This is a genomic window from Acidovorax sp. LjRoot194 (assembly GCF_964253015.1).
In the GTDB taxonomy this organism is placed as follows: Bacteria; Pseudomonadota; Gammaproteobacteria; order Burkholderiales; family Burkholderiaceae_C; genus Acidovorax.
In genome coordinates, this window is record NZ_CAXUQB020000001.1 from 1,351,009 (window position 1) to 1,405,748 (window position 54,740).

A 54,740-nucleotide genomic window follows, 5' to 3' on the forward strand; every position below is an offset into this window, starting at 1 on the left:
TGCCTTCAGCGCTCAAGACGTTGTCTTGCCGCCCATGGTGCCCTGCAGCACGGCCACCAGGTGATGCTTGGCTTCCGCCAGTTGTGCTTTGTCGGAGTCATGCACCTTGCGGAAGAAAGCTGCACATTCGCCAGAGCCGGCCGCCTCGGCGTCCTTGATGTATTGGTCATAGGCCAGAAGCGCCTGTGCCTTGTTCTGCATCAGGGTGATCCAGTCATAGGCCAGATCGCTCAGGGGATGGGGGTCGCTGGGTTTTTCTTGCATGGGTGTTCTTTCTGAAGTTCGCGGGGATGGGTCTGTCAGGACGAAGGGTTCCCGAAGGTCCCCTTGCGCTTCATCCACAAGCGCCGGGTCATCAACGCCCGTCGCGGTCCGAATCGCCCGGAATCGCGCGCTCGGCGGCGTTGCTCACACGCTGCCACGCGTCGCGGGAGGCGTGCTTGGCGTTCTCCCAGTTGAGCGACGAACGCCCGCGAGCGCTGCCCCAGTCACGGCTCAATTCGGGCTCCACCTCGTCGAAGGAGCGGTCTGGAAAGCGCGAGTACGAGTCCGTTCCGTAGCGGTAGGCGGGCTGATAGTCGTCATAGCTCGCGCCCGGGCTGGCATAGGGACGCGACGTGTAGTTCTCGCGCCAGTAGCTGTCTTCGGCGACGGGGTCCACCTTGACGTTGCGGCCCATCACGGCCCCGGCCACGGCACCCACCACCGCGCCGACTGCTGCGCCCACGGGGCCCGTCACGCCGCCTGCCAGAGCACCGGCAGTGGCCCCACCTGCCACACCACCCAGCGCACCACCGAGCACGGCACCGGTGCCGGTCTTGGTTTCGGGCTCCAGGTTGCGGTTGGATTGCGTCATTGCATCGTTGCGATCGCTCATGGTGAACCTTTCAAAGTGACCGGTTGGTCCGCAAGCGGGGGCCGGTCGGTTGTGGAAAAGATTCACCGTATAAGGTTGCTTGGACGCCCGCGTCCGCCCAACGTCCTGAATGGTTGAAGGCGTTGACCTACAGGCGATGGGTCGACGGGTTGCTTCGGGCCACCAGGGCACAGTCCCCAGAGCAGCTACCGGTCGATGTACTGGTCTTCGAAGCGTTTCCGAGCGACCATGTGCTCGTTGGCACAACCAGTGGTACCGCGATCGGCCTTGCAGTTGGCAGAGGGTTGGTAAAACTTCGACCACGCACCGGCCTTGCGCGCCTGCCGTTCTGCCTCGAGCCGCTGCGCCAACGCCTTGGCCGAGTGCAGTTGATCGGCGTCTCGCTCGGCGGCATCACGTGCCTGTGCCTCGGCTTCTCGACGGCTTGCGTCGTCGCGCTTCATGCGTTCAGTCTCTGCCTGGATCTCTTGCTGGACCTTGCGCACCGCCAGCTCCGTTCGGAGCGCCAGGATGGCTTCGTAGGTGAACACGGCGGCAAGGCTGCCGATAAAAACGCCGAGCGCGATCTTCAGAATGTCCAGCAGGAATGTCCCGTCACTCTGGGTGGGGTGCGAACGCCTGTGCATGCTGTGCCTCCTTCGAACCAGTGTAGCCCTCGTGCCGGTGCGCACAGGGCTGCGCAGGGTGCGGCAATGCGTGCGGTGGGAGGGCGCACACCGTTGTCTCGGCCGGCGCGGGCGATGAAGGCGAAAAAAAAGCACCCGGCGCGGGGTGCTTTTTGCATTCTGGCGTTCTGGCGGAGACGGTGAGATTCGAACTCACGGACGGTTGCCCGTCGGCAGTTTTCAAGACTGCTGGTTTAAACCGCTCACCCACATCTCCAGGAACGGAAGCTGCGCATTCTAGCCGACGGCGGGTGCCTGTTTTTTCAGCATGCCGCGCGTCTCGATGAACTGCACCACGTCGGCCACGCCCGTCAGGGTCTTGAGGTTGGTCATCACGAACGGCTTGAGCGCGCCCTGCGCGTTGGTGCGCATGCGGGTGGTGTCGGCGTGCATCACCTCCAGGTTGGCGCCCACGTGCGGGGCCAGGTCGGTCTTGTTGATGATGAACAGGTCGCTCTTGGTGATGCCGGGGCCGCCTTTGCGGGGGATCTTCTCGCCGGCGGCGACGTCGATGACGTAGATGGTGAGGTCCGAGAGCTCAGGGCTGAAGGTCGCGGCCAGGTTGTCGCCGCCGCTTTCCACGAAGACGATGTCGGCGTTGGGGTGCTCGCCCAGCATGCGGTCGATGGCTTCGAGGTTGATGGAGCAGTCTTCACGGATGGCGGTGTGCGGGCAGCCGCCGGTCTCCACACCCAGGATGCGCTCGGCGGGCAGGGCGCCGCTCACTGTGAGCAGGCGTTGGTCTTCCTTGGTGTAGATGTCGTTGGTGATGGCGATCAGGTCGTAGTCGTCGCGCATGGCCTTGCAGAGCATCTCCAGCAAGGTGGTCTTGCCCGAGCCCACCGGGCCGCCGATGCCCACGCGCAGGGGCGGCAGCTGCTTGGTGCGGTTCGCGATGTGGTGCAGGGCGGTGGCGGAAGTGCCGGGACTGATGCTGGTGCTGGTACTGTTGGTCATGATCGGAAGAGGCGTGAGTACTGGGTTTCGTGCTGGGCCGACAGGATGGCGAGCATGGGTGAAAAAGCCTGGCGTTCGCTGTCCATCAGGCCGATGGCGTGGTCTGCGGCGGCAGGGATGGCGTCGGCCAGGCGGGCCAGGATGCGCTGGCCGGCGCTTTGGCCCAGCTGCATGGATTTGAGCGCGGCCTGCACCATGTTCTCGGCCCAGCCGAAGGCATAGGCCAGCAGCACGTCGCGCACGGGCGCTTGGGTAACGGATGCAGCCAGTGCAAAGGCCACGGGGTAGGTGGGGGGCAGGGCGGCCAGATACTGCACTGCGGGCATGACCTGGTCATCGCCCTGGTGCTGGTTGCGCAGCCAGTCGGCCATGGAGCGGCCCATCTGCTCGGTCTGCAGGCGCAACTCGCTCGTCTCGCGGGTGTGCAGCACCCAGTCGTTGAGCTCGCGCACGTGGGCCAAGTCGCCGCCGTCGCCACGCCGCCAGCCGCCCACGGCCTTGGCGATCAGCGCCATGTCGCCGCGCGCCTGGGTGATGTGCAACTGGTCCAGCAGCCATGCGCAGACGGCGGCTTCGCTGTCGATGCCGGCGTTTTCGATGGCGCTTTCCAGGCCCTCGGAATACGAGAAGCCGCCCACCGGCAGCGCGGGCGAGGCAAGCCAGATGAGTTGCAGCAGGCTGGCGGCGGGCAGGGAGGCGGGGCGGTCGGGGCGCACGGGCAGGGGCTCAGAAGTCCGTTCGGGCAGGCGTAGGTGCAGGGCGGGCGGTGTGCGGTGCCCTAGCTTCGACGGGCTCAGCCCGAACGGTGGGGGAGGCGCAGGCGGTTGCGGTGACGGTAGCGCTGGGCATGCTCAGTGGTCATGTCCGTGGTTGCAGTGCGGGCCGTGCACATGGCCCTGGGCCTGGGCCACCACCGGGATGGCCACGGTGCGGCCGCGGGTGGGTGCTGCGGGCTGCGATGAATCGGCCTGATGATTGTGGTCATGACTGTGGCCGTGATCGTGATCGTGTGCCGGGGATGGCGACGCTGCCTGCGCGTGGCTGTGTCCGTGATCGTGCCCATGGGCATGGTCATGACCGTGGTCATGGCCATCATTCCCATGCCCGCCATGGTGATGGTGTCCGCCGCTGTGCCCCGCAGCGTAGGCGCCGCCTTCGGGCTCGAAGGGCAGGTCCTGCGCTTTCACGATGAGGTGCATGGCGCGCAGCATGTCGGCCAGCACGTGGTCGGGTTCGATCTTGAGGTGGTCGGGCTGCAGCTCGATGGGCACGTGCCGGTTGCCCAGGTGGTAGGCGGCGCGGGTCAGATCGAACGGGGTGCCGTGCTGGGTGCAGTGCGTGATGACCAGCACGGGCTGCGGCGCGGCGATGACGCGGACCATGGAGCCGTCTTCGGCCACCAGCACGTCGCCGCCGCGCACCAGCGTGCCGCGCGGCAGGAAGATGCCCAGTTCGCGCCCAGCGGAGTCGGTGGCGGCAAAGCGGCTTTTCTGGCGCACGTCCCAGTCGAGTTCGATGGTGGTGGCGCGCTTGATGAGGACCGGGGCCAGGCCTTTGCCCTGGGGGATGAGTTTGGAGGCTTGGATCATGGAAGGGGTGTCGTTGTGGCGTGCGGCAAAACGCGCATTGTGGCCCGGCGGGACGGGGGCGGGGCGCTGTGCGTAGCCACTACAGCGGGCGGGTCATGAAGAAGCTGTACGGGTCCAGGCGGTAGTCGGCAAACGGGCCGCATTCGACAAAGCCGTGCTGAAAGTACAGCTTGCGCGCGGGTGCAAAGAAGGGCTGCGGCCCGGTCTCTAGGCTCACCTGGGTGTGGCCGCGCGTGCGGGCCTCTTGCAGCAGGTGGTTCAGCAATTGGCGGGCGATGCCCCGGCCCCGGTGGTGGGCGCTGGTGCGCATGGATTTGAGTTCGGCATGTGCGGCGTCCAGCCGCTTGAGCGCGCCGGTCCCCACCAGCACGTCGCCGCCCGCATCCGGCAGCCAGGCCGACCAGAACGCGATCTCGGGCTGGCGCAGCTGGTCCATGTCCAGGGCGTGCACGCTCTCCGGGGGCGAGGTGGCGTACATGTCCTGCAGGTGTTCCTGCATGAAGGCTTCGATGCGCGGGTCGCTCAGGTCGTCCAGGCGGATGTGCAGGTCTTGCAGCACAGCATTCACGGGGCGTGGCCTCAGAACAGGAAGTAGCGCTGCGCCATGGGCAGCACGGTGGCAGGCTCGCAGGTGAGCAGCTGGCCGTCGGCGCGCACGGTGTAGGTCTGGGCGTCCACTTCCATCTTCGGGGTGTAGCTGTTGTGCACCATGTCGCGCTTCCTGATGCCGCGGATGTTATGCACGGCGGACAGCGTCTTGCGCAGGCCGAAGCGCTCGCCGATGCCGGCATGCAAGCCGGCCTGCGACACGAAGGTGAGCGACGTCTTGGCAATGGCCCCGCCGAACGCGCCGAACATGGGCCGGTAGTGCACCGGCTGCGGCGTGGGGATGGACGCGTTCGGGTCGCCCATTGCAGCCATGGCAATCATGCCGCCCTTGAGGATGAGCGCGGGCTTCACGCCGAAGAAGGCGGGCTTCCAGATCACGATGTCGGCCCATTTGCCCACTTCGAGCGAGCCCACCTCGTGGCTGATGCCGTGGGCAATGGCGGGGTTGATGGTGTACTTGGCCACGTAGCGCTTGATGCGCGTGTTGTCGTTGCGGCTGGTGTCGCCGGCCAGGCTGCCACGCTGCACCTTCATCTTGTGCGCGGTCTGCCAGGTGCGCAGGATGACTTCGCCCACGCGGCCCATGGCCTGGCTGTCGCTGGACATCATGCTGATGGCGCCCAGGTCGTGCAGGATGTCTTCGGCGGCGATGGTCTCCTTGCGGATGCGGCTTTCGGCAAAGGCCAGGTCCTCGGCGATGCTGGCATCGAGGTGGTGGCACACCATGAGCATGTCCACATGCTCGTCCAGCGTGTTGTGCGTGTAGGGCATGGTGGGGTTGGTGGACGATGGCAGGAAGTTGTCTTCGCCCACCACGCGCAGGATGTCGGGGGCATGGCCGCCGCCCGCGCCTTCGGTGTGAAAGGCGCAGATGCCGCGCCCGCCCACGGCCGCGATGGTGTTCTCCACAAAGCCCGATTCGTTGAGCGTGTCGCTGTGGATGGCGACCTGCGTGTCGGTGGCCTCGGCCACGTCCAGGCAGTTGCTGATGGCCGCAGGGGTGGTGCCCCAGTCTTCGTGCAGCTTGAGGCCGATGGCGCCCGCGCTGATCTGCTCGTGCAGCGCGTCGGGCAGGCTGGCGTTGCCCTTGCCTAGGAAACCCAGGTTCATGGGGAAGGCGTCAGCCGCCTGCAGCATGCGCTCCATGTTGAAGGGGCCGGAGGTGCAGGTGGTGGCCAGCGTGCCCGTGGCGGGGCCGGTGCCGCCGCCCAGCATGGTGGTCACGCCGCTGGCCAGGGCCTCTTCGATCTGCTGCGGGCAGATGAAGTGGATGTGGCTGTCGATGCCGCCCGCGGTGACGATGTTGCCCTCGCAGCTGATGACCTCGGTGCCGGGGCCGATGATGATGTCCACGCCCGGCTGGGTGTCGGGGTTGCCGGCCTTGCCGATGGCCGCGATGCGGCCGGCGCGCAGGCCGATGTCGGCCTTGACGATGCCGGTGTGGTCGACGATGAGGGCGTTGGTCAGCACGGTATCTACGGCACCGCTGGCATTGGTGCGCTGGCTTTGCGCCATGCCGTCGCGGATGGTCTTGCCGCCGCCGAACTTCACCTCTTCGCCGTAGCTGCCGGCGCGCAGGGTGTAGTCGGCCTCGACCTCCAGGATGAGTTCGGTGTCGGCCAGGCGCACGCGGTCGCCCACGGTGGGGCCGAACATCTCGGCATAGGCGCGTCGTCCAATGGTTGCCATGGTGGGGTGCTCCGCGAAAACTGGATTACTATGCTTTTGATAGCTGCTGGCGCTCATGGATCAAGCGGTAGCGGCTGTTTTTAGTCAATATTCTTGCTGCCGGCATGCCCTGGCTTCGACAAGCTCAGCCCGAACGGGCGGGGCAGGCATGCAGGTGCGCATGGGCCGGCTCTGGCTACAGCGCGCCCTGCACCCGGCCCTGAAAGCCGAACACGCGCCGCTCGCCTGCGTAGTCCACCAGCTCCACCGTGCGCTCCTGGCCGGGCTCGAAGCGCACGGCCGTGCCCGACGCGATGTTCAGCCGCATGCCGCGTGCGGCGTCGCGGTCAAAGCCCAGGGCGTTGTTGGTCTCGGCAAAGTGGTAGTGCGAGCCCACCTGGATGGGGCGGTCGCCCGTGTTGCGCACGACGATGGTCAGCGTGCGGCGGCCGGTGTTGAGCAGGTGTTCGCCCGCGTCGATGAGGAGTTCGCCTGGGGTCATGATCAGTGAGTCATCCACGGTAGGGGGTTGCCCGCTCTCCCCTGGTGGCAGAGAGCCGGGGAGAGGCGAGGGGGCTCGTGCTCTCGGCTGAGGGCGCGGGGGTCGAAGCCATCACGCCACCTGTTGCAGCAGCAGCGCGCCGCCGAAGGCAGCCACGCCGGCACCAGCCAGCCGCGCCATCCACACATGGCGCTCGCGCAGGGCCCAGCCCGCCGCCAGGCCCACGCCGTGCAGCAGCACGGTGGCTGCCAGCATGCCCGCCAGGGTTTGCCAGGCGCTGTCGCTGCCCGACAGCTCAACGCCATGGGCCACGCCATGGAACACGGCGAACACGCCCACGCCCAGCGCCGCCACGATGCCCGGCACCCGCAGGCGCGACACTACGAGCAGGCCTGTGGCCAGAAGCGACGCAGCGATCATGGGCTCCACGGCAGGCAGTGCCACTCCTTGCAGGCCCATCACCGCGCCCGCCAGCAGCAGTGCTGCAAAGCCCACGGGGCCCCACAGCAGTTCGGGGCCAGCACGGCGCGCGGCCAGGGCGCTCCACAGGCCCACGGCCACCATGGCGGCCAGGTGGTCCATGCCGAACAAGGGGTGGGCGAAGCCGCTCAAAAAGCTGTTGTGGATATGTGAATCAGCACCGGTATGGGCGCTGGCGCCTGTGCTGATGGCGCTGGCAGCTATGAAAATCAGAGCGGCTGTGTAGCGGTGTGAGAGTGCGATGCGCATGAGGGCTCCACAGAGAGAAAGAGGCTAAGAGAGAAGAGGGTCAGACGATCGGCTGATGGACGGTGACGAGCTTGGTGCCGTCGGGGAACGTGGCTTCGACCTGGATGTCCGGGATCATCTCGGCGATGCCGTCCATCACGTCCGCGCGGGTCAGCACGGTGCGGCCTTCGCTCATGAGTTGCGCCACGGTCTTGCCGTCGCGGGCACCTTCCATCACGGCGGCGCTAATCAGCGCCATGGCCTCTGGGTAGTTGAGCTTCAGGCCCCGCGCCTTGCGGCGCTCGGCCAGCAGGGCGGCGGTGAAGATCAGCAGCTTGTCTTTTTCGCGAGGAGTCAGTTCCATGTCGTTGTACTCAATGCTGGTGTTGTTGGCTCGCGCGTCAGCCGATGCGGGGTGACCACGAGGAACGTGCTATGGCGCACGGGTGCGATCTGGCGAGAGCCGTTCCATCATAGGCAGCAAGCCCCGTGCCCGCCATACGTCATCTGGCGCAGGGGCGGTGCCCGCTGCGGTGGGCCGTGGCATGGAAACTGCACCTCCAGTCCCTGCTGCCCTCCCACCACCATGCCCTTGCCCACCTCCCCGCTTGCTCCTGCCGCCGCTGCGCCGGTGCAGCCGTCGGGTCAGGATGGGGACGCGCAGGCATCGCAGCAGGCTCCGCAGCAGGTCGTCAAGGTCCGGCGCGACTACAACAGCTGGGTGGCCACCGAGACCATGGAGGACTACGCGCTGCGCTACACCCCCCAGCGCTTTCGCAAGTGGTCCGAATGGCGGGTGGCCAACACGGCGTTCGGGGCCGCGTCATTCCTGATCCTGGAGGCCGTGGGCGCCACGCTGCTGGTGCAGTACGGCTTCATCAACGCGTTCTGGGCCATCGTGGCCACGGGGCTCATCATCTTTCTGGCGGGGCTGCCCATCAGCGTGTATGCGGCGCGCTACGGGGTGGACATGGACCTGCTCACGCGCGGCGCGGGCTTTGGTTATATCGGCTCCACGCTCACGTCGCTGATCTACGCGAGCTTCACCTTCATCTTCTTCGCGCTCGAGGCCGCCGTCATGGCCTACGCGCTGGAGCTGGCGCTCGACATCCCGCCCACCTGGGGCTACCTCATCTGCGCCATCGTGGTGATTCCGCTGGTCACGCACGGCGTGTCAGCCATCAGCCGCCTGCAGATGTGGACGCAGCCGCTGTGGCTGGTGATGCTGGTGGTGCCGTTCGGCTACGTGTTGATGCGCGATCCTGGTGCGTTTGCGGGTGTTGTGCACTACGGTGGTGAATTTGCGCGCGGTGCCAGCTTTCAATTGCCCTTGTTTGGTGCGGCGCTCACCGTCGGCATTGCGCTCATCACCCAGATGGGGGAGCAGGCCGATTACCTGCGCTTCATGCCCGCCAGCACGCCGGCCACGCGGGGCCGCTGGTGGCTGGGCGTGCTGGTGGGTGGGCCGGGCTGGGTGGTGCTGGGGGTGCTCAAGATGCTGGGCGGCGCGCTGCTGGCCTACCTGGCGCTCACCCACATGGTGCCGGTGGACCGTGCGGTCGACCCCAACCAGATGTACCTGGCCGCGTATGAGTACGTGTTCCCGAACTACGGCTGGGCGGTGGCGGCCACGGCGCTGTTCGTGGTGATCTCGCAGCTCAAGATCAACGTGACCAATGCCTACGCGGGGTCGCTGGCGTGGTCCAACTTCTTCTCGCGCCTCACGCACAGCCATCCGGGGCGGGTGGTGTGGGTGGTGTTCAACACGCTGATCGCCTTCATGCTGATGGAGATGAACGTGTTCCGCGCCATGGGCGAGGTGCTGGGGCTGTACTCCAACATCGCCATCGCCTGGATCATGTCGGTGGTGGCCGATTTGGTCATCAACAAGCCGCTGGGCCTGTCGCCCCGGGGCATCGAATTCAAGCGCGCGCACCTGTACGACATCAACCCGGTGGGCGTGGGTTCGATGGCGCTGGCGTCCGTCGTGTCCATCAGCGCGCACCTGGGCTTCTTCGGGCCGCTGCCGCAGGCTTTTTCTGCGGTGATCGCCATGGCCGTGGCCTTCGTGGCCGCGCCGCTCATCGCGTGGGCCACGCGGGGCAAGTACTACATCGCGCGGCAAAGCGAGCCCGTGGCCGTGCCCATGGTGGGCCCGGTGCCCGGCGCCACCGCCGCCGACCTGGGGCAATACGAGCGGCTGGCCGTGCAGCGCTGCGTGGTGTGCGAACGCGAGTACGAGGGGCCCGACATGGCCCAGTGCCCCGCCTACCGCGGCGCCATCTGCTCGCTGTGCTGCACGCTGGATGCGCGCTGCGGCGACCTGTGCAAGCCGCACGCCAGCATGGCGGTGCAGTGGTCGGCCGCATTGCGCTGGGTGCTGCCGCGCGCCATGTGGCGCTACCTGGACACGGGCCTGGGCCACTTCCTGCTGCTGATGCTGGTGATCGCGCCGCTGCTGGCGTCGGTGATGGGGCTGCTGTACCACCAGGAGCTCAACACCATCGCGCAGGCCTTGACCGCGACCGAGGTGCTGGCCGCGCCCGAGGTGGCGTTGCGCTCGGGGCTGCTCAAGGCGTATTTGGCGCTCTTGGTCATCTCCGGCATCGTGGCCTGGTGGCTGGTGCTGGCGCACAAAAGCCGCCAGGTGGCGCAAGAGGAATCCAACCGCCAGACGGGCCTGTTGGTGCGCGAGATCGAGCTGCACCGCCAGACCGACGAGGCCCTGCAAACCGCCCGCAGCGTGGCCGAGCAAGCGCGCCGGGTGGCCGAGGCGGCGCAGCAGCAGGCCGAGGAGGCCCGCATCCAGGCCGACCAGGCCAACCAGGCCAAGAGCCGCTACATCAGCGCCATCAGCCACGAGATCCGCACGCCGCTTAACTCCATCCTGGGCTACGCGCAGCTGATGGGCGAAGACGCGGGCGTGCCCCCGCACCGCAAGCAGGCGGTGCATGTGATCCGCCGCGGCGGCGAGCACTTGCTGTCGCTCATCGAAGGCACGCTCGACATCGCGCGCATCGAGTCCGGCAAGCTCACGCTCGACGTCGCCCCCACGCGCTTCGCCGACGGCCTGCACGAGATGGCCGCGCTGTTCGAGCTGCAGGCCGCGGCCAAGGGCCTGGCCTTCGTGTTCGACGTGCAGGGCGTGATCCCGGAGGTGGTGCGCGCCGACGACAAGCGCCTGCGCCAGATCCTCATCAACCTGCTGGGCAACGCCGTCAAGTTCACGGCGCAAGGCACGGTCACGCTGCGTGTGCGCTACGCCCGCGAGATGGCGCGCATCGAGGTGCAGGACACGGGGCCGGGCCTCACGGCCGACGAGATCGAGCGCATCTTCGAGCCCTTTGCCCGGGGCGGCTCCAGTGGCAGCAGCGGGCCGTCCGCAGCGCCAGGTGCGGGCCTGGGCCTCACCATTGCCCGCATGCTCACCGTGCTGATGGGCGGCGAGATGTCGGTCACCAGCCAGCCGGGCGTGGGCTCGGTGTTTCACATCAAGCTCTTCCTGCCCGAGGTGCATGCCGAAGCGCTGGGCAAGACCGGCACCTCGCCGGGCGGTGGCCGCACAGCGCCGGTGCGCAAGGCCCGGGTGGGCTACACCGGCGAGCGCCGCCGCCTCCTGGTGGTGGACAACGAGGAGCCCGACCGCGAGCTGCTGGTGCACCTGCTGGAACCCCTGGGCTTTGAGCTGCGCCAAGCCGCCAGCGGGCACGACGCGCTCGACCTGCTGGCCACCGGCTACCGGCCCCACGCCATCTTCATGGACCTGGCCATGCCCGGCATCGACGGGTGGGAAACACTGCGGCGTGTGCGGCAGATGCAGGTGCAGGACGGGCGACCGTTATCAGACCGCACCATGTCGGATGGGGTCCCATCGGCGGGCAGTGCCAGCGCCGATGGAGGCGCCGCCCGGCTATCCCGCGCGAAGGACCCCATCCACTGCGCCATCGTGTCCGCCAATGCGTTCGACAAGGCGCTGGACAACGACGTGGACATCCGCCCCGAAGACTTCATCGTCAAGCCCGTGCGCCACAGCGAGCTGCTGGACTGGCTGGAGCGCCGCCTGGCCCTGCAGTGGCTCTACGAAGGCGACACCGCGGCGGCTGCGCCGGCTGCCGCATGGCCCGCTGGTACGGCCCGCGCCGCCGGTGGTGTCAGCGCGCTGACCTACCCCGACGCCGCCACCCTCGCCCCGCTGCTGCAGGCCGTGTCGCTGGGCTACTACCGCGGCATTCTCAACACCCTGGACGAGATCGAGCGCAGCCAGCCTGCGCACCAGGCGTTCGTTCACACCCTGCGGCAAATGGCCCGCGAATTCCAGTTCGACGCCATGGGCCAGATCCTGGAGCAGGCCCCTTCGTGAGCACGACGACAACGATGATGATGACCACCGCCCCTTCCTACCCCCCTGGCCTGCCGTCCGCCAGCGCCGCCGCGCTGGACCGCAGCGACAGCGATGTGGTGCTGATCGTGGACGACGTGCCCGACAACCTCGCTGTGCTGCACGATGCGCTCGACGAATCGGGCTACACCGTGCTGGTGGCCATGCACGGCGAGGCCGCACTGCAGCGTGCCGCGCAGGCCCTGCCCGACATCGTGCTGCTCGACGCGATGATGCCCGGCATGGACGGCTTCGAGGTGGCGCGGCGCCTCAAGGCGTCGCCCGCCACGGCGCACATCCCCATCATCTTCATGACCGGCCTCACCGAGACCGAGCACCTGGTGGCCGCGCTGGAGGCCGGCGGCGTGGACTACGTCACCAAGCCCATCAAGCCGCGCGAAGTGATGGCCCGCATGGGCGTGCACCTGGGCGCTGCGCGCAAGGCCCGCCAGGACGCCAGCCAGGCCCGCGAGGCCCGCAACGCGCTCGACGCGTTTGGCTACGCCAGCATCACCGTGCGCGCATCGGACGGCCGCCTCATCTGGCAGACCCCGCTGGCGCGCGAGCTCCTGCACACGTACTTCGGCGAGGCCAGCCCCTGGGCGCCCGAGCCACTGCAGACCTGGTTGCGCCGCCACGTGCTGGCCGACGGCAACGCTGAAAAGGCCGTCGAGGCCCTGCAGGCACTGGCCGAACCACCGCGCCTGGCCATCGACCACGGCGCGCGGCGCCTGACCTTTCGGCTGCACCAACAGGCCGGCGACAGCGCGGGCGGCGGCGACTGGCTCATCGTGATGCGCGAGGTGTCGGACGCGAAGATCATCGAATCCATGAGCCTGGCCTTCAAGCTCACGGCGCGCGAGGCCGAGGTGCTGTACTGGGTGGTCAAGGGCAAGATCAACCGCGACATCGGCGACATCCTGGGCGCCAGCCCCGCCACCGTGAAGAAACATCTGGAGCGCGTGTTCGCCAAGCTGGGTGTGGAGACGCGCACGGCAGCGGCAGGGATGGCGATGAACCGCATCCGGCAGCTGCATCCGCAGTTTGAGGGCTAGTTTTAGGCGTTTTATGCCGCTCCCGCGCTCTGACGGTGCGCTAGAAGCTATCAAATTAATAGTAGCGCGTGCGCAGGTCTGCGAAGGGTTCGTCCCAGTGCGCGCGGGCCTCAGCGGCCGACCGCCTTTTCCAGCGCTGCCTTGTTCATGGTCGAGCGGCCTTTGATGCCCTTGCGCTTGGCTTCTTCATACAGCTGATCCCGCGTACGTCCCTGCGCGCCCTGGTGCGACCGCTTGCCACCGCGCACCGGTGCGGGGGTGTCGTGCAGGGTCTTGGCATTGGCGGTCTTGCTCTCGCCGTGCTGGGCGCGCTCTTTGTTGACCGTGCGGGCCGCTATCTCTTCAGCCGTGCCCGTGCTCTTGCCGCGCTCTTTGAGGCTGGCCTTGATGTGTTCGTACTGGCGTTCACGCTTTGCGGTCCACTGGTCTTGGGGCATGGGGGAGCTCCTTGAATGGGTGTATGCGCTGGCAGAGACGATGCCGGTGCTTCTTGCAATCTACCAAGCCAGTTGGGTGCGGCCGTCAGCACTGCTGGGGTGCTGTTGTAGGACGGCAGGTTTGTACTCGCGACCGTCAGTCGGCTGCTGTCGGCTCACGGGTGCGGACCTGGGCGGTACCGCAAGAGTAGCCATCATTTTTCTCGCCCAGTTTGGGAGGTTTTGCGGTTGATGGGCAATGAAGGCGCAGTGGTCTGTAGTCACTTATTCGGACAGAACGATTGCCTCTGTCTGCGTATTCAATAATGGGTTGCATTGAGGCTGGGTTTTTATTGACTGCCTATGGAGCGGCATCCTCTTGGAGATTCAAGATGGAAGGGTGTTCCAATTTTTCATTCAGGATTTAATTTTTCTACGGCGCGTTCGAGCTCATCTAATGATTCTTTCTGCAACGGGATAAATTCGCGCAGTATTGAATCGTCTTGCTGGCCTTTTCTGAGATCGGCGTGGCAGAGCTTGAGATTGTCTTTTATCTTGGAAATATCGGTATTTTTGATGGGGTGATGCATTCGCTCGCTGAGTCTGATGTAATCGCCTAGCGCTAAATAGGCACACTGTGTTAAGCGAGGAATCGTCGCACTAGCCTTCTCAAGGTTGAAGGAGCGACAGTTGTGACTTAGATAGAGCTCTAGCAGAAGCAGATGGGCATCTGGACTTTGTTGAGAAATACTCTGAATTCTTGATTCCAAAGCATGATGATCCAGTCCGGGATCTTTATCGCAATGCCCCACTCTTCCCATCAAATCCAGTGCCTTTGTTGAGTTCTGCAGCGCCGTTCGGTACCATCTTGCAGCTTCCCCTTTGTCGCCGTTGTTTGACAAATAGTCACCGTAAGCCCATTGGGCACCCACTTGGCCGTTCATGGCTCCATTTTTTACTTGTACCAAGCACGCACCGCGCAAAGAATATTCGTCTTGCGTATCGCAGCTGACATAGCTCTCCATCCACCACCACAAAACACAGGCTGCGATAAAATATAATAAACAAATCAAGAAGATTTTGTTCTTTTTTGCGTTTTCGGGCATTGCTATTTATTGTTGGGTTGGAGATTTTTTGGTAGGCTTAGTTGATCTCTGGGTGAAGTTCGAGTTGTGGATATGGGACTGCCATCGGGCCCCCACGTTCGCCACTGACCTGGCTTGGTTAAATTTGGAAAGGGCAATTTGGCAAGTTTGCCCGGGAGGCTTTCGAACGCCCCTTGATCAATTGCTGGGCCGCCCAGGGGATAATTCCAGACGGGAGTGGTGGGCGCCGTTACATAAGTTTGTAAGCTAAATGCCAATGAGCTCGCTATTCCGTCTGATGTTCCTCCTGCTCTGCAAGCTTCGAGCAGTATAGGTTCGTTGTTCCAGATACCGCTGTCGCGAATGACTTTTGCAACCTGTGCGCCACTCAACATCCCTTGAATTCGATCCGGCGCCGCATGAGCGCATAGATAAAGATATCCTGCCACTCCACTTTCTCTCAGGCCAGACAGATAAAGTTCTTCCTCATACGGCTGAATTAAAATTATTTTCTTTTTGAGATCGTCAATGGTTGCGATTTTTTTGACTAATTTTTGCGTCCGGTCAAGCCCTTCGAAAACTATCTTCTTCAAATTCTTTCCTGGGCCATATAAAATCTTGCCGTTAGTGATTGGTTCTGACGGGGGTTTAACGGGTAGCATGGTATAAGTTTTTGTGTACTAATTTTTTTAAGTGCCTCCTGTATTGTCATGACTGCAGAATGATTTTGGTGTGGTTAAAGGTTGGAATTCTCTTCTGAAAACGCAGTTTCTGTCGTTTTGCGGATGGTTCTTGTCTAACGCGCAGATTTGATAAATCTGATGAGAAAGTGCAATGAGTGAAGCACAATTTTGTCCGGTGTAATCCAAGCGAGTAGTCAAGAGTTACGTCATCGTCTGCTCTTCAGTGAGTCGAACCCGCGAGCTGATTCGCCCGACTCAGTTGAGCTTTTCGCTGAAGATCTAGTTACTGCGCAGAGCCGCGCCTGCCTAACCAGCGCCGTAGCAACCACCCGAAGGCTCCCGCCACGATTCCCGCAGCGCACAAACCGTGCAGTGCAGACAAAGAAATGCTGCGATACAGCCCATTCGCATCCGACCAAGGCGCCAAAGGGCGGATGTCGAGGTGCATCACGCTGTCGAGCAGCACATGCGTGAAGGTCCCGGCCAGTGCGCTGAGCACAACGATGTGCGGCTTCCATGACGCTTCCTCCTGCAGCCACGGCATGCCGTAGTGCGCCACTTCGTCGTTCCAGTGCCGCAGCAGCGGCCCGCACAGCCAAGGTGTCGCAGCGGCAGCCACCAGCGCATTGGGCACTGCGCCCAGGTACGTGTGCGTGGGGCCATGCAGGACGGCTGACTGGCGCAGCATGCCGATCAGCGGTTCGATGTCCATCGCCACCTGGGCGATGCCGAAGGTGAGGACGCTGAAGTGCCGTCCGGCCACAGCCTTGGCAGCCAGGCCGACGCCCATGTGGAAGGGGGTGAAGGGCATGGCGTGTATCGCTTCTTTCAGTCGACGACCACACCCCGCCAACGCAAGCCCCAGGGCAACTGTGCGGGGCCGAAGACGAAGTGCAGCACGCGCCGCTGGCTGGTCCCGCTGGCTTTGGACGATGCGTGCAGCAGCAGCGGCCGCATGACCAGGGCGGTGCCTGCGTCGGCAAGGCAGGGCACATCGCCCGCGCGGTCGCGCAGCGCACGGGCTGCGTCGGCCGCCAGCACGCCCTGGGTGTGGCTGGCAGGCACCACGCGCAGCGGGCCGTCGTCGGCATGGCAGGGGTCGAGGTGCACGCGCACGGCCAGCAGCGTTTGCAGCAGTGGCGCAGGGGGCTGCACGAACAAGGTGCCGTCCTTGTCGGACCAGCCGTTCAGGTCCGGCGCATCGACCCTTTCGGCCACAGGAATGCTCAGGTCCTGGTGCAGGGGCACGAGCCAGTTGCGGGCCGGGGTCTTCTCAAAGTAGGTGCATTGCACGGCCACGGCCGATGCGGGGATGAGGTCCGCCAGGGCTGGGCACTGCTGCAGGCGCCAGGCGAGGGCCTGGCACCAGGGGCGATCCAGCAGATCGCGCTGGCCGCCGGACGCCGAGGGCGCACGGTGACCGCCGCCATCCGCCGCCTGCATGTCTGCGTTCAGGTCGTGGGTCAGGGCGCTGCATTCGGCCGGCTGCAGCACCCCGGGCACCAGCACAAAGCCTTGGGCTTCCAGCAGGGCAGTCGCTGTGGCGCCTGCCGCAGGGGTGTCGATGGGGCTGGGGGCTGTCAAAGCATCTGAAATAAATCTGACCGAAATCTGAATGAAATGTGCCGCTACCGCTTGTTGGATGAGCGCTAGTAGCTATCATTTTTATATCAAAACGCTGCCGCGCCCTGTCCAGCGCCGGCGCGCAGCGATCACATCCCCAGCGACTTGAGCAGTGCGTCCGTATCGTCCTGCCCCGCGGGTGGCGGCACGGGCACGGGGGGAGCGGCCTGCGATTCGGCCATCAGGGCGTCGGGGTCCGGCGCTTCCTGTGCCTCGAAGTCGTAGAGCTTGATGAACTCGGTGCGGTCGATGGCCAGTTCCAGGTAGAAGATGTTGTTGTTGCTGGTGTAGAAGGTCACGCGCCGGGCTTCGGGCTTGTCCAGGTTGGCGTCCACCGACAGCTGCACCTGCTTGTTCAGCACCAGCATCTTGGGCTGGTTCTGGGTGATGTGGGTCTGCAGCTCGCGCCGCACCTTGCCGGTGAAGTCGCCGACCACCTGGTTCATGAGCTCGCCCATCACGTTGCTCACTTCGTCGGACGTGAACGAGGTGACCAGGTCGTCCTTGGACATGCCCATGTTCAGCAGGTAGTTGGCGTACAGCTCCATCGCCGCCTGGGCCGAGAAGTTGATGATCACCAGCCCCGAGAAGCCGCCGTCGAACAGCACGAAGCAGCCGATGTCGGGCTTCAGGCAGGTTTTGCTGATGCGCTGCACCATGCCGGAGTAGTGGATCTGGCTGTGCGTGGCCACGCCCAGTACCCGGGTGACGGAGTTGCACAGGCTGATCAGCAGGTCTTCGGTGCTGTAGACGGGGGATTTTTCAGGGAGACTCATGGTGTGTGTGGGGCGGCAGCCGGAAATACGGGATGTGCAGTGCAGAGCATAGGCGATGGCGGGGCGCTAAGCCAGTGTGCGGGCCAGGGGTGTGGCATGGGTGTTGCACGGGTGTGGCGTGCCGTCCGCTCGGGGACGCGTCGCGGGATGGCGCCGATTGACAATCCATCGGGCTCGCGTATCGTGCCAGCCTTCCGACAGCCAACAAATCAGCCGGACAACAACAAGCCGCAGGCGGCCAACTACGAGAGGGGTGTGCACAGATGGGCAATGTCTATTCCTATGGCTTGAACGACTTTCAGGCCATCGCCACCGGCGCTGCGGTGCTGGCCAGCGGCGGGGGCGGCAGCTACACCGACGCCTGCTCCATCGTGCAGGAGCTGGCCAGCCAGGGCTTCAGCGGCGCCGTCACCGTGCAGGACTATGACGGCGCCACCCCGGCCTGCGTGCTGGCGATCATGGGGTCGCCCGACGCAGCGTCCAGTCTCGACCTGGCGGCGATCCAGAACTCCATCAGCAACACCCTGGCCGTGCAGCAGGCCTACACCGGCATGAAGGTGGGCGCGCTGATTCCGGTGGAGATCGGGCCCATCAACTCTCTGGTACCCCTGATCGGCGCGGCTTTGTCGGGCGGATCGGTGTGGGTGGTCAACGGCGACGGCGCAGGCCGCGCGGTGCCTGAGCTGCCCCAGACGACCTTCACCGCCCCGTCCGGGCCCGCGCCCAGCCCTGCCGTGCTGGCCAGCGACGCGGCCTCCCTGGTGGCGGCGGAGTACGCCTTGCTGGGCTCCGGCACGGCGTCGGGCATCGAGTCGCTGGCGGGCGGTGTGGTGGGTGGGTTCGGCGGGTATTCGGGCATTGCCATGTGGCCGTCGAACGCCAACAACCAGTTTGCGTTGTCCGGCAGCTACATCGAAGGCACGCTGGAGCAGGCGCGCGCGCTGGGCCAGCAAATGCTGCAGGCGGTCACGCCGCTGTCCACGGCGGCAGTCGCCACCGCCATACAGAACCTCACCGGGCGCACTGCGGCCGCAGTGGTCACCAACTTCTACGTCACCGCGGTCACGCAGTCCACCTCCAGCGCGACGTCGCTGGACTCCGGCGTCATCCGGCTGGACAATGCGCAGGACCCGAGCCAGAGCACCCAGACGCACTACCTGTACAACCTCAACGAGAACCTGATCATGTATTCGGCGTCGAGCACCTCCCCCGACATCATCGCGCCGGACTCGATCTGCTACTACTCCGAGAGCACGGGGCGCGGGTTCTCCAATGCCAACGACGATCTGGCGCTGTACTTCAACACCGCCACAGGCCGCAGCACGGGCCAGATGGTGAGCGTGATCTCGGTGCAGACCGCGCCGCAGCTGTACAACACCCTGGGCGTGGTCGCATCATTTGCCGGCCTGCTGCGCAAGATCGGCTATGCCGGCGGCATGCCTCTGGCCTGACCCGGCGTGCCCCCTTCCGAAAGCCGATGAGCCGCCATGGGTGAAGCAGACCTGAACAAGGAGCGGCTGGAGCTGGCGCTGGAGGCGGCGGGGCTCGACTTGTGGGAGAACGACCTCGTCACCGGCAACGTCACCCGCAAGGCCACCAAGACCTTCCTGGAGCTGGGTTTCACCGAGGACGAGATCGTCTCGGGCGTGCAGGACATCTACGCCCTGTTCCACCCGGATGACCTCGACATGGTGCGCCAGTCGGTAGCGGACCACCTGGCGGGCCTCACGCCGCAGTACCGCTGCGAGTTCCGGCTGCGCTCCAAACGCGGCGACTGGGTCTGGTTCGCCAACTACGGCCGCATCATGGACGGCGGCAGCGACACGCCGGGCAAGCGGCTGATCGGCGTCACCTTCAACATCGACGACCGCAAGCGCCGCGAAGACGAGATCGCGCAGATCAACCGCCAGCTCACCGAGCAGAACCGCCTGCTGCAGCAGCTCAACGCCACGCTGGAGCAGCTCGCCTCCAACGACTCGCTCACGGGCCTGGCCAACCGGCGCACGCTGATGGAGCTGGGCGCCAACGAATGCAAGCGGTCGGAGCGCTTTGACCACCCGCTGTCATTGCTGGTGGTGGACATCGACCTGTTCAAGCCTGTCAACGACGCCTGGGGCCACCTGGCGGGCGACCGTGTGATCTGCGCGGTGGCCAAGGCCTGCGCTGCGCGCAAGCGCCGCGGGGTGGACATCGTGGCGCGCTTCGGTGGCGAGGAGTTCGTCGTCGTGCTGCCCGAAACCGACGGCCCGAGCGCTCTGCGCATGGCCGAGTCGCTGCGCCGCGAGGTGGCCGCGCTCAGCGTGCCGATCAACGACGAGGGCGTGTGCGTGTCGGTCACCGTCAGCATCGGTGTGGCCACGCTGCACAAGGGCGCCATCCTCGACTTCGAGGACCTGGTCAACCGGGCCGACAAGGCGCTGTACCGCGCCAAGGAGGCCGGCCGCAACGCCGTGTACAGCGCCGAGGTGCAGCACGGCATTGCCACCATGCACGTGCTGACCGACCGGGATGACGCCGCCGGCGACATGCAGGTGACCTGAGCGCGGGCGTCGTCGGCTTGCACTGCCGACGATCCCGCCTGCCCGTCCTGTCTCCTGCCTCTGCCGGCGTTACACCTCCCTGACTAATCCTCCCTGATTACTCCTCGCTGGTCCACTCCACCTGCACCCCCAGGCTGCGCAGGTTCTCCACGAAGCGCGGGTGCGCGCGGCGGATCGGCGTGGCGTTGCGGATCTCCGAGCGGCCCGGCGTGCTGGCCGCCACCATGAAGAGCGCAATCGCCACGCGGATGATGTAGGGGCTCTCCACCACCGCGGGCGTCAGCGGGTTGCCGCCAAAGGTCACCAGCCGGTGCGGGTCGGACTGGAACACGTGCGCGCCGAATTTGGACAGCTCGCCCGCCCAGCCCAGGGCCCCGTCGTAGACCTTGTTCCAGAACAGCGCATTGCCCTCGGCGCGCACACCCAGCGCGATGAAGATGGGCAGCAGGTCCACCGGAAAGTACGGCCAGGGCGCGGCCTCCACCTTGGTCAGCACATTGCTAGTGAACGGCGTCTGCACCTTGAGCGGGCCGTCGCACCGGGCGCGCGACCAACCGTCTTCGTGCGTGATGGTGACGCCGAACTTGGCAAAGGTGCGGTCGATGAGCGGAAAGTTCTCGGGCGCGCTGTTGCGCACGATCACGTCGCCACCGGTGATGGCGCCCAGCGCCAGGAACGTTGTGATCTCGTGGAAATCCTCGTCGAAGCGGAATTCCCCGCCGCGCAGCTGCGTGCCGCCATGCACCGTGAGGCGTGAGGTGCCCATGCCCTCGATGCGCACGCCGATCAGGGTCATGAAGCGGCAGAACTCCTGCACGTGCGGCTCCGACGCTGCATTGGTCAGCACCGAGGTGCCGTCGGCCGTGGCCGCGCACAGCACGAAGTTCTCGGTGGTGGTGACGGAGGCGTAGTCCAGCCAGTGCTGCGTGGCCTGCAGCCGGCCATGGGTGTTGCGCACCAGCAGCGAGCCCTCGGCGCGTTCCACCGTGCCGCCGAAGCGGCGGAACACCTCCACGTGCGGATCGATCTCGCGCACGCCCAGCGTGCAGCCCTTCACGTTGTCCTCCAGCCGCGCCACGCCAAAGCGCGCCAGCAGCGGCGGCACCAGCATGATGGACGAGCGCATTTCCTCCGGCAGCCGGTGCTGCGCCGCATCGAACACGGTAGCGTGGTGGTGCAGGTCCAGCGTGCCGGTGTCGTGGTCCATGCGCACATCGCTACCCAGCGTGCGGAAGATGTCGAGGATCTTGCGCACATCGGTAATGTCCGGCACGCGCAGCAGCCGCAGCGGCTCGTTGGTGAGCAGCGTGGCGCACAGCACCGGCAGCACGGCGTTCTTGTTGGCCGAAGGATGGATGCGGCCCTTGAGGGGGGTGCCGCCGTGGACGACGAGGTTGGACATGGGTGGACAGCGCAAGGCGGAAGAGGGGGCAGGGCAGGGCAGCAGCGCAGGCGGGTCGCGCACTGCGCGGACACCCGCCCGGCGGGGCGCGAGGTCGATACTCTAACTGCCTGCCGGTCTGCGCGACCTTGTACGACGCAATAGCTATAAATTTTGTAGCAAACTTTGAGGTGGTCAGTGCGCTAGCAGCTTCATGGCACTTTGCTGTGCCGCGCACACCCCGGATGACACGTTGGTTCTTGGCCCCTGCTACGCCTGCGGGCCAGCCCAATCCTTAACCCCGTCCCATCCGTTCACGCTGAGCTTGTCGAAGCGCGGCACACGGCTTGGACAAGCTCCGCCCGAACGGTGTGGAAGGTTCGGAGAGCACGTGGCCGCGTACGCCACCCGGCGTATTTCCGCAATGCGCACCTCTCTCCAGAATCCATTCCATCGCCCGATCCATCCCAGAGGCAGGCCATCAGAGGGAGCCTTCCGGGCGAAGCGGCCTGCCCATCGAACCCACCACCGGAGAAGCACACATGCAACGTCGTTATTCCCTCAAAGCCCTTGCGGCCGTCGCTACGCTCGCTGGCCTGTCTGCACTGCCAGCCCACGCGCAGGAGACCATCAAGGTCGGCATCCTGCACAGCCTGTCGGGCACCATGGCCATCTCTGAAACCGTGTTGAAAGACACCGTGCTGATGGCCATCGACGAGATCAACGCCAAGGGCGGCGTGCTGGGCAAGAAGCTCGAACCCGTGGTGGTGGATCCGGCCTCCAACTGGCCCCTGTTCGCCGAAAAGACCAAGCAGCTGCTAGGCCAGGACAAGGTCTCGGTGATCTTCGGTTGCTGGACCAGCGTGAGCCGCAAGTCGGTGCTGCCCGTGGTCGAGGAAATGAACGGCCTGCTGTTCTACCCCGTGCAGTACGAGGGTGAGGAGCTCTCCAAGAACGTGTTTTACACCGGCGCCGCGCCCAACCAGCAGGCCATTCCTGCGGTGGACTACCTGATGAGCAAGGACGGCGGCAGTGCCAAGCGCTGGGTGCTGCTGGGCACCGACTATGTGTACCCCCGCACTACCAACAAGATCCTGCGCGCCTACCTCAAGTCCAAGGGCGTGAAGGATTCCGACATCGACGAGAAGTACACCCCCTTCGGTCATTCGGACTACCAGACCATCGTGGCCGACATCAAGAAGTTCAGCCAGGGCGGCAAGACGGCCGTGGTCTCCACCATCAACGGCGACTCCAACGTGCCCTTCTACAAGGAGCTGGGCAACGCGGGTCTGAAGGCCAAGGACGTGCCTGTGGTCGCCTTCTCCGTGGGTGAAGAAGAACTGCGCGGCGTAGACACCAAGCCGCTGGTGGGCCACCTGGCTGCCTGGAACTACTTCCAGTCCATCAAGAGCCCTGAAAACACGGCCTTCATGAAGAAGTGGGCCGACTACGCCAAGGCCAAGAACATCGCCGGCCACAAGGACAAGCCACTGACCAACGACCCGATGGAAGCCACCTACATCGGCATCAACATGTGGAAGCAGGCCGTCGAGAAGGCCAAGAGCACCGATGTGGACAAGGTGATCGCCGCGATGGCCGGCCAGACCTTCAAGGCACCGTCGGGCATCGTCAGCAAGATGGACGAGAAGAACCACCACCTGCACAAGAGCGTGTTCATCGGCGAGATCAAGGCCGACGGCCAGTTCAACGTGGTGTGGAAGACGCCCGGCCCGGTCAAGGCCAAGCCATGGTCTCCTTACATCGAAGGCAACGACAAGAAGAAGGATGAGCCGGACGGCAAGAGCAAGCTGTGACACCCCCCTGAGGCGCTTGCGCGCCTTCACCCCCTCTCTCACGCTTGTGCGTGGGAGGGGGGACGCCGCCAGCGCGGCGGGGCGGCCCTTTCGCGGCGGCCCTCGCATTCAGATCGCGCGGGTTCTGCGGCCCACTGCTTTTTCACACAGCTTCCGTCATGCTCTCTTCCCTCTTTTCTCGCCTGATCGCCTGCCTGCTGTTGTGCACAGCGGTGCAGGCGCACGCGCTCACGGCCGAGGCGGCGCGGGCCATGGCGGCGGGCGATACCGATGACCGGATCGCCGCACTGCAGGCCGCCATCGCCACACCGGACGACGCTACCGTGGCCTTCATCCGCGCCATGGGCGACGATGCGGTCAAGATCGCGGGCGACAAGGCCATCGTCGTCAAGGATGGCAAGGGGCTGGACCCCGTCACGGGCGCCGAAGTGCCCGTGCCCGACGATGCCGAAGACATCGTCAACAACAACCGCATGCGCGGTGAGTTCGACACGGCACTCGCCTCGCTGCAGCTCATGTCCACCGACGTGGCCCAGCGCCGCAAAGCCATCGACGCGCTGCGCGAAGAGACCGACGAGGCCCGCCTGCCGCTGATCGAGAAGGCCCTGGCCGCCGAGCAGGACGCCGGCCTCAAAGCGCTTCTCACCAACATCCGTGCGCGCATGCTTTTGAGCAGCAGCGACGCCGCCAAGCGCCTGGAAGCCGCACAGCACCTGGCCACCAGCGGCAACCCCGCCACCCGCACCGTGCTGCTCGAGCAGCTGCGCAGCGAAGAAGACCCCAAGGTCAAGGCCGCCCTGCAGGCGGCCCTCAAGACCGTGGAAGAAAGCCTGCAGTGGGGCGAGCGACTGGCAGCGATGTTCACAGGCATCAGCCTGGGCTCCATCCTGCTGCTGGTGGCGCTGGGCCTGGCCATCACCTACGGCCTGATGGGCGTGATCAACATGGCCCATGGTGAGCTGATGATGATCGGCGCCTACGCCACGTATGTGATGCAGGGCATCTTTCAAAAGTACTTTCCGGGAGCCTTCGACTGGTACCTGGTCGCCGCCGTGCCCGCTGCCTTCATGGCGTCGGCCCTGATGGGCGCGGTGCTGGAGCGCGGGGTGATCCGCTTTCTGTACGGCCGACCGCTGGAGACCTTGCTGGCCACCTGGGGCATCAGCCTGATGCTGCAGCAGCTGGTGCGCACCGTGTTCGGCGCGCAGAACGTGGGTGTGGAAAACCCCTCGTGGATGAGCGGCGGCGTGCAGCTCATGGAGAACCTGCAACTGCCCTGGAACCGCGTGATCATCGTGGCCTTTGCGCTGGCGGTGCTGGGCGGCGTGGCCTTTCTCATCAGCAAGACGCGTCTGGGATTGTTCGTGCGCGGCGTCACGCAAAACCGCCCCATCGCCTCGTGCATGGGTGTGAACACGGCGCGTGTCGATACCTACGCTTTCGCGCTGGGCTCGGGCATCGCAGGCCTGGCCGGCTGCGCGCTCAGCCAAGTGGGCAACGTGGGGCCGGACCTGGGCCAGGGCTACATCGTCGATTCGTTCATGGTGGTGGTGCTGGGCGGCGTGGGCCAGCTGGCCGGCACCGTGTACGCAGCGCTGGGCCTGGGTGTGCTCAACAAGTTCCTGGAAGGCTGGACGGGCGCCGTGCTCGCCAAGATCGCCGTGCTGGTGTTCATCATCATCTTCATCCAGAAGCGGCCGCAGGGCATCTTCGCGGTGAAGGGCCGTACGGCGGATTGAGACTGTTATGAATACCCCTGCTATCCAACTCCCCGCACCCGCACCACTGCTCACGCGCAGCGGCTGGTCGGCTTTCATCGTGGCGCTCATCGTGGTGTGCGCCGTGGCTCCGGTGCTCAACCTGTGGGTGCCGGCCGGCAGCCCGCTGCACCTGTCCGACTACGCCGTGGCGCTGCTCGGCAAGATCATGTGCTACGCCATCTGCGCGCTGGCCATGGATTTGATCTGGGGCTACACCGGCATCCTGAGCCTGGGCCACGGCCTGTTCTTCGCCTTGGGCGGCTACGTGATGGGCATGTACCTCATGCGCCAGATCGGCCGCGACGGCAACTACAAAAGTGACCTGCCCGACTTCATGGTGTTCCTCGACTGGAAGGAGCTGCCCTGGCACTGGATGCTATCCGACAGCTTCGTCGCCACGCTCATCCTCGTCGTCGCCGTGCCCGGTGCCATCGCCTTCGTGTTCGGCTACTTCGCTTTTCGCTCGCGCATCAAGGGCGTGTACTTCTCGATCATCACGCAGGCCATGACGTACGCGGCCATGCTGCTGTTCTTTCGCAACGAGACGGGCTTTGGCGGCAACAACGGGTTTACCGATTTCAAGCGCATCCTGGGCCAGCCCATTGCCACGCAGAACATGCGCATGCTGCTGTTCGTGATGACGGGCGTCACGCTCTTGGTGTTCTTTTTGCTGGCACGCTGGCTGGTGCGCAGCAAGTTCGGCCGCGTGCTGCAGGCCGTGCGCGATGCGGAGACGCGCGTCATGTTCTCGGGCTACTCGCCGCTGCCCTACAAGCTCACCATCTGGACCATCAGCGCCATGATGTGCGGCGTGGCCGGTGCGCTGTATGTGCCCCAGGTCGGCATCATCAACCCCGGCGAGATGAGCGCCGCCAACTCCATCGAGATTGCGGTGTGGGCCGCGGTGGGTGGCCGCGCGACGCTGATTGGCCCCATCGTCGGCGCCTTCATCGTCAACGGCGCCAAGAGCTGGCTCACCGTCACGGCGCCGGAGTTCTGGCTGTACTTCCTGGGCGCGTTGTTCATTGCGGTCACGCTGTTCCTGCCCGATGGTGTGGTGGGACTGGTCAAGAAACTGAAGAACAAGCGCCACGACAACAAGACCCGCGAAGGAGCCGCGCCATGACGCCCGATCTGATGGAAGAGGGCGCGCAGCGCATCGCTGCCCGGCAGGCGCCGGTCGTGCCAGGCCAGACCGAGTCCGGTGGCCGCGCGGCAGGCTTCTCGCGCGTGGCGACGCCCGGCGAGGTGGATGTGGCCCACGGCCGCATCCTTTACCTGGAAGACGTGAACGTGAGCTTTGATGGCTTCAAGGCCATCAACAACCTGAGCCTCGATATCGCGCCCGGCGAGCTGCGCTGCATCATCGGCCCCAACGGGGCGGGCAAGACGACGATGATGGACATCATCACCGGCAAGACCCGGCCGGACAGTGGCACGGTGTACTTCGGCTCGACCATCGATCTGTTGCGCCACAACGAGCCGGAGATCGCGAGCCTGGGCATTGGCCGCAAATTCCAGAAGCCCACGGTGTTCGAGCAGCTCACGGTGTTCGAGAACCTGGAGTTGGCCTTGAAGACCCACAAGGGCGTGGCATCGAGCATGTTCTTTCGGCTGGACTCCGCGCAATCGGATCGCCTGGCCGAGGTGTTGCACACCATTCACTTGGCGGGGAGCGTGACACGTCTGGCTGGCAACCTGAGCCACGGGCAAAAGCAATGGCTGGAGATCGGGATGCTGCTGATGCAGGACCCGAAGCTGTTGCTGCTCGACGAGCCGGTGGCCGGGATGACGGACGACGAGACGGCGCGGACTGCGGAGTTGTTTTTGACCTTGAAGGGCAAGCACTCGCTGATGGTGGTGGAGCACGACATGTCGTTCATCCGCACGATTTCGGAGATCGTGACGGTGCTGTGCGATGGGGCTGTGTTGGCGCAGGGGACGCTGGACCAGGTGCAGGCGGATGAGCGGGTGATCGAGGTTTATCTGGGGCGGTGATGGTGAGTACGGGCTCGTTGGCTGCAACCCAGAAACAGACCCAGTCCGTTCGGGCTGAGCTTGTCGAAGCCTGCTCGCCCCGTCCCGGCTCGATCGGGTTGAGCTTGTCGAAACCTGGTCTCGGCTTGTCCCGATCCATTCGGGTCGAGCTTGTCGAAACGGGGGTGCGCTCGCAGGCTCGCTGGTTTGTACCTCGTGCCTGGTTCAAGGGCGGAGGCCGGGAGTCGCCCGGCGTGCGAGTAACTTTCTTTTGCTTCGCCAAAAGAAAGTCACCAAAGAAAAGGCGACCCTACAGCCTGCGTCCCTTCGCTTCGCTGCGGGCAACCTGCGGTGCTCGCGTCCAGCGGGGTCTCGCTCGAACTCGCTTCACTGCGTTGCGCTCAGACAATCGCGAGCCCTTATCCGCTGGCCGCTGCGCTCCTCGGCGCATCCTGAAGGGCTGGGGGAGAGAACATCCACACGGGCCATCGCTTCGCTCGGCCTCGCGGTCGCGGCGCGAAGCGCCTGCGCGTTCGGGGCCGAGCGAAGCAATGGCCCGTATGGCTGCTTGGCTGTTCGGTTGCCCACCCCCTGTGGCTGCGCCTGCGTCGGGGCGGTTGCGGGGTGGCATGCGCGTCGGAGCGCGCATGCCTCGTGCTCTAGCTCGCCGCAGTTGTTTGAACGTAGCTGCAAAGCAGCGCAGTGAGTTCTGCGGCGCACCCCGCAACCGCCCTGACGCAGGTTTGCCCCTTCGCAACGCGAAGGGGTCGCAGACTTGGGGTCGCCTTCTCTTTGGTGACTTTCTCTTGGCGAACCAAGAGAAAGTTACCGCGCCGCCGGGCGCGCACCCCGGCTCCCGCCCTCAACACAGGCATGCTGCCCAATCAGCGAGCTCGCGAGCAGCGCCCGGTTTCGACAAGCTCAACCCGAACGGGTGGTGGGGGCGGACGGGCAAGGCTTCGACAAGCTCAGCCCGAGCGGTTCTGGGTGGCACAGAGACTTCAACAAACTCAGTCCCCGCAATACAACACAGCCCCTCAGAACTCCCGCGCTCGAACCGCTATCAAAAAAATAGCTAATAGCGCCCGATGACCAAGCGCTAGACACCAACCAGGCTCACCAAAAATGCTCACCGTCCAAAACATCAACCAGTACTACGGCGGCTCCCACATCCTGCGCGACGTGAGCCTCACCGCCGCCCCCGGCAAAGTCACCGTCCTCCTCGGCCGCAACGGCGTCGGCAAGACCACGCTGCTCAAAAGCCTCATGGGCCTGGTCCCCATCAAAAGCGGCGCCATCACCTTCGACGGCCAACCCATCGACAAAACCACCCCCTACGACCGCGCCCGCGCCGGCATCGGCTTCGTCCCCCAGGGCCGCGAAATCTTCGGCCGCCTCACGGTGGAAGAAAACCTGCGCATGGGCCTGGCCTACAAGAGCGGCTCCACCCCCATACCCCCGCACCTGTACGACCTGTTCCCCGTGCTCAAGCAGATGCTCCACCGCCGCGGCGGCGACCTCTCGGGTGGGCAGCAGCAGCAGCTCGCCATCGCCCGCGCCCTCGCACCCGGCCCGCGCCTGCTCATCCTGGACGAGCCCACCGAAGGCATCCAGCCCAGCATCATCAAGGACATCGGCCGCGTGATCCGCATGCTGGCCGACAAAGGCGAGATGGCCATCCTGCTGTGCGAGCAGTACTACGACTTCGCTCAGGAACTGGCCGACGAGTACCTCGTGATGGAGCGTGGCGAAGTCATCGCCCGCGGGCCGGGCAGCGAGATGGAAGCCAAGGGCATCCGCAACCTCGTGGCGATCTGAAAACGCGCACAATGCCCGGCGTGCGTTGAGCGGGACAGGTGCCGAGCTGGCCCTGAAGCGTCCGTCAGGCCTGCTCGGTGGCGGGGGCTGCCGAGCCGCGCCAGCGCGACACGCTCTCCATCACGAGCACGGTGCACACCATCCACGTGCCGGCCAGCAGCCAGCCGGCCAGCACGTCGCTGGCGTAGTGCACCTGCAGCACCACGCGGCTCCATCCGGTGGTGAAGACCGCGGCGCCGGCCAGCAGGGCGGCGGGCAGGTGCCACGGGCGGGGCAGCAGGCGGGTGGCCAGGTAGGCCAGCATGGCGTACGCCATCATCGATGCGCTGCTGTGCCCGCTGGGAAAGCTGTAGCCGTCGGCCTGTGCGATGCCGTGCACGTGCTCGGGCCGCACGCGCTCGAAAAGGCTTTTGAGGATGCGCGTCAGCGCGCCGTTGCCGGCCATGGCCACCAGCCAGCCGGTGGCCATCAGGCGGTGTCCGCGCCACCACAGCAGCGCGGTGACCAGCACTGTCAGCACCGCCAGCGCCCAGCTGTCACCCAGGTGGGTCACCGTGGCAAACCACTGCAGCACCGCGACATCGGCGTGCGCCAGCAGGCCTGCGGCCAGGGCGTCATCCAGCGCGCCCCACTTGCCGCCGGGGTGGCCGCTTTCGGCCAGCTCTGCCATCACCGCGCCGGCTGCCACCAGCACGCCCGCACTCGCCGCCATGGCCGCCACCAGCACCCAGCGTGCCTGCGCGGGCACCCACTGGCGCAGCGGCGGGCCGGCCCGCCGCAGGGTGCGCAGGCCGCACAGGCAGCCCCAGCCCGCCAACGACGACAGAGCCATGCCTGCGGCCCACCAGCCGAGCGGGTGTTGCGCCAGCAGGGCGCCCAGGTTGGCTGCATCCAGTTCCGTCATGAAGGTGGTCTTCCTTTCCGTGTTTACCAAGGCGGCCGCGTCGGCGCAAAGCGGGCATTTGTACAGGACTTTGCAGCAGCCCGTGTGGGCGTGGGTGTATGGCAGCGCGCCCATACTGCCTGTGCGGCTGCCCCGCGTTGCTGTCGGCGAGCACTGACATGGCGAAGGCATTGCTACCGGCTGCGTGCCTGAGGCAGCCTGGGCACCATCGCTCCATGGCAGAAAAGCGCCCGGTGCCGACACACCGGCGTTTTGATGTTCTGCCGCCACCTTTTGATTTGCACATTGGCCCATGACACCCTCCGACAGCTCCGTACCCACCACGCCGCGCGGCCCCATCCACCTGGTGGTGCCCAAGCGCCCGGGGGCGGACTTCGACCTGCTGCGGGCCAAGCTCGAAGGGGTGAGCGCACTGCAGAGCCACGATGTGGTGTGGCATGTGCCGCGTGAGCGGGCCGATATCGTCCAGCTGGCGCACGACGCGGCCGAGGCGGCCCGCCAGGACGGCGGGCTGGTGGTGGCCGCTGGTGGCGACGGCACGATCAACGCCGTGGCCGCTGCTGCCTTGCGCGCCGGCGTGCCGATGGGTGTGCTGCCCATGGGCACCTTCAACTACTTTGCCCGCGAGCACGGCCTGGCGCTGGACCCGGAAGTGGCGGTGCAGGATCTCCTCAAGGCGCTGGACTCTGGCGACATGCGCCCGGTGCAGGTGGGCTTTGTGAACCAGCGCCTGTTCCTGGTCAACGCCAGCGTGGGCCTGTATCCCAAGCTGCTGGCAGAGCGCGAAAAGGCGTCGCGCCGATTCGGCCGGTCGCGCATGGTGGCCGTGGCATCGGCGGTGTGGAGCATGTTCCGCCCGTCCGCCGGTCGCCGCTGGCGCGTGGTGATGAAGACTCACCAAGGGGCGCAGTCCAGCCAGCAAGAGCATCTGGTCACTACGCTCTTCGTGGGTAACAACCCCCTGCAGCTCGACCGCATGGGTTTGGCCGAGGCTAAACTGGTGGCCGACGGCGGCATGCTGGGCGTGGTGATGCTGCAGCCCCAGGGCCGCTGGGCCGTGGCGCGCACGGTGTGGAATGCGGCCACCGGACAGCTGGGCAAGGACAGTGCGGTGGTCAGCCTGGCGTGCTCCGAGCTGGCGGTATCGCCCGCCAGCTGGCGCCCGCCGCAGGTCAAGGTGGCGTTTGACGGCGAGCGCGAATGGATGGTGCCGCCGCTGCAGTTCAGCATCGGCGCACGGCCGCTGTGGCTGGTGGCGCCGTCGCCCCTGGTGCGCGACGAGCCGCCGCTGACAGCAGCCACTGCGGTGGCCAGCCTTGCCGCCGTAGCCGCGGCGATTGTGCCGGGCCTGGGTGACAGCGACGAGGCACCCGCACCCGCCTCCGACCCTGAAGGCCAAGGCCTGCTGCCCGCATGAGGATGACGAACCACCCGGCGCGGCGCGATGCCCCCACCCCGTGCAGGATGCGACGATGACCGTCCTGATGCACCTGTCGGACCTGCATTTTGGTGCGCACGACCCGGCGGTGTGCGATGCGGCGTTGCGACTGGCGCAGCGGCTGGGCGTGTCGATGGCGGTAGTGTCGGGTGACCTCACGCAGCGCGCCACGGCTACCCAGTTCGAGCAAGCTGCGCGCTTTGTGCAAGGCCTGCACGCGCGCTGCACGCTGGTGCTGGCCGGCAACCATGACCTGCCGCTGTTTGCGTGGTGGATGCGCTGGGGCCGGTCGTACGAGCGGTTTTCCACCCAGTTCGGCCTGGACTACGAGCCCGTGCGGCAGGCCGGTGCTTTCTATGTGGTGGGCGTGAATACGACCCGCGCCTGGCGGCACGAGCGCGGCAGCCTGTCGTCGGCGCAGATCCAGCATGTGGCTGACCTGCTGGCGCGTGCGCCGCCGGACGCCTGGCGCATCGTGGCCAGCCACCACCCGCTGGTGGCGCGCGACGCGGCCGACCGGGCCCACCGCCCCTCGCGCGCGGACGAGGCACTTCAGCGCTGGCGATCTGCCGGCGCGCAGATGCTCCTGTCGGGCCATGCCCACCAGCCCGCGCTGCTTAACCCCATGCCCGGCCTCTGGGCCAGCCACGCCGGCACGGCCGTATCCCACCGGTTGCGCCACGGCTGCCCGAACAGCCTGGTCGTGCTGACGGTGGAGGTCTCTGGCGAGGTGGCGGGTGGCTGGGCGCGCTACGCGGCCCGGTGGGACTACGACGCGGCGTCGGGCGAGTTCCAGCGCGTGCTGCGGGTCAGCGCGACCTGACCGGGCACCAGGCGATGGCCCGGCATGGCCGGTATTGCGAATGCTATGTTTTTTGTAGCTGGTGGCGCTTTGCCAGCAAGCGGTAGGCATCAAAATCAACAAGATTCTGGCGTTGCCAGCGCTGTGGCGGATATGCCCGGACAGGTTTCACCGGGTTGACCGCCCCCGGGCCCGCGCCTATTCTGGCTGGCAGGTGGGTTGACCGTGCGACGGAGGGTTGCAGGCGGCCTGCGGTACTTGCTGCTTCACGGCCTTCCATGCACAAAGAATTCAACCACGATGCGCTGCGCCGCCTGCAGGCGCTGATCGAACGCGAAACCGGCACGCCACTGAGCGACGCCGCGCAGGCCGAGGTCGCCGCCATCTTGCGCGGCACCGAGTCGCCGCAGGGCGCCGCCACCGAAGGCGTGGAGGCCGCGCCGCGCGAGGTCACCATCTTGTTGGCCGACCTGCGCGGCTTCACCGCGCTGTCGGGGTCGCAGCCAGCGGCGGTGGTCATCGCGGCGCTCAATCGCTGCCTGTCGCGCCTGAGCGAGGTGGTGTTCAAGTACCGGGGCAGCATCGACAAGTTCATGGGCGACTCCATCATGGTGCTGTTCGGCGCGCCGGTGGCCAGCGACGACGATGTGGACCGCGCGCTGCTGTGCGCGGTGGAGATGCAGATCGCCATGCGCGAGCTGAACCTCGCCCACCTGCGCGAGCGTCTGCCGGAGGTCTTCCTCGGCATCGGCGTGAACACCGGCACGGTGATGGCCGGCCGCTTCGGCTCCGACGTGTATTCCGAGTACACCGTGATCGGTGAGGCGGTCAATCTGGCATCGCGCATCGAGGCGCTGAGCCTGCGCGGCCAGGTGCTCATCAGCGACACAACCTACCAGCGCTGCTGGGGCCTCGTGTCGGCGTCGGCGCCGATGCAGGTGCACGTCAAAGGCCGCACGCAGCCGGTCAGCCTGCGCGAGCTGATCGCGATCCCGTCGCACAAGCTCAAGGTGCCGCGCCAGGAGTTTCGCCGCAGCCACCGGGTGGATGCGCGCCTGCCGTGCCTGTGCCAGCGCATGCAGGACAAGATCGTCGTGCCCCACATCGTGCACGGCGCCATCCGCGACATCGGCTACCACGGCCTGCTGGTGGAGTTGATCGAGCCGCTGGAGGCGCACAGCGAGATCAAGCTCGAGTTCGAGCTGCCGCTGGTGGACTACCGCGTGGCCGACGTGTACGCCCGGGTCATCACCGTCAAGCAGGAGGGCGACGAGTGGGTGGCGGGGCTGGAGTTCACCTCCATCAGCGACGAATGCCATGCCAAGGTGCAGATGTTCGTGCAGCTGCTGGTAGTGCACTGACCCGCAACCGGGCCGCGGCCGCGCTCTCTTCGGCTCAGCAGCCCAGCGTCCGCGCCAGGTCGATGAGGTCGGTGGTGTGCAGGTCGTTGCCGGGCTGCGGCGTTCCGTCCTTGGGGCGGGCCGCGCCCAGTTCGTGCGGACGCTCGATGTAGGCCGTGCGCAGCCCGCAGCCGCGCGCAGCGGCCAGGTCGTCGTGGTGCGTGGCGACCAGTGCCACCTGCGACGGAGCGGCGTCGAACACCCGCGCCACACCCAGGTAGGCGGCCGGGTCGGGCTTGTAGGCGCGGAAAACCTCGGCACTCAGCACGCAGTCCCAGGGCAGGCCGGCGCGTTTGGCCATGTGGGTCAACAGGCCGATGTTGCCGTTGGACAGCGTGGTGATGATGAAGCGCGTCTTCAGGCGCTTGAGGCCTTCCACGCTGTCGGGCCAGGCATCCAGCCGGTGCCACACCCGGTTGAGGTGGCGGCGCTCCACCTCGGACAGATGCTCAAGGCCAAAGCGCGGCAGGATCTCGTCGAGGATGCTGCGGTGCAGGTCGTCGATCAGCGTCCAGCCCTGCTCGCCCCGCATCACCCGGGCCATGGCCGGCTGGTAGCCCGCGCGCCAGGCCAGCGCGAACGCATCGCCGTCCACCGCGGGGTACAGCACCTGCATCTCGCGCACGATGCTGCCGTGCCAGTCCACCACCGTGCCGAAGATGTCGAAGGCCAGTACCTTGACGGTGGAGGCAATGCTGTCGGCGGTTCCTGCAGTCGATGTCATGGAAGGTCTTTCGTTCAGGGTGGGGCGTCGTGATGAACTTGCCGGCAGCGCAGGCGTCGCCAGCAGTGCTTGCGATGCCTGCAATGCCTGCGTTGGGCGCAAAGCCAAGGGTCTGCAGGCTTACCGCCAGCCTAGCAGTGCCTGCTGTTCGGCGTGTTCGCACAGGTTACACATGTCCCCAGACCTGCATGTTCGCGCAGAGAATGCTATGGTTACGGAAATCGGGTTTACCCCTGTAACTCGGTTTCTCCCTCCATCCCCTGTATTCGTTGTACGTCCCGCGCTGGCCCATCGGGTGAAGGCGGGGCGTTCGCTTGCTGCCGCCAGCCATGACCGCGCCTTTGTCTCCCCCATCCCCCGCGTCTTCCGAGCCGCCCATCGCCCACACCCCCACCGACGACCGCACCCTGGTGCGGGCCGTGCTGGCCCTGGGGGTGGGCGGCTTTTCCATCGGCACGGGTGAATTCGTCATCATGGGCCTGCTGCCCGAGGTGGCGCGCGACATCGACGTCACCATTCCGCAGGCCGGCCACGTCATCAGCGCCTATGCGCTGGGCGTGGTGGTGGGTGCGCCGGTGCTGGCCGTGCTGTGCGCCCACTGGGGGCGCCGCACGCTGCTGATGGCGCTGATGGTGGTGTATGCACTGGGCAACTTCGCATCGGCCCTGGCGCCGGGCTACCTGTCGCTCAGCGCCATGCGCCTGTTCACCGGCCTGCCGCACGGCACCTATTTCGGCGTGGCGGCGCTCGTCGCCGCGGCCCTGGCACCGCCCGGGCGCCGTGCGCGCGCGGTGGGCTGGGTGATGCTGGGGCTGACCACAGCCACGCTGGTGGGCGTGCCCATTGCGGCGGCGCTGGGCGAGTATTTCGGCTGGCGCGCGGCGTTTGTCTTTGTGGGGCTGATCGCCCTGGCCGCCGTGGCCATGGTGCGCCTGTGGGTGCCCGACATGCCCGCATCGCACGGCGCCAGTCCGCTGCGCGAGCTGGGCGCCCTGGCGCGCAAGCAGGTGTGGTTCACGCTGGGCATCGGCGCCATCGGTTTCGGCGGCATGTTCGCGGTGTTCAGCTACATCAAGCCCACGCTGCTGGAGGTGGCCGGCATGCCCCCTGCGCTCATGCCCTTCGTGCTGTCGCTGTTCGGCCTGGGCATGGTGGCAGGCAACATCGTCGGCTCGCGCATGGCCGACAAGGCGCTCATGCCCGCCATCGGCAAGGTGCTGCTGTGGTCCATCGCGGTCATGGCGCTGTTCGTGCCTGCTGCGCACCACCCCGTCAGCGCGGCGGTGGCGACCTTTCTGCTCGGCACGGTGGTCGCCATCGGCCCGGCCTTGCAGATCCGGCTCATGGATGTGGCCGGCGACGCGCAGACCCTGGCGGCGGCGCTCAACCACTCGGCCTTCAACGCCGCCAATGCGCTGGGCGCGTGGCTGGGCGGTGTGTCCATCGCGGCCGGCCTGGGCTGGACGTCCACCGGCTGGGTGGGCGTGGTGCTGGGACTGTGTGGCGTGGGCATCTTTGCCTTGGCGCTGTCGTCCGAACGGAGCACGCAGCGCGCCACGGCAGACCGCAACGCCTGAGCGTAGCGGCGGTGCGACACCACCGCGTCGGGCGCGGCGAACGCCGCGTTCTGCATTACAGTGAACGCGGGCCAACCCCATTGTTGGCCACGTCGCTCGGACGGTTCCGGGCGCTTACGTGAAAGTTCACCAGCATGTCTGCTTCTCAGGGCAAGCGCCGCTTTGCGCGCATTGATCGCCTTCCCCCCTACGTCTTCAACATCACGGCCGAGCTCAAGCTGGCCGCCCGCCGCCGTGGCGAAGACATCATCGACATGAGCATGGGCAACCCCGATGGCGCGACCCCGCCGCACATCGTGGCCAAGCTCACCGAAGTGGCCCAGCGGCCCGACACCCACGGCTACAGCGCCAGCAAGGGCATCCCCCGCCTGCGCCGCGCCATCAGCCACTGGTACAAGGACCGGTATGCGGTCGACATCAACCCCGACACCGAGGCCATCGTCACCATCGGCTCCAAGGAGGGCCTGGCCCACCTGATGCTGGCCACCCTGGACCGCGGCGACACCGTGCTCGTGCCCGACCCGAGCTACCCCATCCACATCTACGGCGCGGTGATCGCCGGGGCCGACATCCGCAGCGTGCCCGTGGCGCCCGACGTCGACTTTTTTGCCGAGCTGGAAAAAGCCATCCGCGGCAGCTACCCCAAGCCCAAGATGATGATCTTCGGCTTTCCGAGCAACCCCACCGCGCAGTGCGTGGAGCTGAGCTTCTTCGAGCGCGTGATCGCCCTGGCCAAGAAGCACGACATCCTGGTGGTGCACGACCTGGCCTACGCCGACATCGTGTACGACGGCTACCGCGCCCCCAGCATCATGGAAGTGCCCGGTGCCAAGGACGTGGCGGTGGAGTTCTTCACCCTCTCCAAAAGCTACAACATGGCCGGCTGGCGCGTGGGCTTCATGGTGGGCAACCCTGACCTCGTGGCTGCGCTGGCCCGCATCAAGAGCTACCACGACTACGGCACCTTCACCCCCCTGCAGGTCGCAGCCATCGCCGCGCTGGAGGGCGACCAGCAGTGCGTGAAAGACATCGCCGCCCAGTACCAGCGCCGCCGCGATGTGCTGTTCAAGGGCCTGACCGAAGCCGGCTGGGCCGTGGACTGCCCCAAGGCCAGCATGTACATCTGGGCCCGCCTCCCTGAACCCTACCGCGCCCTGGGCTCGCTCGAATTCGCGCGCCAGCTGCTCGACAAGGCCAAGGTCTGCGTCTCGCCCGGTATCGGTTTCGGCGACCAGGGGGATGAATACGTGCGCTTCGCCCTCATCGAGAACGAGGCCCGCATCCGCCAGGCGGTGCGCGGCATCCGTGCCATGTTCAAGGCCGATGGTTTGCTGAAGGTGCCTGCGGCGCCTGCGCCGGCCACCGCTGCGGCCTGAGCGGCGGCTGCTGGATACCCGCCGTGCCTGTGTGCCAGTGAGTCAGCAGGTCAGCAGGTCAGCAGGTCAGCAGGTCAGCAGGTCAGCAGGTCAGCAGGTCAGCAGGCGTGTTCGATTCGATACCGAATCTACACGTCTGCTTACTGCCATCCTCACCGGTCGCGGATTAGACTGGTGGGTATGCATTTTCTCGACTACAACCCCGACGACCTGGACGTCACCATCTCGGAACTGCTGGTCGCCACCAGCGACTCTGCCGACCCCGAACTGCCCGCCGTGGTCGCCACCGTCTTGAAACTGCTGCGCACCCGACTGGGCATGGACGTCGCTTTTGTGTCCCAGATCGCCAATGGTCGCCGAACCATCGAGGTGGTGGACAGCACGCCGGACTTCTCACCCATCCACGCCGGCATGTCCGACCCGGTGGAAGAAAGCTGGTGCCAGTACGTGGTCGAAGGCCGCCTGCCCGAGACCATCGAGAACGCCAAACCCTTGATCGAAGCGGGCAAGGTGCCCGACCCCGGGTTCCCCATCGGCACCCACCTGAGCACCCCTGTGCGCCTGCCCGGCGGCGAGCTTTACGGCACCCTGTGCTGCTTCAGCCGCGGCGTGCAGCCCGATGCCGATATCGAGCGCTTGAGGTACACCGCCAATTTGCTGGCGGCCAAGTTGTCGCCGGGTGTGGAGTCCCCGCTGGAGTCGCCGACAGGCCGGTAGGCGGGTCTAGCCGCCCAGGTAGAAATCCATCGGAATCAGCTCGACCGCCCATCCCCCTTGTTCACCCAGCGTGGCCGCGGGGTGCATCGACGCGATGCGCACGGCCTCTTCGCGGCTTTCCGCCTCGATGATGAACAGGCCGCCGACCACTTCCTTCGACTCGGTGTAGGGGCCATCGCTGATGCGCGTCTTGCCGCTGTGCGGGCGCAGTGTCACCCACTGGTCCAGATCGCCAAGCGACGCGGACACCAGGACCTTGCCGGTGGCGCGCATCTTCTCGTCCAGGGGCGGGCACTGGGTGACCAATGCCTTGACGTCGTCGGGCGCCATGGCTGCGAATTTTTCGGGGGTGAAGTAGGCGAGGCCCAGGTATTTCATGGAGTTGCTTTCAGAGGGTTGATGCACTGACGACGAAGCTGACGGTCCGAAATCGACACAGCAGAAAAGAAATTGCGTCGGGTCCCTGCGAGAGAAGGTCAGGCGCGGGCCGGCTCCGACGCGCTGCCAGCTCGACAGGTGCCCAGAGTTTCTGTCCACTCGTGGTTGGTTCTGGTTGGCTCTGGCTGTCATCGGTTGGCGAGACCGGCGCAGGCCCACCCCTACATCGCCCAGATCCGGGGCGCATCCCCCGCCAGTTCCCACAACTGCTTCCTCCACGCCACCCGCACCGCCTTGAGCAGCTTCATCGCGGGCTCCACCTGCGGAGCCAGGACGCGCACCACCACCATCTGCGGGTTGGGGCTGGTGGCGCCTGCGGTGGCTTTCACATGCGGATGCTGATCGATCACGGCCCGGGCGGCGTCCAGCGCGGCGTCGCGGCGATTGCGGTCCAGCGCGCCTCCGGCGGCGAAGAACAAGCTGGCGAGGCACTTGTGGCCTGCCAGGCCCAACGGGCTTTGCAACAGGCGCTTGTCGGCCGCATCGATCACGCCGCGCTCCAGCCACAGGCCGGGCACCTCCAGGTGCTGCACAAAACGGCCTTGCTCGAAGGGCTGGCCGGCGTGCGGCAGGCCGAGCGCGGTCACGTCCCAGCCCATGCATTCGGCGCCGGGGGCGAGGTTCAGCGTGAGGTGGTTTTCGGCGTTGCAGGCGCTGTAGCACAGGGCCTCCAGCGGCAGCCATTCCAGCCGGCCTCCGTCGGCCACGCTCAGGTGGCTGCGCTGCAAGGCCTGCGGGCCGGTGGACCGGTAAAAGCGCGTGGCACCCGGTGTGGTGACCAGGCCATGTGCTCCCGGGCCGACCGTGGCGGAGATGTCCAGCGTGTCGCCGCCCACCAGGCCGCCGGGCGGGTGCACCAGCACGTTGTGGCAGATGGCGTCGCCCTCGGGGTACAGGCTTTGCAGAATGCGCAGCGGGCCGTTGTGCTCGTACCGCGCCACAGTGCGGGCGGGTTGGGTGTCTGCCGTGTAGTCGAGCTGCAGGCGGGCGTGCCAGGGCATGGGTGGGTTGTCTGCTATTAAATGAGTAGCTAATTATGCCCTGTGGGTGCGCGGTAGGGGCTATTTTGGGTCGTGTAGCTGTGCATGGCGGTGTGGCGAAGTGTGGCGGCGTGTGGCGCCGTCGAATGTTCGGCCCACAGTGTGCGGTGGGCCCACGCCCTGCCCGCAGCGTGCCAGGGCGAGCGAGGCCAATGGACAACTGCGGCAACTGCGGCAACTGCAGCAACTTTAGCGACAGCCTCAGGCCGTCTGGCGTTCCGGCGCTTGCACAGGTGTGGCCTCCTCAGCCGCATACCAGCTGCGCAGCTTGCCGGGGTTGAGCAGGCCCTGCGGGTCGAAGCGGCGCTTCATGTCCACCACGGCGGGGTCCAGGTGGTTCTGTTTGCCGTCTTCCACGATGTAGACGTGCGGGTTGTTGATCTGCACGCCGTGGTCGCGGTAGATCTGCATGATCTGGTTCAGGCGCTCTTCGGTGCTGTAGCGGATCAGCTGCAGCCCGCTGCAGTTGAAGGCGCCTTCCTTGGTGCGCAGGAACTCCAGGTGCATCATCACCTCGCCGCCCAGCGCCTTTTCCAGCGCCTTCACCTGGTCCAGCCGGGTGGCGGGGGTAAAGCCGCTCTGGATGTAGGTGAGCGATTTGTCCACCTTCAGCGCGTGCAGGGTGGTGTGGTTCCAGGTGTATTCGAGCAAGGTCTTGTGGCTCTTGTCCACCTCTTCGGCGGTCTTGCGGTAGCTGACGGTGCCGCCGTATTTGGCAGCCATGTCGCGCATGCCGTCTTCGGAGTGCGGGGCCACCAGCAGCATCACCGCGTGACAGCCCGCGGGCAGGTGCTCGGCCAGGCTGGTGAAGTACGCGGGGATGGGTGCTGCCAGAAAGCACACCTCTTTCTTCTCCAGCCCCGGCGCGGCGCCGAAGCGGTCGGCAAAGTCGAGTGCGGTGTCGAAGTCGGTGAAGGTGACGATGCACTCCGTCCACGCCACGGTGGGGGTCAGCGCCACCTCCAACTCCAGCACGATGCCGTTGGTGCCGTAGGTGTGGTGCAGCAGCATGGCCTCCGGGCCGCGCAATTCGATGATCTGCGGCTCGGGCTCCACCGTCATGGCGCGCACGGCCAGCACGTTGCCGGGCGCGGCCAGCGGGCCGTGGTTGATCGACCCCGCGCCGCCAAAGCCGCCGCCGAACAGCCCGCCCAGCGTGGCGCTGCGGTAGGTGGAGGGCAGCCAGCGAAGCTCCTGCCCCAGGGGCTTGGCCTGCGCGTCAAAGTCCGACAGGCGGATGCCCGCCTGCGCCCGGCCCACGCCGCCGCGCACCCAGCCAAAGCCGTTGTAGCCCGACAGGTCCAGGATCACGCCGCCCTGCAGCGGCGTGCTCTGCCCGTAGTTGCCGGTGCCGCTGCCGCGCACGGTGATGGGGATCTGCGCTTGTGCACAGGCGGCCACCACCTGGCGGATCTCGTCCTCGGTGCGCGGGCGCACGGCCACGTCGCCGCGCTTGCCGGCCAGCTCGCGCTTGAGCACGGGGCTGAACCAGGCAAAGTCCTGCGACAGGCGGCCCACGCGCAGCGGGTCGGCAATCCAGTCCAGGCCGGGCAGTTGTTCGGGCAGTTGGTGGGCAGTGGTGGTGGTCATGTCGATATCTCCTGGGCCATCGGCGGCCGGTTTGGGAAAAAGGGGCCCTGCACCGCGCGCGAACGAGCGGAGTGGCGGTGAAGGGATGGCTCAGTTGTTCGGCGCGTTACGCGCCATCCACAGACGTCGAACGCGCGCGGCCCAGGCCAGTGCCGCCGTGCAAGGGCCGCCCCGCCGCAGGGGCGGCGTCCCCCTGGGGGGAAGGCGCGCAGCGACTCAGGGGGGGCTTCTCAATCCATCGAGTTTTCGCTGGCGTGCCAACTTCCCAGCGCGACCCTGGTGCCCCAGGCCATCAGCGCGAACAGCGCCACCCCGGTCAGCGATATCAGCAGCAGCGCAGCGAACATGCGCGGTATGTTGAGCTGAAAGCCCGCTTGCAGAATCTGGTACGCCAGGCCCGCGCCCTGGCCGCCGGTGCCGGCCACGAATTCGGCCACCACGGCGCCGATGAGCGCCAGGCCGCTCGATATGCGCAGCCCGCCGAAGAAGTACGGCAGTGCACTCGGTATGCGCAGGCGCAGCAGGGTCTGCATGCGCGTGGCGCGGTTGAGCTTGAAGTAGCTTTGCAGGTCCGGCTCCACGCTGCGCAGGCCCAGCGTGGTGTTGCTGATGATGGGAAACAGCGCCACCAGCGCGGCGCAGATCACCATCGATGCCATCGGGTCCTTCACCCAGATGATGATGAGCGGCGCCACCGCCACGATGGGCGTGACCTGCAGCAGCACGGCATACGGGAACAGCGCGGTCTCGATGCGTTTGCTTTGCACGAACAAGAACGAGATCAGCACCCCGGCCACCGTGGCCACGCCAAACGCCAGCACTGTGATCTTGACGGTGACCCAGAGCGAGCCGCCCAGGGCCGCCCAGTCGGTGAACAGCGTCTTGAGCATGAGCAATGGCGAGGGCACCAGATAGGGCGGCAGCTCCAGCGCGGTGACCAGGCCCTGCCACAGCGCGATCAGCACCAGGCCCACCAGCAGCGGGTAGACCACGCGCTGCACGCGCGGCTGGGCCATGAGGGGAGTGCGTGGCTTGGCGAGCTTGGTGGGCTTGACGAGCTTGGGAGGGGCCGGTGCGCGCGTGGGTGTGCTGCGCTCTGCAGCGGCGGGTGCCGCGATGGGGGCTGCAGTTCCAGTGACAGAAGCAGTAGGGTAGGGCGTGCTCATGCTGCGGTCTCCTCGGCGTCTTCGGCACTGGCGCTGGCGCGCAGCAGGCTGTCCTGCAACTGCTTGGCATAGCGGCTGAACTCGGGCGACACCATGAAGTCGGCGGTGCGCGGGTAGGGTGCGTCGATGTGAAACTGCTCCACCACGCGACCGGGGCGCGCGGCCATCATCACCACGCGGCTGGAGAGGAACACCGCCTCGTGGATCGAGTGGGTCACGAAGATCACGGTGAGCTTCTTCTTGCGCCACAGGTCCAGCAGGTCGGCGTCGAGCTTGTGGCGCGTGATTTCGTCCAGTGCGCCAAAGGGCTCGTCCATCAGCAGCAGGTCGGGCTGGGTGACCAGGCCGCGCGCAATCGATACGCGCATCTGCATGCCGCCGGACAGGGCGCGCGGCAGTGCGCTCGCAAACTTCGACAGCCCCACCAGGGCCAGCGCGTCGGCCACGCGGGCGTCGGCTTCGGCGCGGGGCACACCGGCCAGGTCCAGTGGCAGGCGCACATTGGTCTGCACGCTGGCCCAGGGCATGAGCGTGGGCGACTGGAACACGAAGGCCATCTTCTTGCCGCTTTCGTCCAGCTGCGCCACGGGCTTGTGCCATAGCTGCAGCCGGCCATCGGTGGGCTCCAGCAGGCCGGCCACCATCTTGAGCAGCGTGCTCTTGCCGCAGCCCGAGGGGCCGAGCAGGGTGACGAAGTCGCCCTCGTCGATGGTCAGGTCCACCGGCAGCAGGGCCTGCGTGCCGTTGGGGTAGGTCTTCTGGGCCGACAGCACCTGCACGGCAGGCGTGGCGCGGTGGGTCGTAGCCGGGTCGGCGGGTGTGGGCTCAGCGGACTGCATGGAGTGGCCTTTAGATGGATGCGGCGGTGAAGGCTGGCCGCTGTGTCAGGGCGAGGATGTGGGCGACGGCGAGAGCGGGCGTTGCGCCTGGCCCCAACTGCTGGCAACTGGCGCGGCCCAAGCCAGCGAACGCCGAGCATGGGCCGCCCCGCAGCGAGGGCGTTGTCCCCCTGGGGGGAAGGCGCGAAGCGACTCAGGGGGGTGTCAAGGAAGAACCTTGAGGTCCTTGACGAACGCCGTGCTGTACGTGTCAGCCAGCTTCACCTTGGCAGGGTCGATGAGCTTGGCTTCCACCAGGAAGTCGTAGCTCGCCTTGGCGCGCACGTCGGTCATGGTGCCGATGCCCATGCTGGCTGCGTCGCCGCCCGTCACCATGCCCATCTCCTTGAGCTTGGCCACGCTGTAGGCCAGCTGTTCGTCGGTCATGTTGGGGTTGTCCTTCTTGATCAGGGCGTTGGCTGGGGCCGGGTCGGCCAGGTAGCTCTTCCAGCCTTCCATCGATGCCTTCACGAACGAGGCCACGGCGGCGCTGCGGTCCTTGAGCGTCTTGTCCATGCAGCTCACGGTGGTGGCGTAGGCGGGGTAGCCCTGGTCGCTGAACATCAGCGTGTTGGCCTTCACGCCGGCCTTGGCGATGGCGAACGGCTCCGAAGTCAGGTAGCCCTGCTGGGCGGTGTTCTTGTCGGCCACGAAGGGCTGGATGTTGAAGGTGTAGGGGCGCGTCTGCGAATCGCTGAAGCCGTACTTGGCCTTGAGCCATGGCCAGTAGCCGCGCTGCGCGGCCGAGGCGATGAGGATGGTCTTGCCTTTGAGGTCCTCGAACTTCTTCACATCGTCGTGCGCGATCAGCACCTGCGGGTCTTTCTGGAACACCGCGGCCACCGTGGTCACGGGCACGCCGCCTTCACGCATCTGGATCATCTGCAGGTCGCTCGACCCCATCACGCACTCGGCCTGTCCAGCCGCCATCATCTGCACGATGTTGACCTGCGGGCCGCCCATCTTGATGGTCACGTCCAGGCCGTACTTCTTGTACAGGCCGGTGGCCACCGCCTGGTAGAAGCCGCCGTGCTCGGCCTGCGCGTACCAGTTGGTCATGTAGGTGAACTTTTCCTGCGCGTGGGCCGGCAGGGTGACGGCGGCACCCGCAGCGAGCAGCGCGGCTGCACCAAGTCGGGAAAGGTGGGAGGCGGTGTTCTTCATCATGGCAGTGCTCCGGTAGGGGATGGAGGGGGAACAGGGACGAAAGGGACGAAAGGGACGAAAAGGGAGGCGGGATGCGGCTGGGTTCGCAGGTTTCAAGCCAGGGCGGATGCGTGCTCCACATGCCCCGTGTGGTGGGCGCGGCCCCAGGTGGCTTCGGCGCGCGGGGCCCAGCGCAGCTGGTGCAGCTCGGTGATGGCGGCGGCCCAGCTCACGGCCAGCGAATCGAGGATGGCGTGGCCCTGCTCGGCCGTGGCCGGCAGCGGGTCGCCGATGATGCCGCTGGGTCCGAAGTCGCGCGCGGTCCAGGCGCAGGCCGGGCGGCCATCGGGCGAGAGCAGGGGCGACGGGAAGGCAGGCGGGTAGTTCACCACCGCGCGCTCCATGTGCACGGTGTCGGGCGCCAGGGCCAGCATCAGCGCCGTCTCGGCATGGCCGGCGTGCATGGCCAGCTTCTTTTCCGTATCGGACAGGTACTTGCCCGCCACGTGCGGCACGCGCCAGGTGAAGCTCGGGACCACGATGAAGTCGCCATGGCGCAGGCGCAGTTCGCGCGCGCACATCTCCATCACCTGCGGCTGGCCGCCGTGGCCGTTGACGAACAGCAGCTTGCGAAAGCCTGCGCGGTAGACCGACTCGCCCACCTCGTTCATGGTGGCCAGCAGCGTCTCGCCGGAGAGGGTGATAGTGCCGGGAAAGTGCAGGTGCTCCTCCGACTTGCCGTAGGTGATGGACGCCATGGCAAACGCTGGCACCCCGGCCGGCAGGCGCGCCAGGGCATGGCCGACCACGCCCGCGCTGATCACCGTGTCCACCGCGCAAGGCAGGTGCGGGCCGTGCTGCTCGGTGGCGCCGGTGGGCAGCACGATGACGGTGTTCTCCTTGTCCGGCAGGTCGACGATCTCGGTCCAGCTCAGGTAGGGCAGGTAGCGGTGGGGCGGGTTGTAGCCGTGCAGCATGGGTGGGCTTTCGTGAGGAGGAGGGTGTGGGGCGAGGGGTCAGCGCAGCGGCAGGTACGCCGTGGCTTCGACTTCGATCAGGATGTCCGGGGTCGGCAGCATGCCGCTGACCTCGACCACGGTGGACGCCGGGGGCTCGCCCGGGAAGAACAGCTTGCGCACGCGGCTGTACTGGGGAAAGTGGTCCAGGTTCTTGAAGTACTGCACCAGCTTGAACACGTCGGACATCTGGCCGCCTGCGGCCTCGACGGTCAGGCGGATGCGGTCGAGCACGTACCAGCTCTGCGCGAGGATGGGGCCCTCCTTGATGTCGCTGCTGAACTCGCCCGTGCGGCCGATGAGCTCGGCCGCCTCGTCGGGGATGTCGGCATAGCCGCGCACGATGCGGCTGGCGGCGGGGTCCACGGCGATGATCCCGGAGAGGAACACCAGGTCGCCCGCGCGGCGCCACGCGGCGTAGCGGGCCAGGGGCTGGGCGATGCCCGGGGTGGTGGGTGCGGTCATGCAAGGCTCCGTGCAGGGATGGGGGAAGGGGACGGCGTTGTACCCGCCACATGCCACGCCGCGCTGGCATAGCCACCGGCGACGCGGCCCTGGCGCAGCACCACGCGCTGCTGCGTGCGCGACGGAAAGCCCCAGCCATCGGCCTGTTGGAAGACGATCAGGTCGGCGGGCATGCCGGGCTGCAGGGGCAGGGCCTCGGGCCCGCGGCGCAGCCAGTCGCTGCGGCACAGCGCCTCGGACCAGCGGTCGAACGGCGCATCGAGCTGCGCGGCCAGCACGCCGGTGGCCAGGGCCTCCAGCGGGTCGAAGCTGCCCACGGGGCAGAACGGGTCCTGCACGTTGTCGCTCGCGACCAGCACCGGGATGCCGCGCGCACGCGCCTCCTTGACGAGGGTGATGCCGCGCTGGCGCGGTGTGCGGCCGGTCACCGCGTCCTGCAGCAGCAGGTTGGTGATGGGCAGCGTGACCAGGGTGATCGGGCTTTGCGCCACGGCGTCCAGCGTGGCCAGGGCGGTGGCCTCGTCCTGTGCGGCCAGTGCGCAGGTGTGGCCGCAGACCACGTGGCCTTCGAAACGCAGCTCGTGCAGCAGCGCGGCCGTGGTGGCCAGGCCCAGGGCGCCGGGGTGCAGTTCCTCGTCCACATGCAGGTCCACGTTCAGGCCATGGTGCTGCGCAGCCTCGAACAGGTGGCGCAGGGCCTGTGCATCCCAGTTGGTGGAATGCACGAAGCCGCCCAGCAGCGCGCCCGGGCCGCTGGCGGCCACGGTGGCGGCCAGCCGCAGGGCGGTGGCGCGCTCGGTGTACAGGTGCAATGGGATCAGGGCCACGCGCTCCAGCGTGATGCGGCCGGCCCATTCCTGCGCCAGCGCGCGCAGCACGTTCCAGGCGAGCGGTGGTGCATCGGGCTCCCACCAATCGCAGTGGGTGCGCAGGTGCACCGTGCCCGCCTCGTACGCCCATTGCAGGGCGCGGCTGGCGCGGGCGCGGATGTCGGCCTCGGTCCAGCCCTGGCGGTCGACCATCATGGCCTCGATGGCGCCCAGCAGGCCGGGCTTGACGGTGCCCATGCGCGGCAGGGTGAAGGCCTTGTCCAGGTGGGTGTGCGCATCCACCAGGCCGGGCAGTACCAGGGCGCCGGCCAGGTCCCAGGTGCTGCCCTCGGGCAGGGCGCGTGCCGGGTCGTGCGGCGCGGTGGATGCCACGCGGCCCTGGGCCAGGTGCAGGTCTGCCAGCGCGGGCTGGCCGCCTTGATGGGGCCAGTCACTGGGCAGCAGCCACTGCGGCAAGCGGGCGTTGAGGATGTGGTCGGGGGCGCTGGATGCGTGCATGCAATGGGCTCCTTACGCGAAGCGGGCCATGGCCCGGCCCACGCGGGCCTTGAAGGCCTCCAGGCGCGGCGGCGTGGCCACGTTCATGTGGTAGTAGGCGTGGTAGTCCACCCGGGCCTTGCCGCCGGTCAGCAGGCGCATGTAGCGTGTGACGGACTTGCGCGGCGGGTCGCCCATGAGCAGCGCCGTCCAGCGCGGGCGGCCATAGGTCACCACGGCCGAGATGCGCTGGATGTGCGTGAGCGACGGCTTGACGTTGTGCGGATCGCTGATGTCGAAGGCCACCCCGGGCATCAGCACCCGGTCGAAAAAGCCCTTGAGCATGGCCGGCATGCCGAAGCACCAGGTGGGAAAGCAGAACACCACCGCCTGGGCCCAGAGCAGCCGGCCCACATAGCCCTGCACGGGCAGGCGGTTGCTTGGCACCTCGTGGTAGCCCAGCCGCTCCTCGCGGCTGAGCACGGGGTTGAAGCCCTCGGCATACAGGTCGCAGTCGTCCACCTCGTGGCCCGCGCCGCGCAGCTGTTGCACCACCTCGGCATGCAGGGCCGCGTTGTAGCTGGTCTCCACCGGGTGGCAATAGATCACGAGGATGCGCATGGCGGGCTCCTTCTTCAAAGGTCGAGCGTGAGCGTGGGCCCGTGGCTGCGTGCGCAGCACACGGCCACATGGGTGGCCTGCTCTTCAGGGGTCAGGCAGCTGTCGCGGTGGTCGGGTGCCCCGGCCAGCCAGCGCGTGGCGCAGGTGCCGCACACACCCTGCTCGCACAGCGTGTCGATGGCGATGCCGGCGAGCTGCAGCACATCGGCCATGCTTTCGCCGGGCTCCACGGGCAGCCGCATCTGGCTGCGCGCAAGCACGAGTTCAAAGGAAGCCGGTTCCGTGGCGGGCAGCGGCGCTGCCATGGCTGGGGTTTGCATGTTTGACCACTTGATTTGATCGATTGGTCAAACTATTGCAAGTGCTGTGCCAGCAGGCTTTCGGGCCGTTGCCTGTGGGCCCTGGGTCAACGCGCCGCGCTGGCGCGGCTGCTACGCCCGCCAGCGTGCAGACCTGTTCACTCTGGTGCGCAATCCGGTGCCAGGCCACAGCCCAGCAGCACAAAGTTGGTGAGCTCGCGCACGATGGGCTCGCGGTCGATCGTCTCTTCGGGCGCCAGGCCCAGCATGATGTGCACCTGCACGCCGTAGTCGGCGTAGTGCTGGGTCATGCCCCAGATCTGCATGAGCAAGAGGCGCGCGTCCAGCGGGCGCATGCGGCCCTCGGCGATCCAGCGGTCGATCAGGTCCACCTTCTGCTGGGTGGACTTCACGGCCACGGGCCAGTACCGGCCCAGGTTGCGCCCGCCGCCCAGCACCTCGGTGGTGAAGATGCGCGACAGGCCCGGGTTGTCCAGCGCGTAGTCGAGCTTCTTGCGCACGTAGGTGCTCAGCACCTTCTTAGGGTCGTCGCTCTGGCTGTCGAACTGGAAGGCGCCCGACCAGCCGTTGAGCACCGAGTACAGCAGCTCCTCGTACAGCTCTTCCTTGCTGGCGATGTAATAGTGCAGCTGCGGCTTGGTCAGGCCTGCGCGCTCGGCAATGGCCTTGGTGGAAGCGCCCTTGAAGCCATGGCGGCTGAACTCGGCAATGGCCGCCTCGCGGATCGCGCCCAGGATGCGCTCGCGCCCCTGCTTGGGGCGGCTGAGCAGGGCGCCGGAAACGACGTTGCTGGGGGTCTCGGTGTCGGCGTCGTTCATGGGCGGGGCGGGGTTCGGCATGGTGGGCGATTGTCGCTGGTCACGACTTCCAGAAGCCGACATGCGGCGCGCTGGCCTCTTCGATCAGTGCGGGCCCGATGCACTCGATGGGGTGGTGCGATGCAGCGAACACGTCACGGCACGACAGTTCGGCGTCGCGCTGCTCGGGGCGGTCGCCGCGAAACTCGCGCAGGCGCACCGCGTCGATCCCGAAGACCACGCGGCCAATGCCCGCCCAGAAGATGGCACCGGCGCACATCACGCACGGCTCGGCCGACGAATACAGCGTGGCGCGGGCCAGCATCTCGCGCGCGAAGCGCGGGCTGAGCTGGCGCACGGCGTTGGTCTCCGCATGGCCCGTGCAGTCGCCCGTCTCGGTGGTGTTGCAATAACCCTCGGCCAGCAGGTCGCCCTGCTCGCTGACCACCACCGCACCAAAGGGCCGGTTGCCCCGCGCCCGCGCCGTGCAAGACCAGGCGATGGCCTGGCGCAGGTAGGTGCCATCGATGGCATCGAGTTGGGCAGGGTCGTCGAACTGCTGGGGCGCTGCGGACATGAGGGCAAGCATGGGGTGTCTCCGTCGTGGGTGCTGCTGTTCCCCTCGCTATGCATTTGGCATGCCATGAACAATGTGTGACATGTGCGCGGGCTGTGCGTCGTGCAGCACACCGCAGTGCTGCGCGGCACCGCCTGCGGGTTGCAGCACAAATCGCTCAATGGGGCCGGACTTTCAGGATTTCCACGCACCTTGGTGCGATGCGGACGACTCGTCGATCAGTGCCGGCCCTGTGCATTCGATCGGGTGCGGCGAGCTGTAAAAGACATCGCGGCACGACAACTCGGCGTCGCGCTGGTCCAGGCGTTCGCCGCGGAACACGCGCAGCCGCATCGCGTCGATGCCGTACACCACTCGCCCGATGTTGGCCCAGTAGATGGCGCCCGCGCACATCACGCAGGGCTCGGCCGACGAGTACAGCGTGGCGCCCGCCAGGTCGTCGCGGCTGTGCACGGGGCTGGCCAGTCGCACGGCGGAGGTCTCGGCATGTGCGGTGCAGTCGCCGTTTTCGCCGGTGGAGTTCCAGGCCTCGGCCAGCACACGGCCATCGGCCGCCACGATGAGCGCACCAAACGGCCGGTTGCCGCGCGTGCGGGCCTTGTCGGCCAGTGCGATGGCCTGGCGCAGGTACAGACCGTCGCGCGCGTCCAGGATGGCCTCCTGCGACAAGGCGATGGCTGGGGCTTCGGTGGTGAGGGGTGCAGCGCTCATGCCACCACCTTGCGGTCGGCCAGGGCGGGCAGGAAGGCGGGGTTGAACACGCGCTCGGGCGCGGGCTTGCGTGCGAGGTTGAACACGGCCGCCACTTCCTCGATCTGGTGCGCCAGCACGGCGCCCTGCACGCCGCCCAGGCCCACGGCCTGCGATTCGGCCGTCTGCAGGTACTGGCGCGTGATGGCCCAGCGATCGCGTTCCACGTCCATGTTCAGGATGGCTTCGCGCGCCTTGATGGCTGCGAACGCGGCCTCGGGGTTGGCCAGCGTCTCGCGCAGCGCGCGGTTGCTGGCGCGCAGGAACGCCTTGGCCGCCTCGGGTTTTTCCTGCAGCAGCTTGCCGGCCAGGATGGCGTTGCCATACAGGTTCAGGCCTGCCTTGTTGTATTCGAGCACCGACAGGTCCTTGGCTGGCAGGCGCGCGAACAGCGACACGGCCGAGTCATGGAAATAGGTGGCTGCATCCACATCGCCGCGCACCACCACGTTGTCGCGCGCACTGAAGTCTGTGGTCACCCAGTCGAACAGCTCGGGCTGTGTCTTGAGCGCGCGGGCCACCATGGGCCAGCTGCGGCGCGTGGACTCCACGGCGGCGGCCGCCACCTTCTTGCCCTTGAGCGACTGGAAGTCGGTGGTGATGCCCCGGTCCTTGCGGCCGATGATGACGAAGGGCGCGCGGTTGTAGTACTGGTAGATGGCCTGCACCGGCGTGTCGGGGTTCTGCGCGTGGAACTCGGCCAGCGAGCAGATGTCGCCCAGGCCGATGTCGTAGGCGCCGCTGGCCACGCGCGTGATCGAGGCGACCGAGCCCGCGCCCACGTCGATGATTACGTCCAGGCCTTCCTGCTTGTAATAGCCCTTGGCTTGCGCCAGGAAGAAGGGCGAGGTCTGGCTGGTAACGCGAAAGTCCAGCGTGAACTTGAGCGGAGTCACCGAGCCCTGCGCGTGCACGGCAGGAGTGCCCAGGGTGGCGGCGATGGAAGAGGCGAGGGTGGTCGAGAGAAAGCGGCGGCGTTGCATCATGGTGGTGGCCCAGGTTCGGTGGAGTGCCCGGACCGCAGGCGCATGCCGCCGCAGGACCGGATCGAACTGAGCAATTTCCGGGCGCCACCATCGCACAGGGGTGGCAGCGCTGAACGCTTCTACTCAAGGAATGCTGATGCAGGATGCGTGCCCGGTGTGGTGGGCACGCGGCAGCGCGCAGTGCGGCTGCATGCTCTGGGCAGGCTTTGCTCTGGGCAGGCTTTGCTCTGGGCAGGCTTTGCTCTGGACAGGCTTTGCTCTGGGGCAGGCGCTGGAGCGGCCCCATGTGCCGTGGGTGCGAGGCGCACAGCGCGATTCGGGCAACCGGCGCCATGCGGTGGTGCAGCAAGACCGCTCTGCCCTGGTGCGGCCCCGCCCCGGTTTGGTGACGGGCTTTGTTCTGGGCGGGGGCATTGACGGGCTGGCCCTGGGCTTTACCGTTGGCCCGCTGTTTGCTTGCTTCAGCGCCGAGAGTAGAAGCGTTCAGACCAGCAGATCCGCATTGCGTGGGCCGGCTGGCGGGTCATTGCTCTTGAAGCCGGTGGCGGCTTGTGCGCGGTGCGCGTGCCCTTGGAGGGCCTGCGCAGCCTGCGGGCCGTTGCCATTGTTCCCTTCAAGAGCCCATGGCGCCGCGCCGCTTCTTCAGCAGTTTTTGCGACGTGCCGTGTGCCTTGTTTGCCATTGATACAACGAGGAAACCACGCCATGCACAGCAGCAGCACTGCCACCCCTGCGGCACCGTCCGTCTATGAACCCACTGTCGCGCCCGATGTGCTGGGCGAGCTCGAAAAAGAATCGCGCATGGGCGGCGCGATGGACGGCGAGACCTCCACGCGCGAAGTGCGCCGCATCGACATATCGAACTTCGACGCGCGCAAGGAAGAGATCGCCGAGCAGCTGTGGGCCGCATCGGTCGACATCGGCTTCTTCCAGGTCACGAACCACGGCATCCCCATCGAAGACATCCGCGCCGCCTTCGCGCGCGCCGAAGCCTTCTTCGGCCAGCCGCAGGACACCAAGGCCCAGTGGCCCCTGTCGCGCAACGCCGGCTGGGAGCACAAGGCGCAGATCCGTCCCTCCACGCGCACGCCGGACCAGAAGGAGTCCTACCAGGTCACGCGCCCGCGCATGGCGGGCCTGTGGCCCACCGAGGCCGAGCTGCCTGGCTTTGAGGCCGCCACGCTTGCATTCGAGCGCCAATGCTGGGAGGTGGGCATGCGCCTGCTCTCGTGTTTTGCCTACAAGCTGGGCTTCGATGCAGACTTCTTCACCCGCGCCCACCAGCCCGACCTGCCCACCTACCAGAGCACGCTGCGCATGCTGCATTACTTTGCGGTGGACCCGGCGCTCAAGGACGAGCTGGGCCTGTGGCGCGCCGGCGCCCACACCGATTTCGACTGCCTCACCCTGCTGTTCCAGCGCCCCGGCCAGGGCGGCCTGCAGGTGCTGCCCGGCAAGGAGGCCGAGGGCCGCCAGTGGACCAGCGTGGAGCCGGCCGAGGGCGTGATCACCTGCAACATCGGCGACATGCTCATGCGCTGGAGCGACGACCAGTTGCCCAGCAACTTCCACCGCGTGCGCAACCCCCTGCCGCACGAATACCAGGGCGCGCGCTACAGCCTGGCCTTCTTCTGCCAGGCCAACGAAGACGCGGTCATCGAAGGCCCCGCCAAGAAGTACCCGTCCATCACCGGCGCGGAGTACCTCCGCCAGCGGATCAGCGCCAATTTCTCCAACAAGTACTGAAGCACCCCCTGAGTCGCTCCCCTCCCGACTCGCTGCGCGAGTCGGGAGGGGGACGCCCCCAGCGCGGCGGAGCGGCCCTTGCGCGGGAGCAATGGCTTGGGCCGCGCCAGTTTCGAGGCTCGCTGGTGGCGTCCAGCGCAATGGACAACTGGTCGAACAAGAGCCGGTCGGGTTCAGCCCCCGCCGCGCATCCAGAAGTAGGCCATCACCGTGATGACCAGCACCACTGCCACCACGATCCAGTTGCCCGCCCCGCCGGCGGGCTGCTGGCCCGGCGACAGCCCGGGCGCCACGGCACCCAGGCCGATGGACGCGGGCTCGTCCATGGACTGCTCGATCGCGTCGACTCGCTCCTTGGCCTCCTTCAGGCCCAGGCCTTCGTGGTCCCGCAGCAGGCGGATGGCCTCGATCTTGTGGCCCTCGGCCAGGGCCTGGCGCACGGCGTCGGGCACGTGGGCTGGGGATGCGGCCCGCGCGGTGGTGGCAAGCTCTTCGCCGCGCTGGTGCGCATCGATCAGGTCCTTGGCCTCCTTGAGGCCCAGGCCCGTGGCTGCGCGCAGGCGCTTGATGGCTTCGATGGTCTGGCCTTCATCGAGTGCGGCCAGTACATGGGGCGGGAGAGAGGTGCCGGCATGGCGCATGGCAGGTCCTGTTCAGCGGTTGCGACCGGGCTTTCTACCATGCGCAACGCAGCCCCTGGATCGGGGGTAGACACTTTCCGCGCCGATGGGCGCGGCACGCCGGGTTGCTGCGCCAGATCGCACTCGAATTGGTTGCAATGGAAATCAAGCCGGCGGTAGGCCCGGTCTTAGCCGGTGAGCAGGTCGAACCATTCCCGGTACGGCGTGTTCTTCACCATCTTGCGATTGAAGTCCGGCTCACCGTCTGTCCACCACACCGGTCCGCGTTCGCCGAGCGCGTTTTTTGTTTCGTCAACCTGCTCGCGCGCCTGGGCGCGCCGGGCCGCGGAGGGCTTGCCACGCAGGGCGCGTCGGGCATCCATCAGCTGCGTAACGAGTGCTGCCCGCACCTCCTCAGGCAGCGCGGGATTGGCCTTGCGCCACAGCCGGCCCCGCACGACGAAGTACCTGCCGTCTGGCGTTGTGGGGTAGGGGGGATGGTCCGGCGACACAGCCAGTCGACGGGTGGGCCTGCGCGCGAAGCGGGATCAGGACAGGGCCAGGTCCCGCTGCCGTGGCTCGCGCTGCTGCCAGTCCTGGGTGTGGGGCCGCAGATAGCGCTGTGCCACGTCCACCGTGGAGTGTTCGCCCAGCTGCCCGCCGTGCTCCGCGAGCCACGCATCGCAGGCACGCCGGCCGTCCTGGCGCAGCATCTCGAACAGCACGCGCCCCACGGTGCGCTTGATGGACGGCTCGGTGCCCAGCAGCCCGGCGGGCTGGTCGGGCAGGCTCAACACGTGCATGCGGATGTCGGCGTCCGGCACATTGCGGTTGATGACCTCCAGCGCCCGCAGCTCGGACACCAGCCCGCTGACGGACGCCACTTCGTTGATGCGGTTCAGAATGTTCTTGGCGGACAGCGGGGTCTCTGCGCGGTGCAGCGGGGTCAGCTCCACCAGCAGGATGTCGGTGTCCAACTGGTCCTCGTACAGCGGCCACAGCGAGGGGTTGGCCGCGTAGCTGCCGTCCCAGTAAGCCTCCCCGTCGATCACCACCGGCTGGTAAGACAGCGGCGCACAGGCAGACGCCAGCACGGCGTCAATGCTCATGTCCGCCGGACCGAACACCCGGCCAGCGCCGCTTTGCACGTGCAGTGCGTTCACAAAGAGCCTGGGCGCTGCGCTCGCCTCGCGCAGCAGGGCTTCGTCCACCACGGTGTTCAGGATGAAGCGCAGCGGCGCCATGCCCATGGGGTTGGTTTGGCAGGGAGAAAGGATGGGCAGCGCGTCGTCCCACATACCCATGCCCGGCTTGCGCAGCGGCAGCATGAGCAAGGTCATCAGCGACCCTGCCTGCGCCACCTGCTCCCACAGCATGGCCAGATGCTCCCGCGCACCGGCCCTGCCGCCGCGCGCCATGCCGGTGGCCAGCGCCGCACCGTTGAGCGCACCGGCACTG

54 protein-coding genes and 1 tRNA gene (1 of these 55 running past the window's edge) are annotated in these 54,740 nt (G+C 66.7%); 16 read left to right on the plus strand and 39 right to left on the minus strand.

The genetic code is table 11. The features are described from left to right. Positions 1 to 12: 12 nt before the first annotated feature. From ACSQ3N_RS06205 to ACSQ3N_RS06260, 12 genes are all read right to left on the minus strand, one after another. The gene (locus ACSQ3N_RS06205) at positions 13 to 264 is read right to left on the minus strand and encodes a hypothetical protein (RefSeq protein WP_436145850.1); all 252 of its coding nucleotides are present in this window, start codon (positions 262 to 264) and stop codon (positions 13 to 15) included. A 91-nt stretch (positions 265 to 355) separates the two neighbouring features. Then, entirely contained in the window at positions 356 to 877 is a 522-nt protein-coding gene (locus ACSQ3N_RS06210; protein ID WP_436145851.1) for a glycine zipper domain-containing protein, read from the minus strand. A 185-nt stretch (positions 878 to 1,062) separates the two neighbouring features. Then, the gene (locus ACSQ3N_RS06215; RefSeq protein ID WP_436145852.1) at positions 1,063 to 1,503 is read right to left on the minus strand and encodes a hypothetical protein; all 441 of its coding nucleotides are present in this window, start codon (positions 1,501 to 1,503) and stop codon (positions 1,063 to 1,065) included. A 168-nt stretch (positions 1,504 to 1,671) separates the two neighbouring features. Beyond that, a tRNA-Ser gene (locus tag ACSQ3N_RS06220) sits at positions 1,672 to 1,759 on the minus strand. Positions 1,760 to 1,779: 20 nt separating this feature from the next. Further along, positions 1,780 to 2,499, minus strand: coding sequence for an urease accessory protein UreG (gene ureG / locus ACSQ3N_RS06225; RefSeq protein ID WP_436145853.1), 720 nt, complete (start codon positions 2,497 to 2,499; stop codon positions 1,780 to 1,782). Beyond that, positions 2,496 to 3,215, minus strand: a complete 720-nt coding sequence (locus tag ACSQ3N_RS06230) for an urease accessory protein UreF (protein WP_436145854.1) — start codon at positions 3,213 to 3,215, stop codon at positions 2,496 to 2,498. The genes ureG and ACSQ3N_RS06230 overlap by 4 nt, the downstream gene beginning before the upstream one ends. Positions 3,216 to 3,350: 135 nt before the next feature. Beyond that, entirely contained in the window at positions 3,351 to 4,088 is a 738-nt protein-coding gene (gene ureE / locus ACSQ3N_RS06235) for an urease accessory protein UreE (RefSeq protein WP_436145855.1), read from the minus strand. 79 nt (positions 4,089 to 4,167) lie between these two features. After that, entirely contained in the window at positions 4,168 to 4,656 is a 489-nt protein-coding gene (locus tag ACSQ3N_RS06240; RefSeq protein ID WP_436145856.1) for a GNAT family N-acetyltransferase, read from the minus strand. An 11-nt stretch (positions 4,657 to 4,667) separates the two neighbouring features. Next, positions 4,668 to 6,386, minus strand: coding sequence for an urease subunit alpha (ureC, locus tag ACSQ3N_RS06245; RefSeq protein WP_436145857.1), 1,719 nt, complete (start codon positions 6,384 to 6,386; stop codon positions 4,668 to 4,670). A 175-nt stretch (positions 6,387 to 6,561) separates the two neighbouring features. Further along, entirely contained in the window at positions 6,562 to 6,867 is a 306-nt protein-coding gene (locus ACSQ3N_RS06250; RefSeq protein WP_436145858.1) for an urease subunit beta, read from the minus strand. Between the two features lie 111 nt (positions 6,868 to 6,978). Then, positions 6,979 to 7,596 (minus strand): HupE/UreJ family protein, encoded by a 618-nt coding sequence (locus tag ACSQ3N_RS06255; protein ID WP_436145859.1) that lies wholly within the window; start codon positions 7,594 to 7,596, stop codon positions 6,979 to 6,981. A gap of 40 nt (positions 7,597 to 7,636) precedes the next feature. Next, positions 7,637 to 7,939, minus strand: a complete 303-nt coding sequence (locus ACSQ3N_RS06260; RefSeq protein WP_055399013.1) for an urease subunit gamma — start codon at positions 7,937 to 7,939, stop codon at positions 7,637 to 7,639. Between the two features lie 222 nt (positions 7,940 to 8,161). Here ACSQ3N_RS06260 and ACSQ3N_RS06265 point away from each other — a divergent pair, with 222 nt between their 5' ends. Next, positions 8,162 to 11,935, plus strand: coding sequence for a hybrid sensor histidine kinase/response regulator (locus tag ACSQ3N_RS06265; protein ID WP_436145860.1), 3,774 nt, complete (start codon positions 8,162 to 8,164; stop codon positions 11,933 to 11,935). Positions 11,936 to 11,955: 20 nt separating this feature from the next. Then, positions 11,956 to 13,008 (plus strand): response regulator, encoded by a 1,053-nt coding sequence (locus ACSQ3N_RS06270; RefSeq protein ID WP_436147926.1) that lies wholly within the window; start codon positions 11,956 to 11,958, stop codon positions 13,006 to 13,008. Between the two features lie 110 nt (positions 13,009 to 13,118). Here the strand turns inward: ACSQ3N_RS06270 and ACSQ3N_RS06275 are convergent, their stop codons facing one another. The 6 genes from ACSQ3N_RS06275 to ACSQ3N_RS06300 form a co-directional block, all read right to left on the minus strand. After that, entirely contained in the window at positions 13,119 to 13,445 is a 327-nt protein-coding gene (locus tag ACSQ3N_RS06275; RefSeq protein WP_056161448.1) for a hypothetical protein, read from the minus strand. A 392-nt stretch (positions 13,446 to 13,837) separates the two neighbouring features. Continuing rightward, positions 13,838 to 14,530 carry a hypothetical protein gene (locus ACSQ3N_RS06280; RefSeq protein ID WP_156371821.1) on the minus strand — a complete coding sequence of 231 codons (693 nt, stop codon included), beginning with the start codon at positions 14,528 to 14,530 and terminating at the stop codon, positions 13,838 to 13,840. Positions 14,531 to 14,532: 2 nt separating this feature from the next. Continuing rightward, positions 14,533 to 15,102: a hypothetical protein gene (locus tag ACSQ3N_RS06285; RefSeq protein WP_436145861.1), complete on the minus strand. Its 570-nt coding sequence runs from the start codon at positions 15,100 to 15,102 to the stop codon at positions 14,533 to 14,535. A 373-nt stretch (positions 15,103 to 15,475) separates the two neighbouring features. Beyond that, positions 15,476 to 16,003 (minus strand): DUF4184 family protein, encoded by a 528-nt coding sequence (locus ACSQ3N_RS06290; protein WP_436145862.1) that lies wholly within the window; start codon positions 16,001 to 16,003, stop codon positions 15,476 to 15,478. A gap of 17 nt (positions 16,004 to 16,020) precedes the next feature. Continuing rightward, positions 16,021 to 16,776 carry a phytanoyl-CoA dioxygenase family protein gene (locus ACSQ3N_RS06295; RefSeq protein WP_436145863.1) on the minus strand — a complete coding sequence of 252 codons (756 nt, stop codon included), beginning with the start codon at positions 16,774 to 16,776 and terminating at the stop codon, positions 16,021 to 16,023. A gap of 128 nt (positions 16,777 to 16,904) precedes the next feature. Continuing rightward, positions 16,905 to 17,591: a DUF3334 family protein gene (locus tag ACSQ3N_RS06300; protein WP_056161452.1), complete on the minus strand. Its 687-nt coding sequence runs from the start codon at positions 17,589 to 17,591 to the stop codon at positions 16,905 to 16,907. A gap of 263 nt (positions 17,592 to 17,854) precedes the next feature. On the opposite strand from ACSQ3N_RS06300, the gene ACSQ3N_RS06305 reads away from it, so the two are divergent. Both ACSQ3N_RS06305 and ACSQ3N_RS06310 read left to right on the plus strand, forming a co-directional pair. Then, on the plus strand, positions 17,855 to 19,042 hold the full coding sequence (locus ACSQ3N_RS06305; protein WP_436145864.1) for an S-methyl thiohydantoin desulfurase domain-containing protein: 1,188 nt from the start codon (positions 17,855 to 17,857) through the stop codon (positions 19,040 to 19,042). Between the two features lie 36 nt (positions 19,043 to 19,078). Further along, entirely contained in the window at positions 19,079 to 20,131 is a 1,053-nt protein-coding gene (locus ACSQ3N_RS06310) for a GGDEF domain-containing protein (RefSeq protein WP_436145865.1), read from the plus strand. Between the two features lie 97 nt (positions 20,132 to 20,228). Here the strand turns inward: ACSQ3N_RS06310 and ACSQ3N_RS06315 are convergent, their stop codons facing one another. Beyond that, the gene (locus ACSQ3N_RS06315; RefSeq protein ID WP_436145866.1) at positions 20,229 to 21,533 is read right to left on the minus strand and encodes a UDP-N-acetylglucosamine 1-carboxyvinyltransferase; all 1,305 of its coding nucleotides are present in this window, start codon (positions 21,531 to 21,533) and stop codon (positions 20,229 to 20,231) included. Positions 21,534 to 22,054: 521 nt separating this feature from the next. Between ACSQ3N_RS06315 and urtA the strand changes: the two genes are divergently transcribed. The 5 genes from urtA (at position 22,055) to urtE (ending at position 28,881) form a co-directional block, all read left to right on the plus strand. Continuing rightward, positions 22,055 to 23,326 (plus strand): urea ABC transporter substrate-binding protein, encoded by a 1,272-nt coding sequence (urtA, locus tag ACSQ3N_RS06320; protein WP_436145867.1) that lies wholly within the window; start codon positions 22,055 to 22,057, stop codon positions 23,324 to 23,326. Between the two features lie 158 nt (positions 23,327 to 23,484). Beyond that, positions 23,485 to 25,065: an urea ABC transporter permease subunit UrtB gene (gene urtB / locus ACSQ3N_RS06325; protein ID WP_436145868.1), complete on the plus strand. Its 1,581-nt coding sequence runs from the start codon at positions 23,485 to 23,487 to the stop codon at positions 25,063 to 25,065. Positions 25,066 to 25,072: 7 nt separating this feature from the next. Then, positions 25,073 to 26,212, plus strand: a complete 1,140-nt coding sequence (urtC, locus tag ACSQ3N_RS06330) for an urea ABC transporter permease subunit UrtC (RefSeq protein WP_436145869.1) — start codon at positions 25,073 to 25,075, stop codon at positions 26,210 to 26,212. Further along, on the plus strand, positions 26,209 to 27,084 hold the full coding sequence (gene urtD, locus ACSQ3N_RS06335) for an urea ABC transporter ATP-binding protein UrtD (RefSeq protein ID WP_056161466.1): 876 nt from the start codon (positions 26,209 to 26,211) through the stop codon (positions 27,082 to 27,084). The genes urtC and urtD overlap by 4 nt, the downstream gene beginning before the upstream one ends. A gap of 1,104 nt (positions 27,085 to 28,188) precedes the next feature. Further along, the gene (gene urtE / locus ACSQ3N_RS06340) at positions 28,189 to 28,881 is read left to right on the plus strand and encodes an urea ABC transporter ATP-binding subunit UrtE (RefSeq protein ID WP_436145870.1); all 693 of its coding nucleotides are present in this window, start codon (positions 28,189 to 28,191) and stop codon (positions 28,879 to 28,881) included. 64 nt (positions 28,882 to 28,945) lie between these two features. Here urtE and ACSQ3N_RS06345 read toward each other — a convergent pair whose 3' ends face one another. After that, entirely contained in the window at positions 28,946 to 29,785 is an 840-nt protein-coding gene (locus ACSQ3N_RS06345; protein ID WP_436145871.1) for a phosphatase PAP2 family protein, read from the minus strand. Between the two features lie 292 nt (positions 29,786 to 30,077). On the opposite strand from ACSQ3N_RS06345, the gene ACSQ3N_RS06350 reads away from it, so the two are divergent. The 3 genes from ACSQ3N_RS06350 to ACSQ3N_RS06360 all read left to right on the plus strand — a co-directional run bounded on the left by ACSQ3N_RS06350 (position 30,078) and on the right by ACSQ3N_RS06360 (position 33,386). Continuing rightward, positions 30,078 to 31,202: a diacylglycerol/lipid kinase family protein gene (locus ACSQ3N_RS06350; protein WP_056161472.1), complete on the plus strand. Its 1,125-nt coding sequence runs from the start codon at positions 30,078 to 30,080 to the stop codon at positions 31,200 to 31,202. Positions 31,203 to 31,257: 55 nt separating this feature from the next. Next, on the plus strand, positions 31,258 to 32,046 hold the full coding sequence (locus tag ACSQ3N_RS06355; RefSeq protein ID WP_436145872.1) for a metallophosphoesterase family protein: 789 nt from the start codon (positions 31,258 to 31,260) through the stop codon (positions 32,044 to 32,046). A 257-nt stretch (positions 32,047 to 32,303) separates the two neighbouring features. Beyond that, a complete protein-coding gene (locus ACSQ3N_RS06360) occupies positions 32,304 to 33,386 on the plus strand; it encodes an adenylate/guanylate cyclase domain-containing protein (protein ID WP_436145873.1) in 1,083 nt (360 codons plus the stop codon). Positions 33,387 to 33,420: 34 nt separating this feature from the next. On the opposite strand, the gene ACSQ3N_RS06365 is transcribed toward ACSQ3N_RS06360, so the two are convergent. Next, positions 33,421 to 34,149 carry a haloacid dehalogenase type II gene (locus ACSQ3N_RS06365; RefSeq protein ID WP_436145874.1) on the minus strand — a complete coding sequence of 243 codons (729 nt, stop codon included), beginning with the start codon at positions 34,147 to 34,149 and terminating at the stop codon, positions 33,421 to 33,423. Positions 34,150 to 34,478: 329 nt separating this feature from the next. Here ACSQ3N_RS06365 and ACSQ3N_RS06370 point away from each other — a divergent pair, with 329 nt between their 5' ends. The 3 genes from ACSQ3N_RS06370 to ACSQ3N_RS06380 all read left to right on the plus strand — a co-directional run bounded on the left by ACSQ3N_RS06370 (position 34,479) and on the right by ACSQ3N_RS06380 (position 37,819). Then, on the plus strand, positions 34,479 to 35,726 hold the full coding sequence (locus tag ACSQ3N_RS06370) for an MFS transporter (RefSeq protein ID WP_436145875.1): 1,248 nt from the start codon (positions 34,479 to 34,481) through the stop codon (positions 35,724 to 35,726). A gap of 134 nt (positions 35,727 to 35,860) precedes the next feature. Then, complete coding sequence (gene alaC / locus ACSQ3N_RS06375; protein WP_436145876.1) at positions 35,861 to 37,102, plus strand: alanine transaminase; 1,242 nt, start codon at positions 35,861 to 35,863, stop codon at positions 37,100 to 37,102. Between the two features lie 180 nt (positions 37,103 to 37,282). Next, entirely contained in the window at positions 37,283 to 37,819 is a 537-nt protein-coding gene (locus ACSQ3N_RS06380) for a GAF domain-containing protein (RefSeq protein ID WP_436145877.1), read from the plus strand. Between the two features lie 6 nt (positions 37,820 to 37,825). On the opposite strand, the gene ACSQ3N_RS06385 is transcribed toward ACSQ3N_RS06380, so the two are convergent. From ACSQ3N_RS06385 to ACSQ3N_RS06455, 15 genes are all read right to left on the minus strand, one after another. Continuing rightward, positions 37,826 to 38,197: a YciI family protein gene (locus ACSQ3N_RS06385; RefSeq protein WP_436145878.1), complete on the minus strand. Its 372-nt coding sequence runs from the start codon at positions 38,195 to 38,197 to the stop codon at positions 37,826 to 37,828. Positions 38,198 to 38,418: 221 nt separating this feature from the next. Then, positions 38,419 to 39,258 (minus strand): urease accessory protein UreD, encoded by an 840-nt coding sequence (locus ACSQ3N_RS06390; RefSeq protein WP_436145879.1) that lies wholly within the window; start codon positions 39,256 to 39,258, stop codon positions 38,419 to 38,421. 240 nt (positions 39,259 to 39,498) lie between these two features. Then, entirely contained in the window at positions 39,499 to 40,887 is a 1,389-nt protein-coding gene (locus tag ACSQ3N_RS06395; protein WP_436145880.1) for an FAD-binding oxidoreductase, read from the minus strand. A 230-nt stretch (positions 40,888 to 41,117) separates the two neighbouring features. Continuing rightward, the gene (locus tag ACSQ3N_RS06400) at positions 41,118 to 42,053 is read right to left on the minus strand and encodes an ABC transporter permease (protein ID WP_082516671.1); all 936 of its coding nucleotides are present in this window, start codon (positions 42,051 to 42,053) and stop codon (positions 41,118 to 41,120) included. Continuing rightward, positions 42,050 to 42,892, minus strand: a complete 843-nt coding sequence (locus ACSQ3N_RS06405) for an ABC transporter ATP-binding protein (protein WP_436145881.1) — start codon at positions 42,890 to 42,892, stop codon at positions 42,050 to 42,052. The genes ACSQ3N_RS06400 and ACSQ3N_RS06405 overlap by 4 nt, the downstream gene beginning before the upstream one ends. Before the next feature lie 204 nt (positions 42,893 to 43,096). After that, positions 43,097 to 44,095, minus strand: coding sequence for an ABC transporter substrate-binding protein (locus ACSQ3N_RS06410; RefSeq protein WP_436147927.1), 999 nt, complete (start codon positions 44,093 to 44,095; stop codon positions 43,097 to 43,099). A gap of 95 nt (positions 44,096 to 44,190) precedes the next feature. Next, a complete protein-coding gene (locus ACSQ3N_RS06415; RefSeq protein ID WP_436145882.1) occupies positions 44,191 to 45,054 on the minus strand; it encodes a creatininase family protein in 864 nt (287 codons plus the stop codon). Between the two features lie 39 nt (positions 45,055 to 45,093). Further along, positions 45,094 to 45,558 carry a RidA family protein gene (locus ACSQ3N_RS06420; RefSeq protein WP_436145883.1) on the minus strand — a complete coding sequence of 155 codons (465 nt, stop codon included), beginning with the start codon at positions 45,556 to 45,558 and terminating at the stop codon, positions 45,094 to 45,096. Beyond that, positions 45,555 to 46,886: an amidohydrolase family protein gene (locus ACSQ3N_RS06425; protein ID WP_436145884.1), complete on the minus strand. Its 1,332-nt coding sequence runs from the start codon at positions 46,884 to 46,886 to the stop codon at positions 45,555 to 45,557. Before ACSQ3N_RS06425 ends, ACSQ3N_RS06420 begins: the two co-directional genes overlap by 4 nt. A 12-nt stretch (positions 46,887 to 46,898) precedes the next feature. Further along, positions 46,899 to 47,486 (minus strand): NAD(P)H-dependent oxidoreductase, encoded by a 588-nt coding sequence (locus ACSQ3N_RS06430; protein WP_436145885.1) that lies wholly within the window; start codon positions 47,484 to 47,486, stop codon positions 46,899 to 46,901. Between the two features lie 14 nt (positions 47,487 to 47,500). Continuing rightward, on the minus strand, positions 47,501 to 47,806 hold the full coding sequence (locus ACSQ3N_RS06435) for a 2Fe-2S iron-sulfur cluster-binding protein (RefSeq protein WP_082485910.1): 306 nt from the start codon (positions 47,804 to 47,806) through the stop codon (positions 47,501 to 47,503). A 137-nt stretch (positions 47,807 to 47,943) separates the two neighbouring features. Beyond that, positions 47,944 to 48,645 (minus strand): TetR family transcriptional regulator C-terminal domain-containing protein, encoded by a 702-nt coding sequence (locus ACSQ3N_RS06440; protein ID WP_235507215.1) that lies wholly within the window; start codon positions 48,643 to 48,645, stop codon positions 47,944 to 47,946. A gap of 19 nt (positions 48,646 to 48,664) precedes the next feature. Continuing rightward, a complete protein-coding gene (locus ACSQ3N_RS06445) occupies positions 48,665 to 49,192 on the minus strand; it encodes a nucleoside deaminase (protein ID WP_156371823.1) in 528 nt (175 codons plus the stop codon). A gap of 162 nt (positions 49,193 to 49,354) precedes the next feature. Then, a complete protein-coding gene (locus ACSQ3N_RS06450) occupies positions 49,355 to 49,891 on the minus strand; it encodes a nucleoside deaminase (RefSeq protein WP_056161505.1) in 537 nt (178 codons plus the stop codon). Next, on the minus strand, positions 49,888 to 50,913 hold the full coding sequence (locus ACSQ3N_RS06455; protein ID WP_056162482.1) for an ABC transporter substrate-binding protein: 1,026 nt from the start codon (positions 50,911 to 50,913) through the stop codon (positions 49,888 to 49,890). The genes ACSQ3N_RS06450 and ACSQ3N_RS06455 overlap by 4 nt, the downstream gene beginning before the upstream one ends. An 804-nt stretch (positions 50,914 to 51,717) precedes the next feature. Here ACSQ3N_RS06455 and ACSQ3N_RS06460 point away from each other — a divergent pair. Continuing rightward, positions 51,718 to 52,662 carry an isopenicillin N synthase family dioxygenase gene (locus tag ACSQ3N_RS06460; RefSeq protein WP_235503999.1) on the plus strand — a complete coding sequence of 315 codons (945 nt, stop codon included), beginning with the start codon at positions 51,718 to 51,720 and terminating at the stop codon, positions 52,660 to 52,662. Positions 52,663 to 52,835: 173 nt separating this feature from the next. On the opposite strand, the gene ACSQ3N_RS06465 is transcribed toward ACSQ3N_RS06460, so the two are convergent. From ACSQ3N_RS06465 to ACSQ3N_RS06475, 3 genes are all read right to left on the minus strand, one after another. Next, entirely contained in the window at positions 52,836 to 53,303 is a 468-nt protein-coding gene (locus ACSQ3N_RS06465) for a ribosomal protein L7/L12 (RefSeq protein WP_056161507.1), read from the minus strand. 167 nt (positions 53,304 to 53,470) lie between these two features. Continuing rightward, on the minus strand, positions 53,471 to 53,740 hold the full coding sequence (locus tag ACSQ3N_RS06470) for a hypothetical protein (RefSeq protein ID WP_436145886.1): 270 nt from the start codon (positions 53,738 to 53,740) through the stop codon (positions 53,471 to 53,473). 90 nt (positions 53,741 to 53,830) lie between these two features. Continuing rightward, positions 53,831 to 54,740 carry the 3' portion of a patatin-like phospholipase family protein gene (locus ACSQ3N_RS06475; protein WP_082516673.1) on the minus strand. It continues 149 nt past the right edge of the window, so 910 of the gene's 1,059 nt are visible here — the last part of the coding sequence; its start codon lies off the right edge, out of view; it ends in the stop codon at positions 53,831 to 53,833.

Bases quoted from the DNA above. Each gene is read 5' to 3' on its own strand.
- ACSQ3N_RS06205 (WP_436145850.1), bottom strand. From the start codon at position 264: ATGCAAGAAAAACCCAGCGACCCCCATCCCCTGAGCGATCTGGCCTAT.
- ACSQ3N_RS06210 (WP_436145851.1), bottom strand. From the start codon at position 877: ATGAGCGATCGCAACGATGCAATGACGCAATCCAACCGCAACCTGGAG.
- ACSQ3N_RS06215 (WP_436145852.1), bottom strand. From the start codon at position 1,503: ATGCACAGGCGTTCGCACCCCACCCAGAGTGACGGGACATTCCTGCTG.
- ureG (WP_436145853.1), bottom strand. From the start codon at position 2,499: ATGACCAACAGTACCAGCACCAGCATCAGTCCCGGCACTTCCGCCACC.
- ureE (WP_436145855.1), bottom strand. From the start codon at position 4,088: ATGATCCAAGCCTCCAAACTCATCCCCCAGGGCAAAGGCCTGGCCCCG.
- ureC (WP_436145857.1), bottom strand. From the start codon at position 6,386: ATGGCAACCATTGGACGACGCGCCTATGCCGAGATGTTCGGCCCCACC.
- ACSQ3N_RS06250 (WP_436145858.1), bottom strand. From the start codon at position 6,867: ATGACCCCAGGCGAACTCCTCATCGACGCGGGCGAACACCTGCTCAAC.
- ACSQ3N_RS06255 (WP_436145859.1), bottom strand. From the start codon at position 7,596: ATGCGCATCGCACTCTCACACCGCTACACAGCCGCTCTGATTTTCATA.
- ACSQ3N_RS06260 (WP_055399013.1), bottom strand. From the start codon at position 7,939: ATGGAACTGACTCCTCGCGAAAAAGACAAGCTGCTGATCTTCACCGCC.
- ACSQ3N_RS06265 (WP_436145860.1), top strand. From the start codon at position 8,162: ATGCCCTTGCCCACCTCCCCGCTTGCTCCTGCCGCCGCTGCGCCGGTG.
- ACSQ3N_RS06270 (WP_436147926.1), top strand. From the start codon at position 11,956: ATGACCACCGCCCCTTCCTACCCCCCTGGCCTGCCGTCCGCCAGCGCC.
- ACSQ3N_RS06275 (WP_056161448.1), bottom strand. From the start codon at position 13,445: ATGCCCCAAGACCAGTGGACCGCAAAGCGTGAACGCCAGTACGAACAC.
- ACSQ3N_RS06280 (WP_156371821.1), bottom strand. From the start codon at position 14,530: ATGCCCGAAAACGCAAAAAAGAACAAAATCTTCTTGATTTGTTTATTA.
- ACSQ3N_RS06290 (WP_436145862.1), bottom strand. From the start codon at position 16,003: ATGCCCTTCACCCCCTTCCACATGGGCGTCGGCCTGGCTGCCAAGGCT.
- ACSQ3N_RS06300 (WP_056161452.1), bottom strand. From the start codon at position 17,591: ATGAGTCTCCCTGAAAAATCCCCCGTCTACAGCACCGAAGACCTGCTG.
- ACSQ3N_RS06305 (WP_436145864.1), top strand. From the start codon at position 17,855: ATGGGCAATGTCTATTCCTATGGCTTGAACGACTTTCAGGCCATCGCC.
- ACSQ3N_RS06310 (WP_436145865.1), top strand. From the start codon at position 19,079: ATGGGTGAAGCAGACCTGAACAAGGAGCGGCTGGAGCTGGCGCTGGAG.
- ACSQ3N_RS06315 (WP_436145866.1), bottom strand. From the start codon at position 21,533: ATGTCCAACCTCGTCGTCCACGGCGGCACCCCCCTCAAGGGCCGCATC.
- urtA (WP_436145867.1), top strand. From the start codon at position 22,055: ATGCAACGTCGTTATTCCCTCAAAGCCCTTGCGGCCGTCGCTACGCTC.
- urtB (WP_436145868.1), top strand. From the start codon at position 23,485: ATGCTCTCTTCCCTCTTTTCTCGCCTGATCGCCTGCCTGCTGTTGTGC.
- urtC (WP_436145869.1), top strand. From the start codon at position 25,073: ATGAATACCCCTGCTATCCAACTCCCCGCACCCGCACCACTGCTCACG.
- urtD (WP_056161466.1), top strand. From the start codon at position 26,209: ATGACGCCCGATCTGATGGAAGAGGGCGCGCAGCGCATCGCTGCCCGG.
- urtE (WP_436145870.1), top strand. From the start codon at position 28,189: ATGCTCACCGTCCAAAACATCAACCAGTACTACGGCGGCTCCCACATC.
- ACSQ3N_RS06345 (WP_436145871.1), bottom strand. From the start codon at position 29,785: ATGACGGAACTGGATGCAGCCAACCTGGGCGCCCTGCTGGCGCAACAC.
- ACSQ3N_RS06350 (WP_056161472.1), top strand. From the start codon at position 30,078: ATGACACCCTCCGACAGCTCCGTACCCACCACGCCGCGCGGCCCCATC.
- ACSQ3N_RS06355 (WP_436145872.1), top strand. From the start codon at position 31,258: ATGACCGTCCTGATGCACCTGTCGGACCTGCATTTTGGTGCGCACGAC.
- ACSQ3N_RS06360 (WP_436145873.1), top strand. From the start codon at position 32,304: ATGCACAAAGAATTCAACCACGATGCGCTGCGCCGCCTGCAGGCGCTG.
- ACSQ3N_RS06365 (WP_436145874.1), bottom strand. From the start codon at position 34,149: ATGACATCGACTGCAGGAACCGCCGACAGCATTGCCTCCACCGTCAAG.
- ACSQ3N_RS06370 (WP_436145875.1), top strand. From the start codon at position 34,479: ATGACCGCGCCTTTGTCTCCCCCATCCCCCGCGTCTTCCGAGCCGCCC.
- alaC (WP_436145876.1), top strand. From the start codon at position 35,861: ATGTCTGCTTCTCAGGGCAAGCGCCGCTTTGCGCGCATTGATCGCCTT.
- ACSQ3N_RS06380 (WP_436145877.1), top strand. From the start codon at position 37,283: ATGCATTTTCTCGACTACAACCCCGACGACCTGGACGTCACCATCTCG.
- ACSQ3N_RS06385 (WP_436145878.1), bottom strand. From the start codon at position 38,197: ATGAAATACCTGGGCCTCGCCTACTTCACCCCCGAAAAATTCGCAGCC.
- ACSQ3N_RS06390 (WP_436145879.1), bottom strand. From the start codon at position 39,258: ATGCCCTGGCACGCCCGCCTGCAGCTCGACTACACGGCAGACACCCAA.
- ACSQ3N_RS06395 (WP_436145880.1), bottom strand. From the start codon at position 40,887: ATGACCACCACCACTGCCCACCAACTGCCCGAACAACTGCCCGGCCTG.
- ACSQ3N_RS06400 (WP_082516671.1), bottom strand. From the start codon at position 42,053: ATGAGCACGCCCTACCCTACTGCTTCTGTCACTGGAACTGCAGCCCCC.
- ACSQ3N_RS06405 (WP_436145881.1), bottom strand. From the start codon at position 42,892: ATGCAGTCCGCTGAGCCCACACCCGCCGACCCGGCTACGACCCACCGC.
- ACSQ3N_RS06410 (WP_436147927.1), bottom strand. From the start codon at position 44,095: ATGAAGAACACCGCCTCCCACCTTTCCCGACTTGGTGCAGCCGCGCTG.
- ACSQ3N_RS06415 (WP_436145882.1), bottom strand. From the start codon at position 45,054: ATGCTGCACGGCTACAACCCGCCCCACCGCTACCTGCCCTACCTGAGC.
- ACSQ3N_RS06420 (WP_436145883.1), bottom strand. From the start codon at position 45,558: ATGACCGCACCCACCACCCCGGGCATCGCCCAGCCCCTGGCCCGCTAC.
- ACSQ3N_RS06425 (WP_436145884.1), bottom strand. From the start codon at position 46,886: ATGCACGCATCCAGCGCCCCCGACCACATCCTCAACGCCCGCTTGCCG.
- ACSQ3N_RS06430 (WP_436145885.1), bottom strand. From the start codon at position 47,486: ATGCGCATCCTCGTGATCTATTGCCACCCGGTGGAGACCAGCTACAAC.
- ACSQ3N_RS06435 (WP_082485910.1), bottom strand. From the start codon at position 47,806: ATGCAAACCCCAGCCATGGCAGCGCCGCTGCCCGCCACGGAACCGGCT.
- ACSQ3N_RS06440 (WP_235507215.1), bottom strand. From the start codon at position 48,645: ATGCCGAACCCCGCCCCGCCCATGAACGACGCCGACACCGAGACCCCC.
- ACSQ3N_RS06445 (WP_156371823.1), bottom strand. From the start codon at position 49,192: ATGCTTGCCCTCATGTCCGCAGCGCCCCAGCAGTTCGACGACCCTGCC.
- ACSQ3N_RS06450 (WP_056161505.1), bottom strand. From the start codon at position 49,891: ATGAGCGCTGCACCCCTCACCACCGAAGCCCCAGCCATCGCCTTGTCG.
- ACSQ3N_RS06455 (WP_056162482.1), bottom strand. From the start codon at position 50,913: ATGCAACGCCGCCGCTTTCTCTCGACCACCCTCGCCTCTTCCATCGCC.
- ACSQ3N_RS06460 (WP_235503999.1), top strand. From the start codon at position 51,718: ATGGGCGGCGCGATGGACGGCGAGACCTCCACGCGCGAAGTGCGCCGC.
- ACSQ3N_RS06465 (WP_056161507.1), bottom strand. From the start codon at position 53,303: ATGCGCCATGCCGGCACCTCTCTCCCGCCCCATGTACTGGCCGCACTC.